Origin of the sequence: Cohnella caldifontis, assembly GCF_029360585.1 — a bacterium.
Taxonomy (GTDB): Bacteria; Bacillota; Bacilli; order Paenibacillales; family Paenibacillaceae; genus Cohnella; species Cohnella caldifontis.
The window spans coordinates 57,672-115,342 of record NZ_JAQZSJ010000018.1; the positions used below are offsets into that span (position 1 = coordinate 57,672).

The 57,671-nt window shown below is 57.6% G+C and carries 45 protein-coding genes (2 of these 45 cut by a window edge); 6 read left to right on the top strand and 39 right to left on the bottom strand.

All coding sequences use genetic code 11. The features are described from left to right. The 6 genes from PTZ19_RS20335 to PTZ19_RS20360 all read right to left on the bottom strand — a co-directional run. A protein-coding gene (locus PTZ19_RS20335) for an ABC transporter substrate-binding protein (RefSeq protein WP_276357173.1) crosses the window boundary here: on the bottom strand, positions 1–65 show its start. It extends 1,267 nt beyond the left edge of the window; 65 of the gene's 1,332 nt are visible here — the first part of the coding sequence; the start codon lies at positions 63–65; its stop codon lies beyond the left edge, outside the window. 136 nt (positions 66–201) lie between these two features. Then, complete coding sequence (locus PTZ19_RS20340) at positions 202–1,029, bottom strand: carbohydrate ABC transporter permease (protein WP_276357176.1); 828 nt, start codon at positions 1,027–1,029, stop codon at positions 202–204. Between the two features lie 11 nt (positions 1,030–1,040). Then, on the bottom strand, positions 1,041–1,916 hold the full coding sequence (locus tag PTZ19_RS20345) for a carbohydrate ABC transporter permease (protein ID WP_276357179.1): 876 nt from the start codon (positions 1,914–1,916) through the stop codon (positions 1,041–1,043). A gap of 275 nt (positions 1,917–2,191) precedes the next feature. After that, positions 2,192–3,409: an ROK family transcriptional regulator gene (locus tag PTZ19_RS20350; RefSeq protein ID WP_276357181.1), complete on the bottom strand. Its 1,218-nt coding sequence runs from the start codon at positions 3,407–3,409 to the stop codon at positions 2,192–2,194. Further along, positions 3,402–4,784, bottom strand: coding sequence for a sedoheptulokinase (locus PTZ19_RS20355; protein WP_276357184.1), 1,383 nt, complete (start codon positions 4,782–4,784; stop codon positions 3,402–3,404). Before PTZ19_RS20355 ends, PTZ19_RS20350 begins: the two co-directional genes overlap by 8 nt. A 73-nt stretch (positions 4,785–4,857) precedes the next feature. Further along, positions 4,858–5,403 (bottom strand): D-lyxose/D-mannose family sugar isomerase, encoded by a 546-nt coding sequence (locus tag PTZ19_RS20360; protein WP_276357185.1) that lies wholly within the window; start codon positions 5,401–5,403, stop codon positions 4,858–4,860. 239 nt (positions 5,404–5,642) lie between these two features. Between PTZ19_RS20360 and PTZ19_RS20365 the strand changes: the two genes are divergently transcribed. From PTZ19_RS20365 to PTZ19_RS20375, 3 genes are all read left to right on the top strand, one after another. Next, the gene (locus tag PTZ19_RS20365) at positions 5,643–6,005 is read left to right on the top strand and encodes a hypothetical protein (protein WP_276357188.1); all 363 of its coding nucleotides are present in this window, start codon (positions 5,643–5,645) and stop codon (positions 6,003–6,005) included. Next, positions 5,965–6,450 carry a nitroreductase family protein gene (locus PTZ19_RS20370; protein WP_276357192.1) on the top strand — a complete coding sequence of 162 codons (486 nt, stop codon included), beginning with the start codon at positions 5,965–5,967 and terminating at the stop codon, positions 6,448–6,450. Before PTZ19_RS20365 ends, PTZ19_RS20370 begins: the two co-directional genes overlap by 41 nt. A gap of 181 nt (positions 6,451–6,631) precedes the next feature. Next, entirely contained in the window at positions 6,632–7,051 is a 420-nt protein-coding gene (locus tag PTZ19_RS20375; RefSeq protein ID WP_276357196.1) for a VOC family protein, read from the top strand. Positions 7,052–7,124: 73 nt separating this feature from the next. Here PTZ19_RS20375 and PTZ19_RS20380 read toward each other — a convergent pair whose 3' ends face one another. The 9 genes from PTZ19_RS20380 to PTZ19_RS20420 all read right to left on the bottom strand — a co-directional run bounded on the left by PTZ19_RS20380 (position 7,125) and on the right by PTZ19_RS20420 (position 23,355). Continuing rightward, positions 7,125–8,216, bottom strand: a complete 1,092-nt coding sequence (locus PTZ19_RS20380; protein ID WP_276357199.1) for a glycoside hydrolase family 53 protein — start codon at positions 8,214–8,216, stop codon at positions 7,125–7,127. Positions 8,217–8,307: 91 nt separating this feature from the next. Continuing rightward, positions 8,308–9,909, bottom strand: a complete 1,602-nt coding sequence (locus PTZ19_RS20385) for an ABC transporter substrate-binding protein (protein WP_276357204.1) — start codon at positions 9,907–9,909, stop codon at positions 8,308–8,310. A 49-nt stretch (positions 9,910–9,958) separates the two neighbouring features. Continuing rightward, positions 9,959–10,885 carry a carbohydrate ABC transporter permease gene (locus tag PTZ19_RS20390; RefSeq protein ID WP_276357207.1) on the bottom strand — a complete coding sequence of 309 codons (927 nt, stop codon included), beginning with the start codon at positions 10,883–10,885 and terminating at the stop codon, positions 9,959–9,961. A 16-nt stretch (positions 10,886–10,901) separates the two neighbouring features. Beyond that, a complete protein-coding gene (locus tag PTZ19_RS20395; RefSeq protein WP_276357210.1) occupies positions 10,902–11,822 on the bottom strand; it encodes an ABC transporter permease in 921 nt (306 codons plus the stop codon). A 1,166-nt stretch (positions 11,823–12,988) separates the two neighbouring features. Next, positions 12,989–14,563: a response regulator gene (locus PTZ19_RS20400; protein ID WP_276357213.1), complete on the bottom strand. Its 1,575-nt coding sequence runs from the start codon at positions 14,561–14,563 to the stop codon at positions 12,989–12,991. A gap of 21 nt (positions 14,564–14,584) precedes the next feature. Beyond that, on the bottom strand, positions 14,585–16,315 hold the full coding sequence (locus PTZ19_RS20405) for a sensor histidine kinase (protein ID WP_276357217.1): 1,731 nt from the start codon (positions 16,313–16,315) through the stop codon (positions 14,585–14,587). A 121-nt stretch (positions 16,316–16,436) separates the two neighbouring features. Then, on the bottom strand, positions 16,437–18,830 hold the full coding sequence (locus PTZ19_RS20410) for a beta-galactosidase (protein ID WP_276357220.1): 2,394 nt from the start codon (positions 18,828–18,830) through the stop codon (positions 16,437–16,439). 242 nt (positions 18,831–19,072) lie between these two features. Further along, complete coding sequence (locus PTZ19_RS20415; RefSeq protein WP_276357224.1) at positions 19,073–19,990, bottom strand: aldose epimerase family protein; 918 nt, start codon at positions 19,988–19,990, stop codon at positions 19,073–19,075. A 2-nt stretch (positions 19,991–19,992) separates the two neighbouring features. Beyond that, the gene (locus tag PTZ19_RS20420) at positions 19,993–23,355 is read right to left on the bottom strand and encodes a DUF5107 domain-containing protein (RefSeq protein WP_276357226.1); all 3,363 of its coding nucleotides are present in this window, start codon (positions 23,353–23,355) and stop codon (positions 19,993–19,995) included. Between the two features lie 186 nt (positions 23,356–23,541). Between PTZ19_RS20420 and PTZ19_RS20425 the strand changes: the two genes are divergently transcribed. Continuing rightward, positions 23,542–24,432 carry an AraC family transcriptional regulator gene (locus PTZ19_RS20425; RefSeq protein WP_276357229.1) on the top strand — a complete coding sequence of 297 codons (891 nt, stop codon included), beginning with the start codon at positions 23,542–23,544 and terminating at the stop codon, positions 24,430–24,432. Between the two features lie 10 nt (positions 24,433–24,442). On the opposite strand, the gene PTZ19_RS20430 is transcribed toward PTZ19_RS20425, so the two are convergent. The 19 genes from PTZ19_RS20430 to PTZ19_RS20520 all read right to left on the bottom strand — a co-directional run bounded on the left by PTZ19_RS20430 (position 24,443) and on the right by PTZ19_RS20520 (position 49,186). Further along, the gene (locus PTZ19_RS20430; RefSeq protein WP_276357232.1) at positions 24,443–25,249 is read right to left on the bottom strand and encodes a Nif3-like dinuclear metal center hexameric protein; all 807 of its coding nucleotides are present in this window, start codon (positions 25,247–25,249) and stop codon (positions 24,443–24,445) included. A 24-nt stretch (positions 25,250–25,273) separates the two neighbouring features. Then, positions 25,274–26,167, bottom strand: coding sequence for a carbohydrate ABC transporter permease (locus tag PTZ19_RS20435; protein WP_276357235.1), 894 nt, complete (start codon positions 26,165–26,167; stop codon positions 25,274–25,276). 11 nt (positions 26,168–26,178) lie between these two features. Beyond that, a complete protein-coding gene (locus PTZ19_RS20440; protein ID WP_276357239.1) occupies positions 26,179–27,105 on the bottom strand; it encodes an ABC transporter permease in 927 nt (308 codons plus the stop codon). A 70-nt stretch (positions 27,106–27,175) separates the two neighbouring features. Beyond that, a complete protein-coding gene (locus PTZ19_RS20445) occupies positions 27,176–28,723 on the bottom strand; it encodes an ABC transporter substrate-binding protein (RefSeq protein ID WP_276357242.1) in 1,548 nt (515 codons plus the stop codon). A gap of 120 nt (positions 28,724–28,843) precedes the next feature. Next, positions 28,844–30,439 (bottom strand): helix-turn-helix domain-containing protein, encoded by a 1,596-nt coding sequence (locus PTZ19_RS20450; protein WP_276357246.1) that lies wholly within the window; start codon positions 30,437–30,439, stop codon positions 28,844–28,846. Between the two features lie 2 nt (positions 30,440–30,441). Further along, positions 30,442–32,163, bottom strand: coding sequence for a sensor histidine kinase (locus PTZ19_RS20455; protein WP_276357249.1), 1,722 nt, complete (start codon positions 32,161–32,163; stop codon positions 30,442–30,444). Positions 32,164–32,388: 225 nt separating this feature from the next. Continuing rightward, entirely contained in the window at positions 32,389–33,858 is a 1,470-nt protein-coding gene (gtfA, locus tag PTZ19_RS20460) for a sucrose phosphorylase (protein WP_276357252.1), read from the bottom strand. A 12-nt stretch (positions 33,859–33,870) separates the two neighbouring features. Beyond that, positions 33,871–34,827: a carbohydrate kinase family protein gene (locus tag PTZ19_RS20465; protein WP_276357255.1), complete on the bottom strand. Its 957-nt coding sequence runs from the start codon at positions 34,825–34,827 to the stop codon at positions 33,871–33,873. Between the two features lie 43 nt (positions 34,828–34,870). Continuing rightward, entirely contained in the window at positions 34,871–35,806 is a 936-nt protein-coding gene (locus PTZ19_RS20470) for an alpha/beta hydrolase (protein WP_276357259.1), read from the bottom strand. Positions 35,807–35,848: 42 nt separating this feature from the next. After that, positions 35,849–37,330, bottom strand: a complete 1,482-nt coding sequence (locus PTZ19_RS20475; RefSeq protein WP_276357261.1) for a serine hydrolase domain-containing protein — start codon at positions 37,328–37,330, stop codon at positions 35,849–35,851. Positions 37,331–37,461: 131 nt separating this feature from the next. Further along, positions 37,462–38,451, bottom strand: a complete 990-nt coding sequence (locus tag PTZ19_RS20480; RefSeq protein ID WP_276357264.1) for a LacI family DNA-binding transcriptional regulator — start codon at positions 38,449–38,451, stop codon at positions 37,462–37,464. A gap of 71 nt (positions 38,452–38,522) precedes the next feature. Next, positions 38,523–39,347 carry a carbohydrate ABC transporter permease gene (locus tag PTZ19_RS20485; RefSeq protein WP_276357266.1) on the bottom strand — a complete coding sequence of 275 codons (825 nt, stop codon included), beginning with the start codon at positions 39,345–39,347 and terminating at the stop codon, positions 38,523–38,525. After that, positions 39,347–40,228 carry a carbohydrate ABC transporter permease gene (locus tag PTZ19_RS20490; protein WP_276357270.1) on the bottom strand — a complete coding sequence of 294 codons (882 nt, stop codon included), beginning with the start codon at positions 40,226–40,228 and terminating at the stop codon, positions 39,347–39,349. The genes PTZ19_RS20485 and PTZ19_RS20490 overlap by 1 nt, the downstream gene beginning before the upstream one ends. Positions 40,229–40,324: 96 nt before the next feature. Beyond that, positions 40,325–41,710: an ABC transporter substrate-binding protein gene (locus PTZ19_RS20495; RefSeq protein ID WP_276357273.1), complete on the bottom strand. Its 1,386-nt coding sequence runs from the start codon at positions 41,708–41,710 to the stop codon at positions 40,325–40,327. Positions 41,711–42,872: 1,162 nt separating this feature from the next. Further along, positions 42,873–43,931 (bottom strand): substrate-binding domain-containing protein, encoded by a 1,059-nt coding sequence (locus PTZ19_RS20500; RefSeq protein ID WP_276357275.1) that lies wholly within the window; start codon positions 43,929–43,931, stop codon positions 42,873–42,875. Between the two features lie 45 nt (positions 43,932–43,976). Continuing rightward, positions 43,977–44,951, bottom strand: a complete 975-nt coding sequence (locus tag PTZ19_RS20505) for an ABC transporter permease (RefSeq protein ID WP_276357278.1) — start codon at positions 44,949–44,951, stop codon at positions 43,977–43,979. 16 nt (positions 44,952–44,967) lie between these two features. Then, a complete protein-coding gene (locus tag PTZ19_RS20510) occupies positions 44,968–46,449 on the bottom strand; it encodes a sugar ABC transporter ATP-binding protein (protein ID WP_276357281.1) in 1,482 nt (493 codons plus the stop codon). A gap of 170 nt (positions 46,450–46,619) precedes the next feature. Next, positions 46,620–48,350 carry a methyl-accepting chemotaxis protein gene (locus PTZ19_RS20515; RefSeq protein WP_276357284.1) on the bottom strand — a complete coding sequence of 577 codons (1,731 nt, stop codon included), beginning with the start codon at positions 48,348–48,350 and terminating at the stop codon, positions 46,620–46,622. 32 nt (positions 48,351–48,382) lie between these two features. After that, a complete protein-coding gene (locus tag PTZ19_RS20520; protein WP_276357287.1) occupies positions 48,383–49,186 on the bottom strand; it encodes an AraC family transcriptional regulator in 804 nt (267 codons plus the stop codon). A gap of 218 nt (positions 49,187–49,404) precedes the next feature. Between PTZ19_RS20520 and PTZ19_RS20525 the strand changes: the two genes are divergently transcribed. After that, positions 49,405–50,904, top strand: a complete 1,500-nt coding sequence (locus PTZ19_RS20525) for a sugar ABC transporter ATP-binding protein (RefSeq protein ID WP_276357290.1) — start codon at positions 49,405–49,407, stop codon at positions 50,902–50,904. Beyond that, complete coding sequence (locus tag PTZ19_RS20530) at positions 50,901–51,875, top strand: ABC transporter permease (protein WP_276357293.1); 975 nt, start codon at positions 50,901–50,903, stop codon at positions 51,873–51,875. The genes PTZ19_RS20525 and PTZ19_RS20530 overlap by 4 nt, the downstream gene beginning before the upstream one ends. A gap of 54 nt (positions 51,876–51,929) precedes the next feature. On the opposite strand, the gene PTZ19_RS20535 is transcribed toward PTZ19_RS20530, so the two are convergent. From PTZ19_RS20535 to PTZ19_RS20555, 5 genes are all read right to left on the bottom strand, one after another. Then, entirely contained in the window at positions 51,930–53,744 is a 1,815-nt protein-coding gene (locus tag PTZ19_RS20535) for a family 43 glycosylhydrolase (protein WP_276357295.1), read from the bottom strand. Between the two features lie 18 nt (positions 53,745–53,762). Further along, positions 53,763–55,649 (bottom strand): beta-L-arabinofuranosidase domain-containing protein, encoded by a 1,887-nt coding sequence (locus tag PTZ19_RS20540; protein WP_276357298.1) that lies wholly within the window; start codon positions 55,647–55,649, stop codon positions 53,763–53,765. Positions 55,650–55,697: 48 nt separating this feature from the next. Continuing rightward, positions 55,698–56,537, bottom strand: coding sequence for a carbohydrate ABC transporter permease (locus PTZ19_RS20545; protein WP_276357299.1), 840 nt, complete (start codon positions 56,535–56,537; stop codon positions 55,698–55,700). Beyond that, on the bottom strand, positions 56,534–57,466 hold the full coding sequence (locus PTZ19_RS20550) for a carbohydrate ABC transporter permease (protein ID WP_422615024.1): 933 nt from the start codon (positions 57,464–57,466) through the stop codon (positions 56,534–56,536). Before PTZ19_RS20550 ends, PTZ19_RS20545 begins: the two co-directional genes overlap by 4 nt. 147 nt (positions 57,467–57,613) lie before the next feature. Beyond that, a protein-coding gene (locus PTZ19_RS20555) for an ABC transporter substrate-binding protein (RefSeq protein WP_276357302.1) crosses the window boundary here: on the bottom strand, positions 57,614–57,671 show its final stretch. The gene runs 1,352 nt beyond the window's last position; the window shows 58 of its 1,410 coding nt (coding positions 1,353–1,410); its start codon lies off the right edge, out of view — the gene reads right to left on this strand; it ends in the stop codon at positions 57,614–57,616.

Sequence of the window (57,671 nt, forward strand, 5' to 3'; positions counted from 1 at the left end):
GCGGCGAGCAGAAGAACCATCAGGCTTGCGGCTAACAACGTGGATAACCATTTTTTCGTTTTCAAACGAAATTCTCCCCTTCTCGTTCGTGTCGTAATGCGAAAGCCGACTTTTCATCCGTATGGCGCTTGCCTCAGATCGCCTCGTCCGGCGATTTCGGGCATCACCCCTTTCGCGAAGTGTTCCGATCCGTCGATCCGCTTACCCCTTCACCGCGCCGGCCGCCACCCCGCTGATGATCCGTTTGGACATCGCGGAGAAGAAGACGAGAATCGGCACGACGGAGATGACGATGCCTACGTACTGGGCGCCGAAATCGGCGGTGAACTGGGAGCGGAGGCTGGCGATCATGACGGGCAGCGTCTGCTTGTTATTGTCGAACAGCACGATCATCGGGGTCAGGAAGTCGTTCCATTTGCCGATGAAACAGAAAATCGCGTAAGTGGCCAGCGCGGGCGACAGCAGCGGCAGCATGATCCGGTGGAAAATCTGCAATTCCCCGTATCCGTCGATCCGGCCGGATTCCAGCAGTTCGTTCGGCACCGAATCGTCGGCGAATTGCTTGATCAAGAACACCCCGAAGGCGCTGCTCAGCCCGTTCAAGATCATCGGCCAGTACGTGTCGAGCATGTGGAACGTGTCCATCAGTTTGTAAAAGCCGATGATTCCGAGCTGTCCCGGTACCATCATCGTGGCCAGCACGACCATGAACAGCCCGTTTTTGAACCGGAAATTGTATTTCGAAAATCCGTAGCCGACGAGCGACGCCGTGTAGAGATCAAGCGCCGTGGCGATGACGGCGACGAAGACCGAGTTCGCCAGCCCCCTCCAGATGTTGACCGAAGCCATCAGACGCTTGTAGTTTTCGCCCAACTGGTCGCCGGGAACGAGCAGCAGCTTCTGCGCGATATCGGTGTTCGTGTGGGTGGAAGTAATGATCATGCTGTAAAACGGTATCAGACAGGTCACGGCGACGGCGATCAGGAACAGGTAGATGATCCCGCGTACGACGATCTGTTGGACTTTCATCGGACCCCCTCCTATTCCTTCAACATTCGGGTTGCTCTGGTCGTAATCGCGGTGAAGAACATGATGATGACGAAAATGCCGTAGGCGATCGCGCCGCCGTAGCTGTAATCGAACGCTTTAAAGGCCGTCTCGTACAAGTACATGATCATCGTCCGCCCCGAGTTGCCGGGACCGTCGCCCAGCATGAGCGGCGCGTCGAACAGCTGCAAGCCCCCGATGACCGAGGTGATCAAGGTGAACAGGAAGACCGGCCGGAGCAAAGGCAGCGTGATGCGCAGCGCCACTTGTTTCTTCGTCGCCCCGTCGACCTGGGCCGCTTCGAACACCTCCGTCGGTATCGACTGCATGCCGGCGATGAACACGATCAGATTGAACCCGAAGTATTGCCAGCAGATGACGGATGCCGCGATGATCCTCGACCACCATGGACTGTTGAACCAGTGGACCGGATCCTGGATCAGGCCGGCGTTCATCAGCAGCTTGTTGATGGTGCCGGTCTGCCAATCGAACATCAAGGCGAACATGACGCCCAGCGTGATCGGCGTGATGATATGGGGGAAGTAAAAGACCGCCCGGAAAAAGTGTTTGCCGCGGATGAACTTTTCGTTCAGGATGAGCGCCAGCAGCAAAGCGAGAATGAGCTGCGGCACGATGGAAAAAATCCAAATGATCAGCGTGTTGCCGATCGTCTGATAGAAGAACGTATCGTGCAGCAGCCTTTCGTAATTCGCCAGGCCGACGAACACGGGATCCGTGAACCCGTCCCACTTGGTAAAACTCAAATAGAGCGTATACAAAATCGGCACCAGTCCCATTACCGTATAAGCGATAAAAAACGGGGAAATGAACAGGTATCCGTATGCCGACTTGTTTACCTTCGTTTTCATGGCCTTCCTCCCTTTCCGTAGCGCGATGCCGATCAGCCGTTTGCTTGAAGCGTTTTCAATCCGTTTTCAAAAAGTTCGGCCTGGTCCGGAACGATTTTCGGTTCGGCATGCAGCCGCTTGAAAAACCTTTAATCTTATTAAACATAATTTAATAAGTGACCACGGACCAGCCGATTCATATCCGTATTATAGGCTCGACGGTGCAAAATGTCTAGTGAAAACCGTTCCGAAAACGGATCTTTTTTATTCATGTGTAATAACTGGAACGGCGAAAATCAGGAGGCTCCCGCCAAGAACCTCTCCAATCCGAGAATCCCCGCGCCGATGACGCCCGCCTGGCTTTTCAGGACGGAGCTTTGAAGCAGGCTGTCTTTGTGGAAGCTCGAAAAACACCGGGGCAAAGCGACTTCCTTCAGTTGGTCGAAATACGGCGGATACTCGTTGACGAGGCAGCCGCCGATCACGATGGACTCGGGCGTGATCATGTTGATGATGTTGGCCAAGGCGATCCCGACGTATCTCGCGGATTCCCGGAGAAGGTTCACGGCGAGTTCGTCCCGGCGGTTGGCCGCGCGGATGATGGCCTCCAGATCCACGGAGTCCTCCCGTTCGAAATACATCGGCGCCAGCTCGCTGCCGGTCCCCCTGCGGATTTCCTCTCCCGCGCGCCGAACGACGGCCATCCCGGACGCGACGGCCTCCAGGCAGCCGTAGTTCCCGCAATTGCACTTGGGTCCGTCGAGCTCGATCGTGCCGTGGCCGATTTCCCCCGCGCCGTACGGAAATCCTTGGTAAATTTTGCGGCCGAACACGATTCCGCTGCCGATCCCGATATCCGCGTCCACGTAGACGATGTTGCTCATCCCGCGCCCGGCGCCGTACCAAAGCTCGGACAGCGCCATCACGTTGGCGTCCTTCTCGATCCTCACCGTCATGCCGAAACGCTCCTCCAGCAGATCCCGGATCGGAACGGAAGCCAGACCCGGAAGGTTCGGAGGCGACAGGATGACGCCTTTGTTCGGATCGAGCGGACCCGGGGAAGCGAGGCCGATGCCGACGAACTTCTCCCTGGGCAGCTTGGAAAGGTCGATGATGGACTGGACGGCTTGCAGGATCGAGGCGATGAGGGCGCCGCGGTCCGCCGCGTCCGCGAGCTTGGTTTCTTCCTGCACGACCGGCGCGCCCCGGAAATTGATGACGGCCGCCTTGACGGAGAAAGCGCTGAGATGAACGCCCACGGTATACACGCCGCTCGGATTGATGTCGAGCAGGATCGGTTTCCGGCCCCCGCTCGAAATGTCGAAGCCGGCTTCCATGATCAAGCCTTCCCGGATCAGTTCGTCTACGATGTTGTTGATCGCCGTGAAGGATAAGTGGGTGCGCGCGGCGATCTCCGCCTTCGTGATCGGCCCCTGGTTCCGGATGAACTCGAGGATGACGTTGCGGTTCATGTTTTTGACGTGCCGGATGTTTTTGCCCTTGATATCAATCACTGCCATCACTCCTGCGCAGGTTCATCTTCTTGGCGCCCGCCCGGCCGAAATCCGGATACGCCCCGCAGCCGACGCCGGCGGACAAAGCCGCCCCGCAGGCCGCTTCCTCCGGAAACGCCGGGACCTCCAGCGGATACCCGAAGCTCCGTTCCAGCCTCCGGCATAACGCGCGGTTGCGGCGAACCCCGTTCCCGGACGCCACGATCGTGTCCAGCCATTCCTTGACCTTCGCCGGGAACGCGTCGTAATACCGGCGCAGCTCCGCGATCATGCCTTCCAGGAATCCGTGGACCAAATGCCGCGGCGTGAAATTCGCGGGGCCAATGTTTTCGATCGCCCCGAGCGCGCGGGGGTCCGCACGCGTCCCGAAGAAACGCGTGCGGACCGTCAGTTCGGTCCCGTCCGCCGGCGGCTCCTCGGCCAATCTATTCATGATTTCGTAAAGCTCCGCCTGTTCGGCACCTGCGAACAATGCGCCCGTTTCCCGGAAAAACCGCTCCAGGAGCGCATAGGACTTCCCTCCGCTCAACGAAGCGCCGACCAGCAAGTATCCGCCGCCGGGAAAAGGACGCGTATCGATTTCTTCCCATTGTCCATACTCTTCCGTATAGGCGGAAATCTGGGAGCCCGTCCCGACGTTCACGAGAAGCGACTTGCGGATATCGCCGACCGAGCCCAGGAAGCTGGCTTGGTTATCGCCGATCGCGCAAGCGACCGGAATCCCGTCCCTCGTGGCGCCGATCACCGCGCCCGAACGGACCGGCTCCGGCAGCAGCGCGGGATCGATGCCCGCTTTCGCCAGCGCCTCCGCGTCGAACGCCAGCGCGTCCAGCCGGTACAAGCCCAAGCTCGCCGCGTTCGTCGGATCCGTCGCCGGTTTCGATCGTCCCGCCAGCCGGGCGGCGACGAAATCCGGGATCGTGCAGAACGAAGCCGCTTCGGCCGGAACGGTGCCCGTGGCGACGTGGTAATAGTGGGTCGCCATGCCATAACCGGTCGCCACGGAATAGCCGGTCAGTCGGCGAAGCCGCTCGACGTAGGAGACATCGCCGTCGGCAAGGAGGTCCCCGCGCTGGTCCTGCCAAGTATACAGCGGAGACACCGGAATTCCCCGTTCGTCCACATACACGATGCCGTGCATTTGCCCCGTGACGCCGATTCCCCCGATATCCGGCTCGCCTTCGCGGAGTTCCCGGGCGACGTCTTCGACCGTGCGCAGAATGGCGGCCGCGTCCTGGATGAATTCCCAATCGCGGGGGGATTCCAAGCCCGACCGGTTCGGTCTCGAAACCGTTCTCGCGACTTGCCCTGTCTCGGCATCCATGAGCACGCCGCAGACGGACGTCGTTCCGATGTCCAGCCCGATGAGTTTCAACCCGCTCCCACCCTTCCGTGCTTTTTTCCTGATTGTGCCTGTCACCGCTTACAGGGAACGGATGCGAGGGCGATCAGCCGTTCGCGATTTCGGGAATCCTGCGGATGCGGGGGTCGGTGAAGATATCGTACTCGTCTCGGCTCGTGCTGGAGAACTCCGACACGATCGCTCCGTCGCCTCCGGCTTGGAACCAGTGCTTCGTGCCCGGGGGAATCGTGTACTGTTCTCCCGGATGGAGCACGACTTCATGACGGACGGTATAATACGGCTCGCTGCCCTCCGGAAGGGAAGCCCGGATGCGCTCCGCCGGTTCTCCTTCTACGTACAGGAATACGAGTCCCGCCCGGCAGCGGAACGTTTCCGTCTTCCCCGGATCCGAGCCGACCGGCGGGTGCAGATGCTCCGGGCAAGTCTGGAACGGAAACAACACCAGTTCCTTGGCGCAATAACGGTCGTTATTGACGTACGTGATCAGTTCGAGTCCTTCGAGGTTCAGCCGGTTCAATCCGAAATCGGCCACCTCGATGCGGCGCTTCTCCTCTTCCGTCAACCGGATCCCTTGATCCTCTAGCATCTTCGCCGCCCTCGCCTGCGCTTGAACGACGTCTTCCCTCTTCATCTCGATCCCTCCTATCAGGTCACTATATAGCATCCTGCCCCGGTTTGTCATCCCCGCGGGAGCTTTTCCCAACCTTTTTCAACATGGCTCGCGTCCGTATGGATCCGACTTTGAAGCTCAGCCCCCTTCAGAAGGAACCGGAAACACGCATGCTTCTTGACAAGTCGAGCAGGTTCCGTATACATTTGTATACAAATTCCACACGCATACAATTGTATACGTTGAGGAGGAAGCATGGAATGAGAGAGGAAACCCCCGGACACGGAGGGCATCGCGGACGGCATGGCGGGTATCGCGAGCGCCGCGGCCATGGGGAACATCGGGAGAAAGGCGCCCAGACGTTTCGCCGGGGCCGGGCGATCGCTTTCCTGGAGCGGCTGCAAGTCAAACGCTCCGCCTTGATTCGGCAGCTGAACCAACCGGAATACGAATCGATCAGGCCCGTCATCAGCGGCGAACTGAAAGCGGTCGACTCGATCATCCAAGAGTTCGCGCACGTATTCGAGCTTGTAGAAGCCCCCATGGGGAACGAGGAAAAAAGAGACGGAGAGGGTGCGAAAGATGGCGATTGGGGAAACGATCCGAAACCGAAGAACGATTAAGGCGTTCAAGCCCGATCCGATTCCGGAGGCGGAATGGACGGCCTGGCTGGAGGCGGCAAGCCATGCCCCGAACCATCGCATGACCGAGCCTTGGGAAGTGTTGGTCGTCGGACCGAACGCGAGGGCGGAGTTGAACCATAAAACGGACTTCGGCCAGGCGCCGCTCGTGCTGGCGATTCTATCCAAACCCGCTCCTACCCCGCTCGACCGCGACGAGAATCTGATGGCCTCCGCCTGTTTCGCGCAAAACTTCCAACTCGCGGCCCACGAAGCGGGCGCCGGCGTGTTCTGGTCGTCGATCGGCGCTTCGCCCCGGAATCGCGCCATCCTCGGCGTGCCGGAAGATTACGACGTGGTCGGGGTTTTCGGGGTCGGTTATCCCGCGGAAGTCCCGCCGGCCAAACCCCGGACGCCGATCGCCGGGAAGATCAAGAGGTTGCCATAATCAGCCGATCGGATTGACCGCTTCCACGCTGCCCATCAATCGCGTACGGAAAGCCAGAAAGCACCCACCCAAAAAAACACAAATATTCATTGACAGGAATATTCCTCATAAGGTATATTAAAGCCATACAGCAGATCGCGCGCGGCTGTACCCAAAAAAATAGGATGAGGTGACCTGTACAATGGCTTACAAATCGGCTTACACGTTCATCAACTTGCCGGTGAAAGAGATCAACCGGACGAAGGAATTTTTCGGCAGCATCGGGTTCGAGTTCAACCCGCAGTTCTCCGACGAAAAATCGGCTTGCTTGATCATCAACGACAATACGTCCGTTCAGTTGTTGGAGGAATCGTATTTCGGTTCGTTCATCAACAAGCCGGTCGCCAACGTCGCCGGCGCCGCCGGGGCGATTATCGCGCTCTCCGCCGACAGCCGGGCGCACGTGGACGAGCTGGCCGACAAGGCGTTGGCCGCCGGAGGCAAGCAGTCCAAGGAACCCGCGGACCACGGTTTCATGTACGTGAGAAGCTTCGAAGACCTGGACGGACATCTGTGGGAAATCGCTTATATGGACCCGAACTTTCAAATGCCGCAGGAGTAAGCTCCTGACCGTCCGGGGTTGGACAATGACAAAGGCTGGGCCTCTAGACGAGGCCCAGCCTTTGTATGCGGCTTCAGGAACGGCAGGCGTCCAGCGAAGCCAGTTTGTTGCCCCGGAAATCGAACAGCGTCATGTTGCTCCAGTTGTTGGGATGGCCGACCGACCATTGCTCCTTCGACGGAATCCAGGCCGGCTCCCAATAGTGGAACCCGCGGCCCTTGCCGTTCGGCGTCCGGCGAATGACGGCCATGAAATCCTCCAAATACCGTCGCTGCCCTTCCACCGTTGCCGGGTATCCTTCGTGAAGCTGATCCTCGCTCGACACGATGAACGCCAAGTCCCCTTCCGGCGCCAGCGTCCACGGATATGCGGTCTCGACGACGACGATGTCCTTGCCGTACCGGACGGCCAAGTCCCGCAAATTATCCTCGAGCTGCCGCAGCGTACCGTGCCACCACGGGTAGAACGATTGGCCGATGACGTCGAATTCCACGCCCCGAGCCAAGAGCTTATCGAGAAAATACCGGCTTGCCCCGTTATCCCCGCCCCGGTCGAGATGGATCATGATTTCGAAATCCCGCACGCCCTCCGCCGCGCGCCGCGCGCCTTCGATTCCCGCCTTCGCGAGCTCCGCCAGACGCATCCACTGCTCCTCGGTATCGAATCTTTCTTCGCCGATCCAACGTTCCTGTGCCGTACCGACATCGGCCGGAACGCCGACTTTGCCTTCTTCCCACAGCATGCCCGGCGTGATTTCATTCCCGATCTGCACCATGTCGGGCAGCGTGCCCTGCTCCCTTAACGAGGTCAGCACCCGCTCCGTATACATCCCGACGGCCTTCACCAGGTCCGGAAACGCCAAACCCGCCCACGCCTTCGGTTTCGTCTGCTTCTGCGGATCGGCCCAGTAGTCGGAATAGTGGAAATCCAGCAGGAAATGCATCCCCGCCGCCTTGATCTTCCGAGCGATTCCTTTCGTCCGCTCCAGGTTCACGTATCCGGCTTCCGGCTCGTTCCACAGCCGGAGCCGTATGGCGTTCACGCCGCCGTCCCGCAAAATCTCGAGCAAATCCTTTTCCCGGCCGTCCTCGTAGAACGCTCCGCCCTCCGACACGATTTCATCCCAGAAAGAGATGTCCATTCCTTTGAGAAACTGTTTCGCCATGATGTTCTCCTCCTTCGTACGCATGCGGTTTCGCCGTTACGGGACAAGAAGAAAGAGGGGGACGAACGCCCCCTCTTCGATCCGTTTCCGATTACTTCCGATTCGCCAGGAAAGCGTCGATCTGAGCCTGCATTTCCTGCTGGACCTTGTCGATGCCGGCTGCCTTCAGCTGCTTGATCAGGTCGGCCAGGCCTTTATCCGTGTCCTTGACGAGCCCGTACTCCAGCGGGATGGCGTAACGCAGCATGACATTGCTGACGTTGGCGACTTCCGTTTTCACCTTCGTATCGTCGAACACGAACGTCTCGAGCGGGAAGTGGTACACCTTCGACTGCCAGCCGTCAAACATATCGTTCGCTTCCTGCGGATACTGGGCGTCCTGCCGGTTCAGCGGCGAGTTCCAGCCCCAGTTGGAAAATCCGGTGTAGTTGGATGCGCTCGGTCCCGGCGTGTATTGCTTGTCGCCTTGCGGGTTAAAGTGCGTTCCGGCGATGCCGTACATCGTGAGATCGTGGATTTCCTTGTCGTTCTGGAGCAGGTCGATCAGCATCAGCGAGCGCTCCACGTTTTTGGAGGTCGCGTGGATGGCCAGGCCGTTCTGCGTCGAGATCGCGGAGATCTTCTTGCTGTTCGGCGTGATGTCGGCGATCATGAATTCTTGGTTCGGCGTATCGCGGCGCGCTTCTTCCATGTTGATGGCCGTCGTGCCGATGTTTTGCGCGTAAGACGATACTTTGCCCGCCTTCATGTCCTGCCAGACGTCGTTCTTGTTGCTGACGACGTTCTTCGACCAGACGCCGTTGTCGGCCAGGTCTTTATAGTAGCCGAGCAGCTGCTTGAATTCCGGCGTTTCGTAGATGTCGAACACTTTGCCCGTCGCGTCGTCCAGCTTGTAGGCCATCGGCACGCGCGTATCGACGACGTGGAAATCGTTGTTCTGCTCCAGGGTCGCTTGGTCGAGCTCGTGCCATTTCCAGCCGTCGGCGGCTTTCGCGCCGTAGGCGGTGATGCCCTTCTCGTTTTTCGCCACCGTTTTCAGGTAGTTCGCGTAAGATTCCAGGCTGTCGATTTCCGGCAGGTTGTACTTCTTGCGAAGGTCTTCGCGGTACAGCACGATTTTGTTCGTGACTTCCACGTTGTTGTTCGGCACCATGTACAGCTTGCCGTTCACTTTGGCCTGCTCCCAAGAGACCTTCGGCATGGTGGCCCAAGTCTGCGGGGCGTACTTCTGCAGCATGTCGTCCGTCAGTTCGAGGAAGCCGCCCTTGAGCGCTTGGTCGTTATAATAAGCCCAGTTCGCCGTATAGATGATGTCAAAGTTCTCGTTCGCGGCGAATTTCAGCGGGTACTTCTGGTTCCAATCGGACCAATCGAGGAATTCGACGTCGACGGTCGCGTTGATTTTCGCTTTCAGCTTCGCGTTCAGCTCGCTCCATACCTGGTCGAAATCGGCCGGTTTGCCGCCGAGCAGGATCATTTTCAGCTTGACCTCTTTCGACGTGTCCGGGTTGCCGGCGTTCGAAGCGGGTGCGGAGGCGGAAGCGGACGAGCTGGGCGTGCCCGAAGCTCCGTTGTCCGCGGAAGCGGAGCTGCCGGCGTCTTTGCCGGTCTTGCCGCCGCATGCGGCGAGCAGCAAGGACATGACGAATACGAGAGCGAGAAGCAGGAATGCCGATTTTCTCGTGCGTTGCATGTTGGATTGTCCCCCTATGAAAAATATTGATAACCAGGTTTCCCTGAGGTCATCCTTTGACGGCGCCGATCGTGAGTCCTTGGACGAAATAACGCTGGATGAACGGGTAAGCGAGCAGGATCGGTCCGATCGCGACGATCGTCATCGCCATTTTGAGGCTTTCCGAAGGAATCTGGAGATTCACCGCGGCGCCCGAGGCGATCATGGCCCGGCGCATGCCGTCCATGTTGCCCAGCGTCTTGTACAAGTAGTACTGAAGCGGCATCAGGTTTTCGTTCGAGACGAACAGCATCGCGTTGTACCAATCGTTCCAGTAGGCCAGCGCGATGAAGAGACCGATGGTGGCCAGCGCCGGCTTGGATAACGGAAGGATCAGCTGGGCGTAAATCCGGAAGTCCCCCGCCCCGTCGATTTTGGCCGACTCGGTAATCGCTTCCGGGATGCCGCTCATGAACGACTTCATGACGATGATATAGAACACGTTCAACAGCAGCGGCAGCACGAGCACCAGGAACGTATCCTTCAAGTGCAGATAGTTGACGATCATCAAGTACCAGGGCACCAGGCCCCCGCTGAACAGCGTGGTGAAGAAGAAGAAGAACGAGAACCCGTTCCGCCATTTGAAATCTTTCCTCGCCAGCGCGTAAGCCGTCATCGAAGTAAGGAACAGGCCGACGGCCGTTCCGGTGACCGTCACGCCGATCGTGACCGCGTACGCTTTCAGCATCTGCTCCGGATACCGGAAGAGCAGGCGGTACGCCTCCGTGGAGGCGACGGTCGGAAACAGCTGGTAGCCGTGCTCGATGATGCTGCTTTCCTTCGTCAGCGACGACGAGAGAACGAGGATGAACGGAATCAGACAGAACAGCGAAATGACGGCAAGCAGGACATATCCGAGAATCTGGAGCAGCCGCTTGTCGGCTCTCCCCCTGCCGATGGCTTTAGCCGGCTGGCCGGACGATGGCAGTGCGCTCATGCTCTCTCCCTCCCTTTTAAAACAGCGCGCGTTCTTTGTCGTATTTGCGCACCGCGTAGTTGGCGAGCAGAATCGTCACGAATCCGAGCACCGATTGATAGAACCCGGCGGCCGACGACATGCCGATATCGTTGGAACCGGTCAGGGATCGGAACACGAACGTGTCGATGACGTCCGTCGACGCGAACAGCAGGCCGTTGTTGCCGACCATGTTGTAGAACATCCCGAAGTCCCCGCGGAAAATGTTCCCGATCGCCAGCAGCACCAAGATAATGACGGTCGGCATCAGGTTCGGCACCGTGATTTTGACGATGCGCTGGAAGACGTTCGCGCCGTCGATTTCCGCGGCTTCGTACATCTCCGTATCGATGCCGGTGATCGCGGCCAGATACATGATCGAACCGTAGCCGACGGCCTTCCATGCCGATACGATCACCAGCAGCGCCGGCCAGTAGGCCGCCGTGTTATAGACGTCGATCGGCTCGATGCCGAGCGCCTTCAACACGACGTTGATCGTGCCGTAGTCGTAGCTGAGCAGGTTGTAGGCGATGGCGCCGACGACGACCCAGGAGATGAAGTAGGGCAGGAACAGCATCGTTTGGAAAATTTTCCGGAACCACTTGACCGCGACCTCGAACAGGAGGATCGCCATCACGATCTGCAGCAGGTTGTTCACCACGATGAAGGCGACGTTGTAGAGCGCCGTGTTCCGGGTCACTTGCCAGGCGCTGCCCGAATCGAAGAAAAACCGGAAGTTGGACCATCCGGTCCAGGGGCTGCCGAAAATCCCGCCTTCGTAAGTGTACTGCTTAAACGCCATCACGACGCCGGCCATCGGAATGTAGGCGAAAACGACGAAAAACAGGACGCCGGGCAGCAGCATCAGCAGCAGGGTGCGGTATTTCGCCAGATCCCCCCAAAAGCCGCTTCGGTACATAGGTGTCGCCCCTCTCGGTAGTACGGTAAACCGCTCTCTATTCACATTCCGATTATAAAATGCGGGCCCGGGACCCCGACATTCAGGCAAGCAACTAAAACTTATACACTTTCTACGATTCGCGAAGGCGGGCTCGGCAACCGGTCAGAAAAACCGTCAGGGAGAAATTCGTCCCTGACGGTCCTTTTGATTCGTGCCTCTGCAGTCACTTATCAGCAACTTACCCACGAACCATCCTCAATCCTGTAATCGAATGAACATGACCATCGGGACCCGTTGTCCAGAGAGACGGGGATTAAGCTTGCGCCGCAGGCTTATTCAGCTCTTGCCCCGCGCGCCAGCGGGGGTTAAGCTTGCGCCCCAGGCTTATTCAGCTCTTGCCCCGCGCGCCAGCGGGGGTTAAGCTTGCGCCGCAGGCTTATTCAGCTCTTGCCCCGCGTGCCAGCGGGGGTTAAGCTTGCGCCGCAGGCTTATTCAGCTCTTGCCCCGCGCGCCAGCGGGGATTAAGCTTGCGCCGCAGGCTTATTCAGCTCTTGCCCCGCGCGCCAGCGGGGGTTAAGCTTGCGCCGCAGGCTTTAGTCAATCCCTCTACCGCTTGCTCTTGGTCATGGTTGATCCCGCCTTCCTGCCCATGCGGTAACGTTTTTCACCGAAACCCCATCCTTCCCGTCAAGGGTGCTGATTCTAACGGACACCGCAGCCGCTATTGGATCAAATCCCCTCATTTTCAAATCGTAACGGACACCACGGCCCTTATCCGTAGCCTGTTACGGATATACGTGGTTTTTTTCCCCCAATAAGCGCAACTGTGTCCGTTACAATGCGCTTTGCCGAAGAGAGACCCCCATAGCGTCCGCTGTGTCCGTTAGCCTTACCGCCTCAGCGAATGGGGCAGCCGGCGTCTGGTCTTTCTAGAAAAGGGTAGAGCATGACTTCACCCCGAAAAATTATTAATTCCGGGGATTCGAAAAAAGTGCCCGGGACCGCACTGGCCCCAGGCGCTTCGGCATTCGGATTCAGATGTTATGCTTCTTCCGGTATTCCCCGGGCGACATGCNTTTCTAGAAAAGGGTAGAGCATGACTTCACCCCGAAAAATTATTAATTCCGGGGATTCGAAAAAAGTGCCCGGGACCGCACTGGCCCCAGGCGCTTCGGCATTCGGATTCAGATGTTATGCTTCTTCCGGTATTCCCCGGGCGACATGCCGGCCCACAGCTTGAACTGCCGGTTGAAGTAGATGATGTTCTTATAACCGACCCGGTCGGCGATCTCGTAGATTTTGAGCGACGGATCCGCGAGCAGCTCGCATACCCGTTTCATCCGCAGGTCCATCAGCAGGTCGCTGAAATGTTTGCCCGTTTCTTCTTTGAAGAGGTGGCCGAGATAGTTCGGCGAGAAGTCGAAGCGGGCCGCGACCTCCTTGAGCGTCACCTTCATCTCGATCCGCTCCTGGACGTAACGGATGATGACGTCGATCAGCTTGCGGTTCGGCTTGGACCGTTTGGTGAACAGCATCTCGGACAGCTCGAAAAAACGCCGCCGCAGCCAGGACAGAATATCGTCGACCGTCTCGAACCGGAACAGGACCGCCGGTTGGTGCGATTCCCATTCGAGCAGCTCGTACAGGTTCTCGTCCAGCTGGCGCAAATCCGCGTGGAGCTTGGACGTCATGCGGATGATGAGATTATAGACGTCGTCCATCCGCTGGAGCGGCCGTTCGCGCCCGAAAATCCGCAGCAGGCAGTCGTCGATGCCGACCAGGTCGTAGGCCAGGATCGCTTCCAGCATCCGGTCGACGAGCTCGTCCAAATTCTCGGCCGTCCGGTCGGCCGGAGATGGCTCCGCCACGTCGCGGATGAGCCGGTTTTTCCCGATCAGCCATTTGGCGCCGATGGCCGCCTCCGCTTGGCGGTACGATTCGGGCAGCCGGCGCCAATCGTCGGTGAACGCGCCGCAGCCGGCCGTAACGGTCAGGGGAAACGCGGCGGCTGCCGCGCGGATGAGCTCTTCCAGGAGTACGGTGCACTCTTCTTCCGTACCTTCTGCCAGCACGACCAACCGATGGTCCGACGGACTGGCGACGATCGTGCCGAGTCCGTTCTCCGCCGCGAAATCCCCGATGAATTTCGCCATTTCCCCGGCCAGCTTCTGCCTCTCCTCCGCCGGCATTTCGCGCAATTTCCACTCCGTGTCGTCCATTTCGACGATCGCCGCGGCAGCGCCCTCGCGGACCAGCGGAGCCAAAAACCGTTGCATCCGCCCGTCCAGCGGTTCGCGGGTCCGTCCGCTCAGCCAGCGGAGCAGCAGCTCTTGGCTGGCCAGCGACAGCACCTCGACTTCGGATTCGATCCGCTCCCTCTCCTGCCGGATTTCCTCGCACAGCTGGGCCAGCATCCCATGAAGCTCGTCATCGTCTACGGGCTTCAGCAAATAACCGGACGCGTGCAGGGACAATGCCTCCTTCGCGTAGCCGAAATCTTCGTGGCCGCTGATGAAGACGATTTTGACGCGCGGATGGATTTCCTTCGCCTTGCGGGCGAATTCCATCCCCGTCATGATCGGCATGCGGATGTCCGAGAGGATGAGATCGATCGGCTGCTCCTGCAGGATCTGCAGCGCGGCGAAGCCGCTGTTCGCCGTTCCCGCGACTTCCAGCGGCAGGCCGCTTCCCGCCACGCGCCGTCTCATCCATTCCAGATCGATCTTCTCGTCGTCGACGAGCAGCGTTTTGACGTTCATTCGCTCTTCCTCCTCCCCGCATCACGTCTCTTTCGCGGAATCGGGCAATTCGGCCGGAAGCGCGATCCGTACGGTCGTGCCGCCTCCGTATACGCTGCCGATGCCGATGCCGTATTCGTCCCCGTACCGGAGCTTGATCCGCTCGCTCACGTTCTGCAACCCGTAACCGCCCGCTTGCCCCGTCCCGGCGAACATGCCCGCCACCGTTTCCGGCTTCATGCCGACGCCGTTGTCGATCACTTTCAGCTCGATTCTGTCGCCCAGCCTGCGGCCCGTGATCCGGATCGCGATCGTGTCGCCGAACCAGGCGTGCTTGAAGACGTTTTCCACGAAAGGCTGCAGAATCAGCTTGATCACCGGAACGTCCAGGATATCCGGGTCCACGTCCTTATGGACGGTGAAGGCGTCGGCGTATTTGACCCTCTGGATTTCCAGATAAGCTTCTACCTGTTCGAGCTCCTTGCCCAGCGGGATCAGGACCTGTCCTTGGTTGAGCGACAGACGGTAGAACTTCGACAATCCTTTGACCATGGCCGTCACCTGGCGGGTCTCCCCGAGATTGGCCAGGCTGCTGATCGTGGAGAGCGTGTTATACAGAAAATGCGGATTGATCTGCGCCTGCAGCGCGTCGAGCTCCGCCTGCTTGCGCCGGATGCCCTGAACGTACACGCTGTCGATCAACTCCTGGATATTGCCGGCCATCGCGTTGAACGCGTCGGCGATGCGGCCGAATTCGTCGTTGCCGCCGAACCGGATCCGTTTCTCGAAGCTGCCGCTTTCGAAAGACCGGACGAGCGAGACGATCTTGCGCATTTTGCGTCCGTTCAACCGGGCGACGAGGAACCCGATCAACGCCATCACGAGGAAGCTGACCGAGCAGATGCCGAGGATCGCCTCCTGCAGCCGCCGGGCGTCCTTGCGAAGGTATTCGTAGGGCACGAGCGTCTCGATGACGAAATCCGTTCCCGGCACGTTCCGCTTCAGCGTCATGAAGGACGGCGACTCGGCCGCGGCCGGTTCCGCGCTTCCCCTCTGGTACAGAATATGTGCCGAAGCGCCGTCCACGAGCCGCATCGTGATGCCGTCTTGGGCCGGAAACGTCTCGTAGTTCCCGAGCAGATCGGAGAAGCTGGCCGTAATCCGGAGATAGCCGCTGACGGTTTGGTAGTCGTTGAACGACACCATGCGGCGGACGTGGGAAATATTGCCGAGCATGCGGTCCGTCTCGACCTGCATCCAGCGGTTGTCCTCTCCGGACCGGACCGACGGAAGCCACCGGCTGCCTTCGATGTCCTGAAACGGAAGGATGTAGTAGTCGCTCCTCACGATCGGGGTCGCCAGGTCGTCGCCTTCCACGATGTTCAGGTCGCCGTTCGCCGTGTACAGGATGATCCGGATCGGATTGCCGAACAGCTGAAGCGGAGCCCGCATTTGCGGCACGATCTCGTCGATCATCGTCAGGTAGATGTCGAACGGATCGCCCCGCTTCACCAGCGCCCGCTGAAAAGGCGTGCTGCCGAACAGCGTATCGGAAATGCGCTGGATTTCGTCCAGCTGGTACTTCAGGTTGTTGCTCGTCTGCTCCATTCCCGTGCGGATGTTCGTCTCCGCGATCTCGGTCCGCGAACCGATCAGCATCGCGTACGAGATATAACCGATGACGGCGTCCGTCACGAGAACGAGGAGCAGATAGGAAATCATCATTTTATAGGTGTAGGGGATATACGGTTTTCTCGGTACCGCTTGCACCATGGCTGCCTCCCGGTTTGACGGATCCTCCGGAGTATATCAACCAGTATATCGGAATCGATAAACGAAGTAATCCGAGGAAACGCTTGAAGAAATAGCAAACCATGGAAGGCCGGAACGCGCGTTATTCGGCATTCGCGCGAAGACGGATTCGGAGGATCGGAATCGCCTCGATGTCCCGGAATTCCGCCGCCTGTTCCCCGACGAAGGTCTGTTCCGCCGCCATGCCGGCGCCGGCTTCCACCGTCATGACTCCTCTGCGCAGCGGCGTCGTCTCGAGCACGATCCGCCCGTCCCGGATCCTGTCCCGGAACCGGGACAGCCCGATTTCCCACGGCGCTCCGTTATGGAAATGGTCGTGCAGCAGCTCCCCGCCGGAGAAGGCGTAACCGACGTTCCCCGTGTAGTCGACCGACAGCAGCACGTCGGACACGCGTCCTCCGATCGCCGCGATCGCGGAGCCGACCGAAAGCGCGACCTTGCGGTCGTGGATGCGGCGGACGTCAAGCCGAACGTCAGGCAATGGAACCGTAACGGAATAGCTGCGGAACCAGCCGTCCTCCCGGTCGGCTGCTTGAAGGCCCGCCGACTCCGCCGACCAAGCGACGGGAGCCGCGGAGCCCGGCCCCGCGTACTCGCGGAACGTGAATCGGCCTTCGCCTGCCGCGCCGGCGGCGAGGCTGCCGTTCAGCACGATGCCGTCTCCGTCCGCCGCGAGCGGCAGCTCGGAGAAGAAAATCCGCCGCAAGCCCCCGATCTCTACCTCCCACAGCCGCGCGGCCTCCGCCGCCGTCATGGCGTACAGGTACACGTCGCGGCCGTCCTGTCCGGTTAAGCGGATCCGAGCGGAACGGTCGTGCGGAACCGTCACGATCCAACCGCCGTAGGCATCCCGTTCCGCGGTGCCGGCGTCGTGACAGGCGATATCCTTGACCGTTTCCTCTCCGAAAGCGAACTCTCCGTCAACGCCTTCGGACATCCGGAAGAAGTACGCGGAAGCCTCGGCGGACGAAGCCCGCGTAACCGGCTGGGCCGTAGCGTACAGGAGATCCGCGCCGTCCAGGTCGAAATGCAGCGGCAGCATCATCGAAGCGCCCGGACGGATCGTCAGCCCCGTCCGCTGCGGGAAGCGCAGCGCGCCGTCTCCGCATTCGATCGCGAAACGGACGTCCTCATGCACCCGCATCGCAACGTGATCCTGATAGTTGTTAATGAACAGGAACCCGGATTTCCCGTCCGTCCTTACCGCGTACCGCAGCGTCTCCGCGTCTTCCGGCCGAATGCCGGCCGCGCCTTCCGGCAGCACCGTCGCCATCGGGGCCAAACGTTCCCCGAATTGTCTCAGGAAATAATGCAGCGGCCGAACGAGATCGTTCGATGGACGGATCTGTCCGAATTCCCCGATCGTCGCTTGAAAATCATACGTGATGCGCGGGGTCGTGCTTTCGTTCAGATAGCCCGTCTCGCCGACCGGGTTCGTGCCGCCGTGATACATGTAGTACCCGAGGAAATTGCACCCGCCCGCGATTTTCACCAAACTCATCGCCGCGACGCTTTCCGGTTCCACCCGGAAACGGGCCAAATACCACGTCTGCATGCCGCCGCCCATCTCGCAGCAAGCATAAGGATATGCGGTGCGCGGATAAGGAGGATGGAATTCCCCGGCCGCCGCGGGTTCATCGTTGTGGAAATCCGCGAATACGTACTCCCCGGTCGGCTGCTGATGGGGATTGTGCTCGCTGATCGTCCAGGGCGTGTACGCATACCCGCCATACAACGGCAGCACTTCGTCCTGCAGGAACGGGGCGTTGCCCCAGCCCGTGCTCGTGTAAATCGGCGCTTCGAGCCCGGCTTCCACCGCCATCTGCTTGAGCAGGCGCATATGCTCCGCGCCGCCGGTTCCGCCGCTCAAGTATTCGTCCCCCTGCTTCGCGGTCAATTCCCACAACGCCGCGGCGGCGTTGAACTCGTTCTCCAATTGGACGCCGATCACCGGGCCGCCGTCCTTGAACATCAACCCTCGCGCTTGCCGGCCGATCTCCCGGTACAGCCGGTTCACGTACGCCAAATAGCCTTCGTCGTTCGAGCGGACGTCAAACTCGCGCCCGAACAGCCAGTCCGGAAGTCCCCCGTTCCGCGCTTCGCCGTGGCAGAAGGGGCCGACGCGCAGGATCGCGTACAGTCCGCAGCGGGCGCTGAGTTCGATAAACCGCCGCAAATCGCGGTTCCCCCGCCAATCGAACGCGCCTTCCTTTTCCTCGTGATGGTTCCAGAAAATATACGTCGCGACGACGTTGATGCCGGTGGCGCGCATTTTGCGCAGCTCCGTCTCCCATTCCGCCTCCGGATACCGGCTGTAGTGGAATTCGCCGCAAATCGCGAAATAAGGGCGCCCGTTCAGCTCCATGTAATAATTCGTGAAGCCGATCCGGTCGCCGTTCGGGTTGCTGCCGCCGAGGCGAAGCGTCGACGGGCGAACGGCCTTGGCCGGGACGCGCGCATTGAGGGAATATTCCATGTGGTCCTGCTCCTTCCGTCGTTGCAAGGTCTCTATGATCTCTATTGTAGAAGAAGCAGGGAATGGATTCGATTGGGGGAATCAATGAAAAGTTATACGTTTCCCACGATTTGGCGGGGCCAGGAGCGTCGGCGGAAATGGCACCGAATGAAAAAAGGGGCAGCCCCCAGCCATGTTCATGGCCTTCGGGACTGCCCCATCATGTGGATACTTCGATGCCCGATCGTCTCCGATCGCGGCATTCAAGCGGCTCGCCATTCCCCGCTTCCCAGCTTCAAATCAAGCCGCCAGCGATAGGATTTTCCGGGGCCAAGCGTGACCGCCGTCCCGTTCGCGACGGCTCGCTCGAGCGAATCGTAGTACCCGATGCCGGGTTCGAGCGCGATGGCGGTCCGGTCGTTGCACGCGCCCCGGTCGATCCACACGCCCCAATGGGGAACGGATTCGACCGGCGCGTAGATGAGGAGGTAATTGCCGCTGTCTTCCCCGTATAGGCCGGACCAGCCTTCGGGAACCGTCCCGGGATAGTAGAACTTCGTTCCGTCTCCGGTTAACTCCGGCTTCACCCGAACGATCTCCGCCGCCCGGTACGTTCGCCCGGTTGCGAGAGATTGTCCTCCGTGCACGCACAACAGTTCCGGCATGGCTTCGGGGAGCAGGATCCGGGTCGGTTCGTCCGCTCGAAACTGGGGATGCGCCGCCCATAGGAACGGTACGGGCACCTTACCGGTATTCGTCGCTTCATAGGATAGCGACAAGCTGGCCCCATGGCCGAGCGTCAAGGTTCTCGTCAGCCGGTACGGCAGGGCGACCCCTTCCACCGAGCAGACCAACCCGTTCCCCTGGATCGCCCAGCTCCAAGGGAGCGACCACGCTTCCCCATGATCCGGCAAGGCAACCCGTTCTTCTCCTATGTCCGCTTGGCAGCGGTCGATCGTCGGGAAGCATTCGTCCCAGCCGCTCATGTCCCCGTCCGTGAACGTCGAACCGTAAACCGGCGGCCTAAGCGGCCGGCTGCCCGAATCGAGCAGCCACTCCTTGCCCGTCGGCTTGTAGCGGAGCGAAACCAGCTTCCCGCCCGCCTCCGGCACGACGATCGCCTGCACGTCCTCGTTCTCCGCCGCGACGGCGCGCAAGCCCTTGTATGTCTCTTCTCTCATGATCATTGGGATTCGCACAGCGCCAGGTGGATGCCGGCCCCTTGATGATACGTTTCCAAAGCGAGCGCTTCTTCCAGCCTGGCCTTCGCCTCGCGGGTTCTGCCCAGCCCCAGAAGCCCCAAGCCCATCATATACAGGCAATGAACCCGGTTCCGCTTGTCGAGGTCGTCCTCGAAGACGAGGAAGTCCGGGAGCGAAACGGCGAAGTAATCGATCTTGACCTCGTCGAACAGATGCTTTTCGGCGTAATCGATCAGCTTGTTGAACCTCCGCTTGGCTTCTTTGGCCACGCCGAGCTTCAGCCACGCCATGCCTTGGTAGAAAATCATGTCCGGCGGCTGGTCGTTGTAGAACATCGCACTCGCCGGCTCCTCCAAGCCTTGCGAGGCGGTTGCCCAGCATGCCGCGGCTTCCTCTTGCCGCCCGAGACCTTCGTACGCATGGCCGAGGTAATAGTAGATATTGTTCTCCTGCGCGCCGGTTAGCTTGCCTTCGCCCAGGTTTTCCGGATAGACGAGCGCGCGGTTCAGCGGCTCGATCGCCTGCTCGTACCGGCCTTCCTGCAGCGCGCGTTTGCCGAGCTCGACGTGGGCCAGCACGTATTGGCCGGTCACCTTGCCTTCCCCGCCTTCCCACGGATGGAACTGCCGCGCGGCGATCGCGTTCACCGCGTCCGCGTGGCGTCCCAGCAGGTTGAGCATCGTGACGTACTCCACATACAGGTCATCCCGTTTTTCGACGAGTTCCCGATGGCTTTCCAATCGGGCGAAGCGTTCCGCCGCAGGCACGCCGAGTTTTTTGTAAAGCTGATCCAGTTCGTAAAACACCCGCGCGTCGGAAGGATTCAGCGAGAACGCCTTTTCCATCGAGGCTCTGGCCGCCGCGGCGTCGCCGCGTTTGTTGTAATAGGCGAGGGCCAGGTTGCGGTGCACGGTCGCGAAATCGCCGCGGGCGGACCGCGAAGCTTCCCAACGCGCGATGGCATCCTCCGGCCGCTTCTTGTCGTACAGCCAGTTTCCGAGGTAGTAGTTCGCCTTGTCGTCCCGCGGATCGGCGGCAACCGCGCTTTCCAGCACGAGCAGGTCGAACAGGCTGTTCGGGAAGCAATAGTCCGGCGGCGCCGCGTTGCCCGCTTTCCGCTGTGCCGCGGCCTCTTCCCGGCGACCGGCTTGCTCCAGCACGTAGGCGAGCGCATAGTGGGCCATCGGATACGCCTTGCCGTCCGAGCGGCTGACGAGGCGTTCCAGCAATTCGGCCGCTTCGCCGTACAAGCCGCATCCCGCATAGTCGGAAGCCAGGTTCATGTAATTATGGACATCGTCCCTCATCAGCTTGGCCAGACCGTCGCGGGCAATCTCGGCGTCTTGTTCCTTCCCGAGCGACCGGAGCGCCTTCTCCCGCTCATGGGCGGCGCCGAAGTCGGCCACGTCCAGCTTCAGCGTCTCGTCCGCGAAGGCCAGCGCCTCCGCGTATCTGCCGAGCTTGCGGAGAATCGCCGTTTTCAAATGCCGTGCCTTGTAGTTCCGGCCGTTGCGGATCAGCGAACGTTCCGCGAGGTCGAGCGCTTCGGCGTAAGTTCCCTTGCCGCAGGCGATTTGCGCGAGCGAGAAATACCCGCCGTCCTGCCAAGCCGCCGACCAGACGGATTTGTAGAACGCGGCGAACGCTTCCTCCAGGCGCCCCTGAAATTTCAGCGCCAAGCCCAGTTGGTAATACGCTTCGCTGTCGTAGGGGTTCGGGTTTCGCCACGTGAGCGACTTCACCGCCGTGCGGAAGTGTTCCTCCGCCAGCGAGAACCATCCCCTTCTCAGCAGCAGCGTGCCGTAAGCGACGTTGATCCGGATGTCGGAGGCATCCCTTTTCAAGCCCTCCAAGTAATACGCCTCGGGCTCGAACGTAGCGTGCCGGTACTGCTCGAGGTGAAGGCCGGCCAAGTACAACTGCTCGTTCGTCTTCAACTCTTCCGGCTGGGGCAGCGGTTTCGCGGCGTCCGGCACTTGTTCGATCGAAGGTTCGGCGGGACGGTATGCGATCAGGACGCGGCCTTCCGCATCGGAGACCGTCACTTGAAGGTCGTGCGCTTGATCCTGTTCGTCGAGCGTCACGACCGACTTGTACGTCGACACCGGCGAGAGTTCCACCCGGTCGAGCACGTAGGTTCTCCACTTGCCTTTCAGTTCGACCGACGCATTCGCGAACGCCGACGTGGCATAAGCCATGACGGTCGCCGTGCGCGCCGACTCGTCGACTTCCAGGTTGACGGCCGCGTCGATCGAAGCGTTTTTCACGACGCCGATGTCCTTGTACGGCATGAAGTATTGCTTGAACGACTTTTCTTCATAAGGCTGCAGCCAGGTGAAGTCCGGCTGGTTGTCCGTGTATACGCCCGTCATCAGCTCGATGTAAGGACCGTCTTCGTCCGTCAAATTGCGGTCCCACGCCTGCCCGAACTCCCCGTTCCCCCAGGTCCATTGCTTCTTGCCGGGGGACACGTGGTGGTTGGCGACGTGAAGCAAGCCGGCCTGGACGCCGTGGTCGTAACCGCCTACGAAATTGTAATCGGATTTATACGCCATGTACGAGGTCGGCACCGGGATGTTTTTGTACCTCGAAATATCGACGCCTTCCGAGTAATCCATCTTGTAGTACGTGCCGGTCGCGATCGGGAAACGGGACACGTCCCGTTTGCCGTGGTCGAACACGGCCGTGACGTCCGGCGGGAACACGGATTGGGTATGGTCGTTGACGGCGACGGCCGGATTGGCCCACCAGAGGAACGTCTGCGGCTCCGGCGTGCGGTTGTAGAGCTGCGCCGAAATTTCCAGGTAGGCTTTGCCCGGATACAGGGTGAATCCCGTCGTCACTTTGGTGCCGTACATGCGGTCGATTTCGCTGACCCATACGGTCGCGCTGCCGTCTTCGTTCGCGGACAGCAGGGATTCCACGGGGCCGAACGTATTCGGCCGGTGGTGCTGCGGCCAGTTGAACTCGATGCCTCCGGAGATCCAAGGCCCCGCCAGGCCGACAAGCGCGGGTTTGATGACCCGGTTGTAATAGACGAAATCGTAGTCGTTGGTTTTGTCGAGCGCGCGGTAAATCCGTCCGCCGATTTCCGGCATGATTTCGATCCGCACGTATTCGTTTTCCAGGATCGCGAGCCGGTACGCTTTCGGCTTTTTCTCGTCCTCGATTTTATCGATGACCGGATGCGGATAGACCCGGCCCGAACTGCCCTGGTACACGCGTTTTTCCAAAAACATCGGGTTCTTGTCCGGCTCGCCGGTTCCGTAAGTCGGAATTTCCCGTTCCTCTTCCCAGATCCGCACGGCTTGAACGCCCGCGGCGGGTACTTCCCGAATGCTCATTTAAAGTCCCCTCCTCCGTCTGATGGTTCTAATGTACCTCGCATCCGGCGGGGAGCCAATTGACGAAACTCGGCTCTTGATGGATGATATTCTTATCTCATTCGAATTCACGATCTAAACAATAGCGAAGTTGCTTCGATTCAGATGGAATAAGTTCTCATGCCGGAGGGAGGAAGCATCGCGGCCATGGAAAGCATCCGGAAACCGGAAGGTTTCGACGCGCAGCGGTTGTTCATTCAGCCCGATTACATGCAAAACGAACTGATGTCGAACGAGTTGACGCGCGGTTTCCATGTAAGCGACATCGGTTTTTTTCCCCGCGCCCGTTACCACTATCGGGAGAGGGAAGAGGGCTGCGACAGCCATATTTTCATCTATTGCGCGGAAGGCGAAGGATGGCTCGAGTGGAAGGGGGATAAACCGGCGAAGCTGGAGCGCCGGCAGCTCGCCGTGATTCCGGCCGGCTCCCCCCACCGTTACGGCGCCTCCGCGGACAATCCCTGGACGATCTATTGGTTTCACCTGAAAGGAGAACAAGCGGAGTTGCTTATCCGGGCTTATGGCCTGGATCAGGGGCCTCTGCAGCTTACCATCGGGACGCACGCCAGATTCCTGGAGGACTTCGAGCAAAGCTACGCGCTGCTGTCGGACAAGACGTACTCCATGCCCGCCCAAATCCATGTCTCCCAGTGCATCCGCCACCTGCTCAGCACGATCGGGATCACCGCCGACAACACGGCCCGGGACAAAAAAAGGGAGCGTTACCTGGAGCAGGCGATCCGGTACATGACCGACCGGCTGAACGGCTCCGTAACGCTCCGCGAGTTGGCCGGGCATACCGGCTTATCGAAGCAGCATTTGATCTATTTGTTCAATCGGGAGACGGGCTGCCCGCCCATCGAATATTTCCTGCGGATGAAAATGCAGCGCGCCGGCCAAATGCTCGACCTCACGGACCTCGGCGTCAAGGAAGTTTGCGCCGCCGTCGGCATTTCCGACCCTTACTATTTCTCCAGGCTGTTCAAGAAACTGATGGGGGCTTCGCCCACGGAGTACCGGAAAGTTCCCAAAGGGTGACCTTCAAACGTCACAAATAAGCGAAAGGCTCCTTCGCGTCGACGAAAGCGACCGGAATGACGCCGACGAGCGGCCGAAGCCAATCCGCCATGTGCTTCATGCCCCATTCCTCGGTGCGTTCGTGACCGACGACGATCATCGCTTTATTCATGCCCAGCATCGCGGCATCGTTGACGTACGCGCACAAGGTCCATTCGGTGATTTCGCCGCAGACCATGACGTCCAGGTCTTTGTCCCGCATCACTTCCGCGGGCATTTGCTCCCGGCCCAGTCCCAGGCTCCCGCCGCCGACCAGGATCCCGACGCGCGAACACGGCATGTCGGGCCGTCCGACCACCCGGATCGCGTTCATGGACAGCTTGCTTTTGAAGAACTCCGCCAGCTCTCCCAGCGTCGTCTTCTCGATTTCATAAGCCCATGGCGGGCGCTGCTCGATCAGCTTGTCTTCCCAGCCGATCTCCTTGAGCAGGCCGTCGTAGATCCGATCCGTATGCGCCATGTGCATATGGTCGTGGAACCGCCAGATCGCGATCCCATGGTCTTCGATCAGCTTTTTCTTGGCGAAGTAGACCGGATCCTGCCGAAGCCACTCCAGTTCGTCCGCTCCCGTAAAATACGTGGGTTCGTGCGTGATGATCAGATTGGCCCCGATCGCGGCCGCTTCCTTGATGACGTCCACGGTCGCCATGAAGGTGGTCACGATCCCCGTCACCTGCATGTCCGGTGTGCCGCTGGCGAGGACGTCGCACGTTTTCTCCAGCTTCGGCCCTCCGCAGGCATCCCGCAATATCGCGTCGATCACTTCTTGCACGTTCATTTTCCGTATCCCCTCCGATTCGGTTTATCCTTTCACGGCGCCGATGACGACCCCTTTGGTCAAATACTTCTGCAGGAACGGCAGCACGAACAGGATCGGCAGGATGCCGATGACCGCCATCGCCATGCGGATGGCCGTGCTCGGCAGCGCGACCGCGTTCGCGCCGAGAATGCTGCTGGCCTGGCCGGAGTTCAGGAATTGGATGTTGTTCATCAGGCGGATCAGCATGTTCTGAATGCCGTAATATTGCGGTTTCGTGATGAAATAAAGCGCGTTGATCCAGTCGTTCCAATACGCCAGCCCCATGAACAGTCCGACGGTCGCCATGACCGGAACGGACAGCGGAAGCATGATCCGGAAGAACGTGCGGAGCTCCGACGCCCCGTCGATCTGGGCGGACTCGATCAGGTCAAGCGGCACGTTGTTCTTGTAATAGTTCCGGATCAACAGCACGTGGAATCCGTTGGTGAGCAGATTGGGCACGATCAGAGCCGCCAGCGTGTCTTTCACGTGCAGGTATTTGCTCCACAGCATGTACGACGGCACGACTCCCCCGCTGAACAGCAGCGTGAAAAAAACGATAAAGGCCAGCACGTTGTGGTATTTGAAGTCTCTCCTCGACATCGGATAGGCGAGCATGCTCGTAATCATCAGCCCGATCCCCGTTCCCAGAATCGTGACCAGGAAAGAAACGCCGTATGCCCGCAGGAACGTCGCCGACGACGAAGCCATGTACGCGTACGCGTCAAGGCTGAGCAACTTCGGGAAGAAACTGTATCCGTCCCGGATCAAGGCGTGCTCGTCGGTGAAAGAAGCGATGAAGATCAAGAGAAATGGCACGAACGCGAATACGGACAACAATCCCATCACGGCCGCCGAGAATACGGTAAATGCCCGCTCGCCTCTCGTTTGAATCATGGCGTTTCCTCCTAGAACAAAGCGTTGTCCGCGTTAACCTTTTTGACGATCGCGTTCGCGGCGATGACCAGCGCGAAGCCGACGACCGATTGGTACAAGCCGGCAGCCGCGGACATGCCGACGTCGTTCACCTGCATGAGCGCCCGATAGACGTAAGTATCGATCGTCTGCGTCGTGCTGTACAAGGCGCCCGCGTTCATGGGAACCTGATAGAACAGGCCGAAGTCCGAGTTGAAGATTCGGCCGATCGACATCAGGCCCAGAATGACGATCGTCGGTTTGAGGAGCGGCAGCGTGATCGTCCGGATTTGCTTCAGCTTGCCCGCTCCGTCGATCTTCGCGGCTTCGTAGATGCTCTTGTCGATGCCGGCGATAAACGCGAAATACACGATGGACCCGTAACCCGCCGTCTTCCACATTTGAATGATTACGAGCAAATAGGGCCAATATTCCGGTTCCGAATACCAGCTGATCTCCGGAAGGCCCAATGGGCGCAAAATCGAGCGGTTGACGAAACCGCTGTCGGCGTTCAGGAACGCGTAAACCAGATAGGACAGCACGACCATCGAGATGAGGTTCGGCAGCACCAGACCGGACTGATACAGCTTGGAATAAGCTTTATTCAGCAGTTCCGACATCAATAGGGCGATGAAGATCGAGCCGATCGTCCCCAAGACGATGAAAGCCGTATTATACAGCAAAGTATTCCGGGTCATGATCCAGGCGTCGCTCGTCTGAAACAGGAATTCGAAGTTGGCGAAGCCGTTCCAATCGCTGAGGAATATGCCTTTGGCGAAGCTCACGTCCTTGAAGGCGATGAATACGCCGGCCATGGGCACGTAGTTGTTCACCAGAAAATACAACAATCCCGGTAAGGCCAGCATGAGCAGCGGCAGCGTCTTTTTCGGCCCTTTGGTTTTCATCGTTACGGTTTTCATGCCGGGATTCTCCTCCATGAGGCAAAGTGGAACCTGCGGACAGGCTCCACTTTGCGTAACACGAACTCGGTTATGATTGCTGCGAGGCGAGCCATTGATCCAACTGCTCTTGCTTTGCCTTGATGATCGTCTGCGCCCCTGCGTCGTTCAGCGCCTGCACGAATTTCGGGATCGTCGCGTCCGGATCCAGCGATCCGCATACGAGGCCAGGCAAATATTGATTGACGACGTTGGTGACCGCGCTCATCTGCGACTTCACTTTGCTTTGGTCGAAAATGAACCCGAAATAAGGGGATCGCTCCGTTTCCTTGTTTTCCTTCAGCTTGAGCTCGACGTCCGACCAGTCGACCCCTTCCAACTGATACTGCAAAGATTCGGAGCCGACCATCCCCGTGCTGAGCATGGCGGTGTACGGAACGGTCGAAGCGTCTTTGCCGTCGGGCAGCTTCACGTGATGCTCGTCCACCTTGACGTAGTCTTCGCCTTCGATCCCGTACAGGATGGTGTTAATCAGATTGGGGTCGGTGTACAGCAGATTCAGGAACTTGACGGACGCTTCCGGCGCCTTCGTCGTGCTGGCCACCATCCAGCTGACCAGGTTGACGGCCCCCGTCTCGAAATAATAAGGAGCGATCCGTTTCATCTCGATCGGTTTGCCCATTTGGGCGCTCAGCGCTTTCCCCGCCTGCAGGCCGCCGTACTCCGCGATGTACGAGAATCCGCGGCCGGACGCGATCATATCGGAGAAGCCGATCGTGGTCGTGGCGGCGTCCTTCTGCAAGTAACCTTTGTTATACCAATCGCGCATCATGTTGACGCCGTTTTTGAAAATGTCCGTCTCATAGAAATTCCGGACCTTGCCCTCGTTGCCGACGACCACGCCGACGCCCGTCGTATCCGACAGGAAGTCCACTTTGTTGGTGCCTTTCAGCAAATACAGGAGGCCCGTATCGCTCGGGTTTACGTTGACCGGCCCGAACGGAACGACATCCGGAAACTTCTTCTTGATCGCGTCGAAAATGGGAGGCAGGTCTTCTGCCGACTTGATGTCGTCCGGCGTATAGCCGACCGCCTTCAACATGTCCGCGTTATAAACGAAATTGGGGATGATGGCCATGCCCTTGTTCACGGGGACTCCGTAAATATGACCGTTCAGAGTCGTCGATTTGAGCAGGTCCGGACCGAAGTCCTTCTCCAGGATGGCGGTCATCTCTTTCCCGTACTTCGGGAGCAGCTCTTCCAGCGGGTACAGCTGGTCTTTGGACGCGTAGTTCGTCAATTGCCCAAGCGTCGTGAATACGTCCATCTGCTCGCCGCTCTGCAGCGCCAGGTTGACCTTCTGTTGATAATCCGCCGGGCTGTACAGCTTATAATCCACCTGCACGCCGATTTTCGGAATCGTGATTTGGTTGATCGCGTCATTGATCTTGCTCATGTCGTCGGGAATCCGGTTAAACGACACCAGCGAGAAGACGATCTTGTCGACTTTGCCGCTCGAGCCGGAAGCTTCCGGATTGGCCGGCGTTTCCGACGAGTCCTTGCCGCCGCATGCCGACAAGATCGAACCGCACAACGCCATCGACAACAGCAGCGAGGCGATCCCCTTTTTTCTTTTCATGTGTTTGTCTTGCCTCCTGTTCGGATTGGATTCGAATCCAGTGTATCCGTTCCCGAACGGACCGGCTTTTAAAAATACGAGGTGTTTTTTCAAAAACAAGAGATGCCCGGCGCGCGAACGCTAGCGGGAGGCGCCATGTTTCGCGCGATAGGCGTTCGGCGTCTCGCCCGTTACCTTCTTGAATACCGTGGAAAAATAAGAGATGCTGTCAAAGCCGGTTTCCATGGCGATCCGGCCGATGCTCTCCGTCGTTTCGCTCAGCAGCTGCTTGGCTTTGTTGATCCGAATCTCGTTTACGTACTCTTTGATCGTAAGCCCCGTGTCGGTCTTGAACGCTTTGGCCAAGTAATCGGGCGTCAGGAATACGCTGGCCGCCACGTCATCGCGCCCCAGGTCCCGATGGTAGTTTTCCTGGATAAACCGCTTGGCCTTCTCGACGACCCCTTCGGACTGCAGCGCTTCCTTGACGGTTTCGATCGTCTTTTCCGTCACGAAATGCGCCCATTTCATGAAATCGAACACGCCGCTTTCCGACTTCTGGAACAGCCGCTGCGCCACTTCGTCCGCGAAAAGCCGGTGCGCCTGGATATTGTTGCGGGCCAAGAGGGAATACACCACTTGCAGGAAATCTTCCCGGATGGCATGCAGGGTGACGGAGTCGAGCCGGTTCCGGCCGGCCAGCGTCTCCAGTTCTTTTTTCAGGCGGTTGACGATTTGGACTTTCTCCTTCTGGATGAACAGCGACGCGAAAAGGTCGATGTCCAGCGAGTACCGTTCCGTCGTATCGTACGTGAACCGTTCCTTCTGGAAATGCAGGACGCCCCGGAAGATGAGATTGGAGGCATCCAAACGCTCCAGCTCCGATTTGGCCCGCGCTAATTCCGCGATGTTCTTCTCCTCGCTGACGTAACAGGTCGCGTCGCATTTCAAATACCGTTTGCAGAGCCGGATCAACCGCTCGCCGTCCGCTTTCAGCTTGCCGCTGTCGGTCGCGCCGTCCAGGATGATGGCTTGGTAAAGCTGATGTTCCGATTGATAAGGAATCACCCGGTCTTGATCGGGGCGGCCGAACAGGATTTCCGAGCTTAGGTTGCACAGCGCGTAATGGAACGTGCTGTCGTCCCACTGTCCGTCGACCCCGGATCTGGATACGCTCACGAGAAATAAGACGTAACCCCTTTCGGCGGAAAGCGGCAGCGCCCGTTTGCGGATTTCGCCTTCGATCAGATCCGGCCTGGGGGGGATCGCGGCGGTGAGCACGTCCCTCCAGAAGCTTCTCTCCACCAAATCTTTGTTCTTCAGCCATACCTCGCCCAGCCTTCGGTATTCGCCCAGCGTGATTTTCCGTTTCAGCGCTTCGACGGACTTGCGCAAGGCCGCTTCCAGTTGGATCTTGTTCAGCGGCTTGATCAGGTACGAATCCGCGCTATAGGAGATGGCGGTGGAGGCGAACTCGAAGCTTTCATGGCAAGTGAAGAAAATAAAAGCGCTGTCGTATCCGGATTCCCGTACCCATCGAATCATATCGATCCCGGAGCCGCCGGGCATCTCGATATCGCAGATGATCAGGTCCGGAGCGCCGATTTCGAAAAACAATTTCGCGTCCCGGATGTTATGGGCCGTGAATACCTCCGTTATCCCGTATTCGCTCCAGTTCACGAGATCCCGCAGAACCTCGACGGTCGGAATATCGTCATCGATCAACAAGCAGCGCACGGTCAACCCTCCTGTCGCGTGGTCGTTTCCGCTTCGGTCCGGATCGGCACCCGGATTTCGACTCGGGCTCCCGACGGCTCCGCGTTCGACAATTCCAACAACCCGTCCCGCTTGTAAAGCAGTTGGAGCGTTCGGCGAATGTTGGCGATTCCGACTCGGCCGTTGTTTTCGTTCGATTCCTCCGGCGGAAAGCCGTCTTCCGACAGCCAGGTTGCCGGAAATCCCGGCCCGGTATCTTCCACAACGATTCGAACGCAAGGCTCGTCCTCCGCACGGTCCATGCTGACCCGGATGAAAAGGGACAGCGTCTCCCCGTACACCATGGCATGCTTAAACGCGTTTTCGGCGAAAGTCTGGATCAAAAGTTGGGGAATGACGGCCTGTCCGGCTTCGGAATCGATATCCGTCATGTAGAAGATCCGGTCGGGATAACGAATCTCCTGCATCCGAATGTAATTTTCCACGTGTTTCATTTCCTCGTGGACCGGGACCAAGACGAGCCCTCCCCGAAACAGGTATCTCAAATGCTCGGACAAGTGGCCGATCCATCTCCGGATTTCCTCGTTTTTATTCTGATAGGTCAAGCTGGAGATGGTCGAAATCGCGTTCAGGAAAAAATGGGGCCGGATTTGCATTTGCAAATACTTCAACTCCGCGCGGCTTCTCTCGATTCTCTCCTCGTAGGTATGGATTTTCAAATCTTTGATCTCGTGGACCATCGAATGAAAGGAATGGAATAGTCTCGTGAATTCCATCGAATAACGCCCGGGCGGAATCTGGAATTCCCAACCGCCCTTCTCGACCTCTTTCGCGGCTTTGACCAGCTCCAGCACCGGTCTGAGGATATCTCTCGCCAGAAACCTCAGCACCAGAGGAACGATGACGACGGAAAGCACGCCCAAGGAAATGATGATCCACTGGATCAGCTTGAGTCCGGAGAATATGCTTTGCTTCGCCACCATGTCCGTAATTTGGCCGAATTCCGCGATCGGCTCCGAGATCAGCAAGTAACTTCGGTCATACCGGCGGCTCAAATCCTCCAGGGCGGAGGTGCCTTCGCCGAAGGCGGCACCCGTGGCAGCCAGGATGATTCCGTCCTTGTCGCTCAATACGAACTGGCTGGCGGCGTCTCCTTCCCGGTTCACGACGGACAATAAGGTGTCCGCGCTCACGAACGTTCCGAAGGTGATGTTCGAATACGTGATGTATTTGAATAAGTAAAACGTTCCGCCGATTTCGAAATCCGTCCATTCGTCGATTTTCCCGTCCGGATCCGGCTTAAAATCGTGTTTGCTCAAGTAATCCTGGAGACTCAGCTTTCCGCTGCCGCGAATCCGGTTTCCGAAAAACGCAAGCGGCCGATCGTCGCCGGGCAGCTTGATGAACATCCCGTCGCTGGATTCCGCGCTCGACATTTTGGATTTCAAGGCATTCATGAGCTGGACGGATTTGAAATAACGGACGCTTTCGCCGGCGCCCGCAAGATCCGCCGCGGTATCGACGTTGTTTTCGAATACTTCGGTCAAATCTTTGGCGTATAGGTTCAAATCGTTGCGAATGTTCTCCACGTAAATCGCGAGCGTGTTGCGGGAATGGTTCATGGATTGGTTCCGCACCACTTCCAGCGAATAGACGTTGCTCAGGAGCAATACGGCAAACAGAATCACCAGAATGACGGTGAGCTGCGCGGAAAACTTGTACACGATGCTGTTCGTCAATTTCATTCGCCCGCCTTCCATCCGCGTACCCTCTCCCATTATAAAATCGGGCTGTCCGGAAGCAGTAAGGCCAAAATATGGAATGCGGCAGACGCAAAGGGAAGCGATCCCCCTAACTCAGCATGCCCCTGACGGAAATCGAATCCAATCGATCTTTCCGCAGGGGCAAACGAAAATCCGGATCTGCGGTCAAGCCGCAAGAACGGGCCAACGATACCTCCCGGATTCGATTTATACGACGTACTCGCGCAAGCCGCCCCGCCCGTCGTCATACCGAATGACCGACCGGTACGACGCCAGCTCGACCGCGAGTTCGCAGCTCAAATTCTCTTTGCGCCAGGAAAGCCGGACTTCGTCATCCGCGCAGTCCAGAACGCGGAACTCCCCGTCGAAGGCCCCGAACGTATTCCGGAAGCGGATCAGCCGCAGCAGCCTTTGCACGACGGGCTTTCCGAGCGACTGCTCGATTTCCTCCAAAGTATAGTTATGGCGATTGATCTCGCGGCCTTCGCCGGTCGCTTTCACGCGATCGTAGTCGTTCTCGCCGGCCAGCAGTCCCACATAGTAAACCTGGGGAATGCCGGGGGCGAAAAACTGGATCGCCCTTGCCGCCATATACGCGTCGTCGTCTTCGTCCAACGCGCTGTAATAGGTGCAGCGGATTTGATGAACGTCGAAGCCGTCCGCCGCCTTGTGCTCCTCCGACAAAATCAAACTCAGATTGGCCCCTCGTTCGACGCACAGATCGACCAGTCGACGGGCATCGCGCGTATCCAGAAGGTCGTCCAGGTCCGGCTTGACGGGAATGCCGTCGTGGCAATCGAGCATCGTGAATTGCCGATGCGGCCGGACTTCCAGGTAGTTGCGCAGCTCCCGGCTCGATCGCCCGACCAAAGCTTCAAGCACGCGGTAGGGCAGGATGAAGTCGTAGATCCAGCACCCATGCGAGGCGAGCTTGAACTGGGTGCCGTAGTGGGCGTGTACCTCCGGCAGCAGCTCGATCCCCAGGCCGTCCGCCATTTCCTTGATCCAGTCGAGGAATTCGTAGATTTCGGGCTCGACGAAGAAGCAGCTCGTCCCGAGTTTTTTGATGATGTAGCCGACGGCATCGAGCCGGACGATTTTCACGTTTTGCTTTTTGAAAAACGAGAAAAATTCGGTGAGCAGCGCCTTCGTTTGCGGGGAACGGACGTCCAGGTCGATCTGCTCCGAAGGATCCGTCTTGCCGAACGTCGTCCATACTTTCTCCTCGCGTCCGGTCGCTTCGATTTTGAACGTGGAGTAAGGCAGCGGGCGCCTCAGGAACATTTTGTCGATATCCGCTTGCACCGGCTGCCCGTCCGGCCAGATTTTATCCAGCGTCAAAAACAGATCGGCATGGGCGGAAGCATGTCCATTTCGCAGGAAGTCCTGGAAATACGGCGATTGCCTCGAGATGTGATTGACCATCAGATCGACCAGAACGTCGAACCGTTCGCCGATCGCCCGGATCTCTTCCCAACTGCCGAAGCTCGGGTCGATCTCCAGATAGGTGAGGGGAGCGAATCCGCGATCCCCCGAGGAAGGAAACGGCGGCAGAATGTGAACGCCGCCCGTGAAGACGTCCCCGAAATGCGTCGTCAAAACATGGTTCAGCGACTTCAGGTTCCCGCCCATGGAATCGGGATACGTGATCAATTGCACTTGGTTTTTCAGCGCCACCCGCAAGTCCCCCTATAGACCGTATTGTTGTTTGATGGCTTCGAGATTCGGCAAATCCACGACCGCCCCCGTATGCCGAAGCTTATAGGCGCTGACGGCAAACCCGAGTTCCAGCGTCTGTTGCAGCGTGTATCCCTTGATCGCGGCCGCGTAAAATCCGGACCAAAACGCGTCGCCGGCCCCCGTCGTATCGACGATATCCGTCGCCAGCGAGCGGAAGGTCCTCGTCTCGCTGCCGTTCGAAACGATGGCCCCGTCCTTGCCCAGGGTCAGAATGACCAGTTTCGCGCCTAACTCCAGAAACTTTTCCAGCTGGCGTTCGGGCGTGTCTTTGCCGAACAGCCGCTCGGCATCGTCTTCCGAAGGTTTGATGACGTCCGCTTTCGGGATGACGGATTTGACGTACGCCGCGCCGTCTTCGTCCCGCTGCCAAATCATCCGGTGGTAATTGGGATCGAAGCCGATGAGCAGCCCGCGGTTCCGCGCCTCCTCGATCACCCGTTCCACCGTCCGGCGTGACGGAAGCCTCGAGATCGGCCAACAGGAGAAATGCACCGCCTTGGCGCGATGCACCGCCGTTTCCAGCGCCACGTCATAGGCCAGCCGGAAATCCGCGTCCCGGTAGAAGATGGGGATGGGCGTCGCCCGGCTTTTGGTCACGACGACCAGACTCGTGGCATGGTCCGTTCTTTGGATGCCGTCCGTCCGCATGCCGGCTTGGCGCAGCTTGTTCAACAAAAACGCGCCGAATCCGTCTTCGCCCACGGCCGAAGCGATGTGGGAACGGATGCCCAGTCTGCTGGCATTGATCGCGATGTTGGAAGGAGAGCCGCCGAAAAATTTCGTATATCCGTCGCTCTCGTACGTTTCGTCATATTCATTGGAGATCATGTCCACGAGCAATTCCCCGACCGTCAAAAGGTCGTTGGGCCTGTCGCCGAACGTGAATCGGCCATCGAAATCCAGCACTTGTTCTCCCCCCTGATCGCGTTGGAAAAGCCCTTAGCGAGAATTATCGTTTGAAGGCTTCGACCAGCGCGTTGATATAACCGTTTCTCGCGCGTTTGCTGATCTCCGCGTCGGGTACGATGTGTTCGAAAGCGTGATAGCACCCGGGATACAGGTGGAATTCGACCTCGACGCCGGCTTGCGCAAGCCTGGCGGCATATTCGATCGTTTCGTCCCGGAACGGGTCCAGTTGGCCCACGCAAGTATAGACGGGCGGCAAGCCGGCCAGGCTCGCCGCCCGTGCCGGCGCGGCATACGGGGAAATCGCGTCATGGGCATGGGCGCCCAGGTACATGTTCCAGGCCGCCCGGTTGTTCGACGCGTTCCAAACCCTGGGATCCATGAATTCTTGGCTGGAAGGGGTTGCGCACCGTTCGTCGATCATCGGGTATAACGGCATCTGGAAACGAATCGCGGGTCCTCCCCGGTCGCGCGCCAACAGGGCCAATGCCGCGGTCAACCCTCCTCCCGCGCTCCCGCCGCCGATCGCGATGCGCGACAAGTCGAGATTCCACTCCTCCGCCGCAGCGCTCGCCACCCATAATAAAGCCGCGTAGCAGTCTTCGATCCCCGCCGGGAACGGATGCTCCGGCGCCAATCGGTAATCGGGGGAAAACACGACGCAGCCTGCCGCTTCGACGAAGCTTTGGCAAATGGCATCCTCGTTGCCCGGATGGCCGAGCACGTATCCTCCGCCGTGGATCCACAGCAACGCCGGCCGGTTGCTCTCCTCCCGGTGGTCAGGCTCATAGATTTTGATTGTTATCGGGTTGCGGTCAACGCCGGATATCCGGCGTTCCGTAATCCGAACGGAATCGGACGGGTCGGCGGGAACCGGGGGAAGCTGCCGGAATGCGGCCAAATCCCCGGGCAAATGCAGGGGAGGGAGCTTCGCCAATCCTTCTCTCAATTCCGGGGCTACTCTATCCATGAAGTGCATGCACGCGTGCCTCCAATGCTTCGAAGATCGGTTGCGTCACGTTTATTCCGCAACGGCAACGCCATGAAAGTCGTGTTGATGGCAAACGAAACTGAAATGCTCGTGATGGATGCCGACCGTCCCGTCTTCGAACCGGAACGTCAGGCGGTCGCGATGCGGGGAATCCGGCTGGCAGGCGCAAATTTCGAACGTTGCCGTATCCCGCCACCACCCCTTGACCGCGACGGGCCGGCCCGAAAGTGAATTGGCGGCGTTCCATTCGCGAAGCCCGCAGGTTAAGCGTTGCGTGCCGCGGCTGTCCGTCCATTGGCATACGCATTCTCGACCCTCGAACGATAACGAGATTTCTTGCAATCCTTGCTCATTGGATTCGATCCTGTACTTCTTCGCTCCCGACCACCCGCCTTCCGCCGAAGCGTTCGCGCCGCCCAGTTCCAACGTAGCGAGCTTCCGCGTCAGCCGATCGTTTTCGGATGGATCCAACGATACGGGCACAGCCTCCTTCATGGAGGGGAGCAAATGGCGCCATACCGCATCCAGCACGCCCTGCATGTCCGACAATCCGCCGGTCATGGCAATCACGGCGTCCTGGTCGGGCATCACGATGCAATATTGTCCGAACGCGCCGTCGCCCCGGTACGCGTTGTGGCGGCATCTCCAAAACTGGTACCCGTAACCTTGCCGCCAATCGATGTTCCCGGTCTCGCCGTTGTCCTCCGGCACGTTGGCGTTATCCGCCTGGAAAGCGGCGGCTTCTTCGATCCACGCGGCGGGCAGGATCCTGACGCCGTTCCATTCGCCTTTGTTCAGGAGGAACTGTCCGAACCGGGCGATGTCCTCCGTCGTCAGCCAGAGCCCCCATCCCCCCGTGTTTCCGCCTCCCGGCGCTCGATCCCATTTCGGGTTTGCGATTTCCAGCGGATCGAATAACCGGGGCTGCAAATATTCGGCCAGCGTAACGCCGGCGGCACGCTCCACGATGGCTCCCAACACGTGGCTTGCGCCGCTGTTGTAAACGAACCAGGAGCCGGGCGCCCGTTGAATGGGCAGCTCGAGGAATCCGCGCACGAAATCCCGGTCGCTTCTGTCGCCGACCCGCAGTTCGGTCCGGTGATTCAGGAAATCCGGCGTAACCCCGAATCTCGTCGTGTCGGATTCATGGCCGGTCGTCATCGTCAGGAGGTGCTTGATCCGGATCTCTCCCATGTTGTTGCGGATTTCCGGCGTCTCCAACTCCGGGAAGCGGCTCAGTATCGGATCCTCCAGCGTAAGCAAGCCTTCCTGAACCGCGAACCCGACCGCCATCGACGTGAAGCTCTTGGTCAAGGAATAGACGGCATGGGGCACGTTCGGCCGATAAGGCTTCCACCAGCCTTCCGCCACCACATGGCCGTGACGAAGGAACATGAAGCCGTGCAGCGCCAGCTTTCGGTTCTCGATCTCCTCCAAAAACGATGAAACGGAAGACGGAGAAACGCCTTGTTTCTCGGGGATGCTCCTCGGGAGCGCGTGGGTGTCTGTCATCGGGATATCCTTTCTTGCGCTCGATTATCTGCGCTCAGGTTCGACCGGATTATGGCAACCGGTTGACACAACAAACGAAACGAAACCGCCGTCCGGCTCCGCGCCTTGCCGCGGCGCACTCGATTGCCTTCTTACGTCGTTTCCCTTTCAATCAGCGTAACCGGAAAAGTCGTGACCATGGGGACCTCTTCCCCTTCCAGCTGCTTGGCCACCAAATCGATCGTGCATTCGCACATTTCGCGGATCGGCTGCTTTACCGTACTCAGCCTCGGGGACATTAAGGACGCGATGCGGACATCGTCATAGCCGACGATTTTGATCTCTCCGGGCACGCTTTTCCGCAGCTGACGGCAGGCTTGAATCGCTTCGGCGGCGATCAGATCGCTGCTGGCGAAAATCCCGTCGAGATCCGGATGCCGCTCCATAAAACGGACGATCTCTTGCTCGTTTTTGTGCTCGTCTCCGTTCGTCGCCTCTAGCTGCAAGTGGACGGACTCGATCCCGGCAGCCCGGACTTCGGCTTCGAACCCTTGCGTTCTGCCGCTCGCGAGCAGCGCCTGATGGTGCGGACCGCCGACGCCGCGGTAGACGTACGCCAACTTGCGGCATCCCTTGCCGATGAGGAGACGGGCCGCCAGCTTGCCCCCCATGACGTTGTCCGAGGTGACGATCGGAATGTCGTCGGCCACGGTCCGGTCGAAGGAGACGATCGGCAAATTCAAATTCAGGTAATGCTCGACTTCCAGGACGGTGCTGCCCATGATGATCGCGTCCACTTGGTTCTTTTTCAGCATCTCGATATATTTGCTTTCTTTGGCGATGTCGCGATTGGAGTTGCACAGCAATAATTTATATTCTTTTCGGTCGGCATAATGTTCCAGGTGGTAGGCCAATTCGCTGAAAAAAGGATGGGATACCGCGGGAATGATGAGACCGATCATATTGGACTTTTTGCGGAACAAGGCCCGGGCCATCTCGTTCGGCTGGTAGTTCAGTTCTTTCATCACTTGATAGACCTTGTCCCGCGTTTTCTGGCTGATATACCCCCGGTTATTGAGCACGCGGGAAACCGTCGTGACGGAAACCCCCGCCCGCTCGGCCACGTCTTCGATTTTCGGCATCGGTCGACCACCTTGCTGAGTTTTCCTTCATTATAATCTTTCGTTTCCCCAATTTCAGCCGTGACGGCCCGCTATTTCAAGGCTCCGTCCGTAATCCCCTTGATAATCTGTTTCTGTAGGAACAGATACAGCACGAGCACCGGGATGACGGTCATGATCAATCCCGCCATCAGCGGAGAGTAATCCACGGAATAGGAAGAGAAGAAATTATACGTCGAGAGCGGCAGCGTCTTCTGATCCGGCGACAGCAGCACCAAGCTCGGCAGCAGGTAATCGTTCCAGATCCAAAGCACGTCCAGGACGATCAGCGTCACGAAAACCGGCTTGAGGAGCGGCAGCACGATCTGGAAAAAGATCCGCGGTCTCGAGCTTCCTTCGAGGAAGGCCGACTCTTCCAATTCGTACGGGACCCCCTTGATGAAGCCATGGAACGTGAAGACGCCGAACGGCACGCCGAACCCCAAATACATGAACACCAGGCTGCTCTTCATGTTCAGCAAATCCGCGTTCCCGTACAACATTACCAGCGGTATCATGAGCACTTGGAACGGGAGCGCCATGGAAGCCAGCATGAGGAAGAACAAGACGGCGTTCAGCTTCCATTTGAACCGCACGAACAAATATCCCGTCATGGACGAGAAGATCAGGATGAGGAACACCGCCGATACCGTGATGATCAAGGAGTTCATGAATCCGTGAAGGAAATCCATGTTTTCGTAGGCGTCGGCGTAATTCCCGAACCGGAAGCGCTCGGGCCAGGACAGAGGGTTATCGACGAATTGCTGCGTCTTCTTGAAAGAGTTCATGATGATGAGCAGAAACGGCGTCAGAAACACGATCAAAAACAGATACATGAACGAATATTTGAGGATGGAGGCCAGCGTACGCGAGTTCATTACGATTCGACCTCCAGTTTTTTCAGCAGATAGGATTGGGTCAGCGCGATGATCGCGACGACGGCGAACAGCACCACGGCTTCGGCCTGGCCGATGCCGTACTGGTCGGACAGGAACGCCTTCTGGACGATATGGTAGGTCGCGAGTTCGGTCGAATTGAACGGGCCGCCTTTGGTTAACGCCAAGTTGATGTCATAGGTCAGGAACGAACGGGAGAGCGAAATGAAGACGCAGATGACGATGGCCGGAACGGACAACGGCAGCACGATCCTGCGGATGACGGCAAACCTGCCGGCCCCGTCGATCGCGGACGCTTCCAGCACGTCCTGCGGGACGCCGGAGAATCCGGCGATATAGATCATCATCAAGTAGCCGACCAATTGCCATGCCGTCGCGATGATGAGCGCCCAGAACGCGGTGTTCGTATCCGTCAGCCACGACTTTTCGAATAAAGGCCAGCCGTACTTGTTGCCCAGATAAGGCAAGACTTGCGAGAACAAGGTTTGCCACAGGTAGCCCAGGACGATCCCGCCGATCAAGTTCGGCGTGAAAAACCCCGTCCGAAGCCACTTTTCCCCTTTCCCGCCCCGGGTCAGCCCCAGCGCGACGAAGAAAGCGGCCGCATTGGCGATCAGCACGGTGAAAAAGACGTATTTGAGCGTAAACCACAGCTGTTCCAGGAATACGTGATCCTTAAAAACGTGGAGGTAATTGGCGAAACCCACGACCGAATGGTCGGCCGTCCGGACGTCCCAATTCGTGAAGGTCAAATACAATCCGACCAGAAACGGAACGACCACGACGGCAGCAAACGCAAGCAAAGAAGGTCCCCCGAACAGCAGGAACGTCCCCGCGTTTCTGTAAAAACCGCTTTTCTTCATGCTGGCAACATCCTTTGCCCGAATTTGCCTTCCGGAACAAAAGATGGGCAGAGGCGGGGCCTCGAACCCATCTTTCGCAGGCGAACGGATCGGCGGTTACTTGCCGGCGTTCGACTTCCAATAGTTTTCGACTTCTTCCGCCAGTCCTTTGCGATCGATCTTGTCGACCAGGTATTTCTGCATGGAGGCGCCCGTCTTGGCCCAGTAGTCCTGCGGGAGGTAGTTGATGACCGCGATGTTGATCGACTTGCCTTGATCGACGAATTGGGCGACGGAATCGGAGATCACGTTGGATCCTTTCGCTTTGACTTCCTTGTAAGGCATGGACAGCCCCATCTTGCTCACGATCGCATCCTGTCCTTGCTCGCTCGTGACCAGCCACTCCAGGAAAGCTTTCGCGGCCGCTTGCTGCTCGGGCGAGGATCCCGAATTGTCGATGGCGAACAGCTTCGGTTCGCTGTACGCGATTTGCGAGTTGCCGAAATCGTCCGGATTGTTGCTGATCGGCACCGGGATGACGCCGAAGTCTTGGTCCCGTCCTTCCAGCGTTCCGACGACGGCCCAAGTCCAATCGCCCATGAAATAGAAGGCCGCGTTACCTTTGGCGAAATCGGCGCTGTCTTTGTTGTAATCGGCGACGAGCGGGTCGTTTTTCCTGGCGTTGTATTTCTTCAGAAGATCGAACGTATCCATCAGGCCCATGAACGGAGCGTTATCGAGCAAGCTGACTTTTCCGTTTTTCAAGTCTTCCACGAACTTGCGGTTCTCTTCTACGCTGTTGGTTTGCAACGAATAGGCAAGGCCCAGATAGTGGGCGCCCAGCGACCAGTCCGCACCGTGGATCATGACCGGCGCCTTGCCGGCCGCTTCGATCTTCTTGAACAGCGCCTCCAGGTCGTCGCGCGTTTTCACGGAAGCGGGATCGAAAGCGCCGCCGATCGCTTCTTCCACGACCCGCTTGTTATAGAGCAAGCCGTATCCCTGGGCCGTCCAGGGAATGCCGAGGAATTTGCCGTCGAGCAGCGCGGCGTCTACCGCTCCGGGCTTCGTCAGTTGCTCGTATTTCGCTTTGTCCGACTCCAGATCCAGGAACTTGTCTTTGTATTGGAGAATGGTTCCCGCGTCGAGGTTCGCGATCGTCGCCGGGTTGCCGGAGGCGAGCAGGGACTGGAATTTCTCGAGCTGCGCGCCGCCGATCGGCGTCGGGATCAGTTCGATCGTGACGTTCGGATTCAGCTCGTGGTACGTCTTGAACAAATCCTCGAATACTTGGTTGACTTCGGCGGAGGTATTGAAGAACGAAATTTTCACGGGTTTGTCCGACTGCGGGGCCTGCGACGCCTGCCCGGTCTGTTGCGCTTGCTGCGACGGTTCCGCGCTCGGGCTTTCTTGGCTCGAGGAATTTCCTTTGGAGCACGCCGCAAGGGTGCCGAGGATCAAGGTCAAGCAAACGGCCAACGCGATGCCTTTCCACTTTTTCAAAACTGTCTCCCCCTAACGTTGGTTTGTGAAGCGCTTTATTTCTTGATTTCATCATTATGATAACCGGTTAACATATTTGTGTCAACCGGTTGTCATAATGAAGATGCGATCTGACGTCCTCTAATGATCGGTCCTGCGGATTTTAAAGCAGAATTGCAACTTTCTGTTGCACCATTCAGCAAGTACATGCAAAAATAGAGAGGCCAGGCGGCAAAGAATGCCCCGTTTCCTTTCCAATGGAGAAAGGAGCGGGGCATTTACGTTTTTTGAAAAGGAGAGGGCGATCAAAATGAGTTTCGAAACGGAACACGCGAAATGGATAAGGGAACATCTAAAGCGAAGGCACGGGGAACGCCTAGACGCTCTCAAACGCGGCCACGGGTATGGAAACCGACTGTTCGTCGAACGAATCTGGTGGTCCCTTGTGGGACATTTCCATGGGTTGCATCCCGAATATGAAGTAAAGGATTGGCGGGGGAGATCTTATTTCGTCGATTTCATGTGGATTGTCGGGGCCGTTCGGATCGTGATCGAAATCATGGATTTCGGCTCGCACGGTACGGATCGAACCAAGTATCGAATGGATTTGAACCGGGGGCTGTTTCTGCAATCGCAAGAATGTTTGGTTATATATATCTCCTTGGATGAGCTGAAAGAAAACCCCGCATATATCGTTTCCGCGTTGCGAAGCATCTTGTCCCCTTACCTGCTGGGCTTAGGCGGAACGGCCAGAACGCCTGAAAGGCTTTACTCCAAAACCGAACGGGACTTGATGCGGGCAGCCATTCGCCGCAACCGGACGATCCGTCCGACCGATGCGGCCAGAGAGTTGGAGATGCATATTACGACGGTCATTAAAAACTGCCGCAAGCTGGTGGAAAAAGGGAAATTCCGAGCCGTGCCCAGAGGAGTCTCCCAACGCGTCGTTTATTTTGATACGATTCGATATTTATATATGAAAAATCGCATCCAATCCAACACTTTGAGCCTCTACTACCATTTGTATTCGAAAAACCGCACAGAATGGATGACCCGAACAGCCGTTGCCGAGGCAACGCACATTCAGATAAATAAGGACCGGGCGCCAAACGCCCGATCCTCCGATTATCCCTTCGTTCCCGACGGTCCAATCGCTTCGTACCTTCGGGTCACGCTTCCTTCATCAATAGTTGGCGTCGGCCTTGAAGAACTGGTCCACGTTCTCCGGCGTGACCGGCGTCGCTTCGAGCACGATATGATGCGGCACCGATTTCTCCCAGAAGCCTTCCAAGCCCTTCTTCTCGAGGATTTTCACGGCCATGTTGACCGCGCTGCCGCCCATCGTCGGCGAGTACGTCAGCGATACGACGACTTCAGGAGACTGCTTTTCTTTCATCATCTGATAGACTTCCTTCATGCCGCCCGAGCTGACGATGAACATCTCCTTGTCGCGCTTCGCGTCCCGGATCGCCTGGACGATTCCGACCGTCATGTCGTCGTCCTGGGAATACACGGCATCGATCTGCTTGTTGGCTTGCAGGATATTCTCGGTCGCTTTCAGCGCTTTTTCGCGGGTGAAATCGCCCGGCTGCGTCGCTACGATTTCGATCCCGGGGTAATCTTTGATATAATCGCGGAAGCCTTTGGACCTCAAATCGGTGACGGTTGACGGCACTCCGGAGATTTCGACGACTTTGCCTTCCGGCTTGCCTTTTTTCTTCTTCAGCGCATCCACCAAATATTTGGCATCGCCGTATCCGATGCCGTAGTTGTCTCCGCCGACGTAGGTGCGGTAGCTTTCCGTATTCACGGCGCGGTCGATGACGATTAAAGGAATCCCGGCCTGCGCGATTTTCTCCGCGGCGGGAGTCAACGCGGCGGACTCGATCGGGAGCATGACGATCGCGTCCACTTTCTTGGTGATCAAGTCTTCGATATCCGACGTTTGTTTCGCGGGATCCTTAGCCGTGTAGAGCAAGTATTTGACGTTGCCGTGCTTTTCCGCTTCCGCTTTCGCGTTCGAGACCAAGGCGCCCATCCAGCCGTGGTCCGCCGAAGGAAGCGAAATCCCGAGCGTATAATTGCCCGATGCGGCGGAACCGGCGTCGCCGGACGGGCTTTCCGACCCGCTTGCGGAAGGGCTTTCGGAACTTTGCTTGTTGCCGTTGGAACATGCGGCCAGAACGAGACAGACAGCCGCGATCAATACGAGCGGTTTTAACCACACTTTACTCTTTGACATGGATTAACCCTCCTATAATGGACGAAAAATTGTTCAATTCGCTTGCTATTCCCTTCTTTGCAGAAGCACGGCGGCTACGATGATCACCCCTTTCACGACACCTTGCAGATAAGGCGAGATATTGAGCAAGTTCATCACGTTGCTCAATACCCCCAGAATCAAGACGCCGAACAAGGTGCCCAGTATTCTGCCTTTGCCCCCAGCCAAGCTGGCGCCGCCGATAATGACGGCCGCGATCGCGTCAAGCTCGTACATGTTGCCTGAGGTAGAAGTCGATACGGAGTTCAATCGGGAGGTTTCGATCACGGAACCGATGGCTGCGGTCAGTCCGCAGATCATGTAGGAGAGGATCGTAACCCGAAATACCGGGATGGCGGAAAGCCGAGCCGCCTGGGTGTTGCCTCCGACGGCGTAAATATGCCTTCCGAATACCGTCTTCTCCAACACGACATAGGAAAGGAAAACCATGACCGCGAATATGATCACGGGAATGGGGATGCCGAGCGCGTAGTTGTTGCCGATTTTCGCGTATGCGGAATTCATGCCCGAAATGGCGCCTGCGTCCGCATAATAGAGAGCGAGCGATCGGGCGATGGTCATCATCGCCAAAGTGGCGATGAACGCGGTAATTTTGCCGTAGGTGATCAACAATCCGTTCACGAGCCCCAGCAAGAGACCGGCAAGCAATCCGAGCAGGATGGAGACGGGAATGGAGGAAGCGTAGTTGACTTGGGCGGCCATAACCACCGTGCCCGACAAGGCCAGCACGGATCCGACCGACAAGTCGATGCCTCCCAGAATGATTACGAAGGTCATCCCGAGCGACAGGATGCCGACAATGGAAACCTGCCTCAGAATATTGGTGATATTGGCGACCGTCAGAAAATACTCGCTTAATACCGAAGCGAAAACGACAAGCACGAGTAGCGCGAACAAGACGCTGTACTGCTCCCAGATCACGCCGATCCAGTTCCGATTCCGGCCGGATTCCGTTTTGATTTCCTCTACCGTGTTGGACATCTCGATTCTCCTCACTTTAAAGTCCGGTTGCCAAAGCCATCACATTCTGTTCATTGGCGGCGGCGTGGTCGAGTTCCCCCGTGATTTTCCCATGATGCATCACGATGATGCGGTCGCATAGTCCCAGCAGCTCCGGCAGCTCCGAGGAAATGACGATGATCCCCTTGCCTTCTTCGGCAAGCTCCGCGATCCGTTCGTAAATCTCCCGTTTGGCCCCTACGTCGATCCCGCGCGTCGGCTCATCGAGGATGAACAATTCGCTCTCCGCCGCCATCCACTTCGCGAGCACGACTTTCTGCTGGTTGCCTCCGCTTAGATGCTTGACCGGACGCGACGGTTTCTTGACCTTCACGTTGAGCTTGCCGATGAACTCCGCAACCAACCGGTTTTCCGCATGGCGGCGCACGAAATTCCATTTGCTGATTTTGCGTGGAGTGGTTACGGAGATGTTGTTCGTCACGCTCATCTCCAGGAACAGACCGCTTTGCTTCCGGTCCTCGGTCGCGAGAGCGATGCCGGCGCTTACGGCCGACAGCGGATCCCGAAAGTCCGCCTTCCGGCCTTTCCAGTAAATCTGCCCGCGTTCGGGCTGCCAATCCCCGAAGACCGTTCGCGCCAGCTCCGTTCTTCCCGCCCCGATCAGCCCCGCGAATCCTACGATTTCTCCTCTCCGTACGCTGAAGCTCACATCTTGAAAATGGGATTTCAAAGTCAATTGCTCTACTCGGAGGATTTCCTCTCCCGGCTGTCTCCGTCTTGCCGGATAAAGGTCGCTCAGTTCCCGTCCGACCATCATGTTGGCGATGTCTCTTTCCGACAGGCCGTCCATCGGAAGCGTGTTCACGTAATGCCCGTCGCGAAGAACCGTTAACCGATCGCAAAATCCTTTCAATTCGTTCAACCGGTGGGAAATATAAACGATGGAGACGCCTTTGCTCTTGAACTGCTGGATCAATTCGAACAGCTTCCGCGACTCCCGCTCCTCCAGAACGGCCGTCGGCTCGTCCATGATGAGCACTTCCGCGTTCATGGACATCGCTTTCGCGATTTCGACGATTTGCTGCTCCCCGATGCTCAGTTTGCCGACGGTCGCTTTCGGGTCCAGAATCAATTCGAATCGTTCCAGCAGCTTTCTCGTTTCGCTCACCATAAACTTGAAATCGCTGAAAACGCCTCGTTTCTTGGGTTCCCTTCCCAGAAAAATATTCTCGGCCACGCTCATGCCGGGCACCAGATTCAGTTCCTGATGGATAATGGCGATCCCGTGCCGCTGCGATACCGTTGGGCTTGACAGCGCAACGGGCTTGCCGTGAAGAAGAATTTCCCCTTCGTCCGGTTGATGGATCCCGGCAATGATCTTCATGAGCGTCGATTTTCCGGCGCCGTTTTCGCCGACCAAAGCATGCACTTCGCCTTTCTTGAGATCAAACCTCACCTTATGAAGCGCTTTCACGCCCAAGAAGCTTTTGCTGACGTCTTTCATCTCGAGTACCGTCACGATTTCACCTTCTTCTGCTGTTGGCTATGACGCCATCATACCGGAGGCCGAAACTCCCAACAATTAACTAAATTGAGGGAAAACTTTATATTCTTGCGAAACCTAAAACGGCGATTCTCCCCGGGAGGAGACATCGCCGTTTGGCCGAAACCGGGTTGCATTCCGACGGATTAACGGGTTGCCCCTACTTGAAATTGACTTAAAACCCCTTGCAAACCGTTGGACAAATCGGACAGCGACTGAGCGGACTCGGATACCCGCCGGGTGGCGCCCAATTGATCTTGCGTCGCGGACGCCACTTCCCGGGAGCTTGCGGAAGTTCTCTCCGCGATGGAGCTCATTTCTTCCATGGAACCGCTGATCTGCTCGAAGGTTGCCGATATTTCCTCGGTCATCCTGGAAATTTCCTGCATCTGTTCGGCAACCTTCACGGACGTTCCGGCGATCTGCGCGAACCGGGAGCCCGCTTCTTCCACGGACTCCGTGCCGGAGAGGATTTCGCCGGCAAGCCGTTCCATGGACGCGGCGGTCTGCGATGACGCGCGCATCATCGTACGGACGATCCCGGCGACGCTTTTGGCCGATTGCTCCGTGCTTTCCGCCAACTTTTTGATCTCGGCCGCCACCACGGCAAACCCCCGTCCGTTAACGCCCGCTCTTGCCGCCTCAATGGAGGCGTTAAGGGCGAGTAAATTCGTCTGCGACGAAATTTCGGAGATCAATTGGATGATATGGCCGATTTCTTGGGACTGCCGGATAAATTGGCGGATGGCAGCATTCGCCGACTCCAGCGTATCTTTGACGGCTTGCATCTGCCGAACCGCTAGATGGATCGCTCCGTTTCCGCGAGCCGCTTCTTCCGCGCCGCTCCGGGAAAGCACCGTCACGCGCGCCGTCTGGTCGGCGATATTCAAGACGTTCGACGTCAGCGTCTCAATGGCTTGGGTCGTTTGTTCCGAGGCTTGAACCTGAACTTGCGCCCCATTCGCGACTTCATCGATCGTCGCGGAGATTTGAAGGGAAGAATGGGCGGATTCACGGGCATTTTGGGACAATCGATCCGATGAATCGGCAAGCCGGTCGGTCGTTTCCTTGATGACGGAGAAAGCCTGGGTCAGTTTGTTGACCATCGTATGGGCCGAGCTAACCAGATCGTTCAGTTCGTCCTTCGTCCTGGAGGGGAAGTCCGGCACCTGCAAATCCCCTGCGGCGATTTTTACGAATATTTCCCTTAATCGACGGATCGGATCGGATATTCTCTGGGCCAGAAGGAGGGCGAGCAAGATGCCGACGATGATGGAGCCTATGGTTACGGAGACGTTCACGATCGAGCTCATCGATTTCGTTTGATCGATTTTCTGGCGGTGAAGCCCGATTTCGGACAACTGTTCCGAAGCGAACCGGGCGAATGTTTGCCTGAGCGATTCCAGAGGAAGATACTTATAGGTGCCTTGCGCTTGTTCCGCGGATCCGTCTTCATCCATCGCGAACGATTCCCGGTTCGCTTGATAATAATCTTTCCACGAGGTCGACAACGCTTCGAACTCCGGAGCGGCCCCCATTTTGTTTTCCAGCGCCGCGAATCCCGTTTCGATCCGCTTCAAGGCGTTCGAATATTCCGCCTGAAACAGCTGCTTGTCGGAGTCGAAACTGCTCATGACGTACAGGAATCCGCTCTTATGCAGGTCCGTGATGTCCGCGTTCAACTGGTCGGCGATTCCCAGGATTTCGTTCTGTTCTTGGATCTCGGAATCCATGCGGCTTACCCATGCGCTCGTGAACAATGTCGTCAGCGTAGAGATGCAGAGCAAGAGGAGGATGCAAGCGAATCCCGATAACAGCTTCGTTCGGATCGTTCGGATCGGAAACGCCCGCAGGCGATGCGGCCATGGTTTGCCCATATTTTACTTCCTTCCGTCCCGTAGTTTTGCGTTCATGCTCTTCTGAATTTTCCCGGAGATTCGCCGGTCATTTTCTTAAACAGGATATTGAAATAATTCGCGTTGGGATAGCCGACCCGTTGGGCCACCTCCTTCACCGACAAGTCGGTATGTTCCAACAGCCTCTTCGCCTCATCGATTCGGCACTTGATTAAATACTGAATCGGGGACATGCCGATCTCTTCTTTGAAAATATGCGACAGATGGTAAGGATTCACATAGACCAGCGCCGCCAATTCGTTAAGAGACAAATCTTCGGAATAATTGCTCTTGATGAACTCCCTCACTTTCTCCGATATCGCGGAAATTTGCACGGGTTGATTCGGTTCCGTGGAAATCCGGATGACATGGATCAGGATGCTTTGCAGCAAGTACGTGATGAGATCCTCGCTGCCCAGCTTGCGGCTTCGATGTTCGGAATAGATCTCCGTGAAAAACCGGTTGATCGTCTCGTAATTCTTTTTCAAGGGCAGGATCGGCGGATCGGCCGCGGCGATCAGACAGCCGGGCGGCAGTCGGTTGACCTGCAGCTGGCCGATCGCCAGCCGAAACCCTTTCAGCGGCGCGTCGGATGACGGAATTTCCGCATGGGCAACCTGGGGATGGAGGATCACCAAATCCCCTTCTTTCACCGTGAAAATCTGGTGTTCGCAATGGACTTCCCCTCGACCCCCTTGAATGAGAAGCAGCTCCGTCTCGCTCCCTGATCGGATGTCTCCGGATAACCCGAACAATTCCTCAAGAGGCGTTATGGTTACCAGCTGGGGGGTCTTCAATAATAAGGCTTGACCCGACATATGGATGGAATCACCTGCGCCCCTGTGGAATCATGGAACGATAAGCGCTTACAAATTGCAATTTGGTATTATTATCATGTCAAATTATTATAGAATAAAGAGTAATCGCGCAAATTAGCAATTTAATGTAGAACGACCGCAAAATTGTTTATATTTTCCGCATCGTCATTCGTAATAGACTGAAGATAGAGACAGCTAATCTCCGGGTGGTGACGGCGTTGCTCTTAAAGGTAACCGGCATGACGAAAACTTATTTCGGAGTAACGGTGTTGGATCACGTGAATTTCGAACTGCACGCAGGCGAGGTTCATGCGCTCCTTGGCCAGAACGGCGCAGGGAAATCCACGCTCGTGAAATTGATTTCCGGCGTCGAACAGCCCGATCAAGGCGAAATCGCCATCGAAGGCCGGCACATTCGGATTTCATCCACTATGGAAGCGCAAAAATTGGGAATTTCGACGATTTATCAGGAAACTTCGCTTGTTCCGGACATGACGGTCGCCGAAAACATTTTCATGGGCCGGGAACCGAGACGGCTCGGCGGGTTCGTCCATTACGGCAAGATGAAGCGCGAAACGAAGCGGATTCTGAAGCAGCTGGGCTACTCGATTCATCCCAATTCCATCGTCAGGGACCTGTCGCACAGCGAACAGCAAGCGGTTTCAATCGCGAAAGCCCTTTCCATGAAATGCAAAATCATCATAATGGATGAACCGACGGCCAGCTTAACCGAGCAGGAATGCGAACGGTTGTTCCAAATCATCCGCCTGTTCAAGTCGGAAGGCGTCGGCATCATCTATATCACGCACCGGTTGCAGGAGGTTCGGAGAATTTGCGACCGCGTTACCATCTTAAAGGATGGACAGCATGTGATGACGGGCCAAGTCGACCGCTACAGCGAGAAGGAAATGATCACTTATATGGTGGGCAGAGAGCTGTCCCAGTATTTCCCCCCCGTCGCGGACGAGATCGGGCAAGAACTGATGCGCGTCGAGCGGTTAAGCAAGAAACACAATTTTTATGACGTGAGTTTTACTTTGCATGAGGGCGAAATACTGGGAATCGCGGGATTGGCGGATTCCGGAGGCACCGAGCTCGCCAACGCGCTGTTCGGCCGGATCCGGCCGGACGCCGGCACCATCTATTGGCGCAACGAACGCGTCCTCTTTAAAAATCCGCGGGAGGCGATTCACCATCGTTTCGGCCTGGTGGACAAAGATCGGCTGAAAGCCGGCATGTTCACGGACATGCCCATATCCAAAAACCTGACGATGTCCGGTTTGAGGCATCTGAATAAGCTGCAATTCATCGACTTGAAAAAAGAACAGGATAAGGCGCTCGACGCCATTATCCAATTGGATATCAAAATGCTCGATCCGGATCAGGAGATCAAGTTCCTCAGCGGCGGCAACCAACAGAAAGTCATGTTCGGAAGATGGCTGGTCGCCGAAAGCGAATTGTATATTCTGAACGAACCAACGCGCGGAGTCGACGTCGGCGCGAAAAGCGAGTTATATTCCGTCATACGCGAACTGGTTCTCGAAGGCAAGGGAGTGATCATCATCTCTTCCGACCTGGCGGAGCTGATCGGGCTCAGCACGCGCATTCTCGTCATGAGAGACGGACGCGTCGTCGACATGATCGAACACGAATCGGCGACGGAGAGCAGGATCATCAGCGCGGCTTCGGGATTGCCGAATGAAGGAGGCAAGTCATGACACTCCGCAGACCAACCGTTCCAAGCCGGCTTGAGCATCTCGCGCTCTCCTTAAGCTTCCTGACGAAATTCAAGGCGCTTGCGTCCTTGCTTCTGCTATTCGCGATCGCATCGCTGACCAGCGATTACTTCGTCCACTGGGGAAACCTGATGAACATCATCCGTCAAGCGTCCACGATCGGAGTCATCGCGTTAGGCGTGCATTTCGTCATCCTGCTGGGCATGTTCGACCTCTCCGTCGGATCCATCCTCGCGGCGTCGGGAACGGTCATAATGTTGAGTCAATCCGCGCTTGGCATCGGGATCCCCGCTTCCGTGACGCTTGGACTGGCGGCCGGCTGCGTACTCGGAATCGCCAACGGGATGCTCGTTGCGTTCGGCCGGGTTCCTTCATTTATCGTTACGCTGGGAACCATGTTCATCTTCCGTTCCTTGGCCATGTGGTACGGCCACGGGGGCGCGATCAACGGAAATTTCGTACGATATACCCAACTGGGCCATTCCGACTTTTGGGGCGTGCCCCTCATCTTCCTGCCTCTAGCCGTTATCGCCGTCATGGCGCACGTCGTGTTGAGCAGGACGCTGCTGGGCCGTTATATTTACGCGTTCGGTCAAAATCCTTATGCCGCCGTATTGACGGGAGCTCCCATCCCCTGGGTGATCGTAACGGCATTCGCGATCAGCGGCGCGGCGACGGGAGTCGGAGCCGTATTCGAAACCTCCCGGCTGAACTCCATTTCGACTTCCAGTTCCGGCTTATTCTATGAGCTTGACGTCATCTCGGCGATCGTGATCGGCGGTTCCAACCTCAAAGGCGGCAAAGGAACGATTCTCGGCACGGTCTGCGGAGTATTCATGCTGACCATCATCGGCAACTACATGAACTTGCAAAATATATCGCCGTACTTGCAAGGAATCATCAAAGGGGCGCTCGTTCTGTTGATCCTGTACCGGCAGGGCCGTAAAGCTTAGCGGTCGGATCGAACGCAACCGGGTCATGAAAGAAGCGCAAAAAAAAGAGGCCATCTAAGATGGCCTCACGATCAGCTCTATGGATACTTCTGCCAAGTCCGGGTTCAAGTCCCGCTCTTCCGTCAGATCCAGCACGGGGTATCCGTCGACGTCGAAGTGGACGCGGCGCACGCCGGCGCATCTGGGCTGGTCGATGCCTGCCCGCGCGTGGTAGACGTTCCAGATGACGCCGTCTTCATCGGTCACGTAAGAATTATGGCCCGGCCCGTATTCGCCCGGCACGCTCCTCGAGGTCAGGATCGGATAATTCCCCTTGGTCCAGCTGGCCGCGTCCAGCAGGTCGGCGTCCAAATCCGCGCCGAGCACCCCGACGCAGTAAGTCGCGTCGACCAGCGCGCAGGCGATGGTCACGAAGATTTTCTTGTCCGTGATGAGGGCGAACGGCCCTTCGTCGACGAACGTGCGGTTGTTCTCCCAGCCGTACTCGGGCCGCGAGAGAAGGACCGGATCGCTCTTCAGCTTCCAAGGTTCCGCCGGATCGGCTTCCGCGATGTAGATCCATGAGCCCAGATCTTGCGGGACGAATCGACGCTGCGCCCAAACGGCATAGACGCGATCCTTCCATTGAATGACAGTCATGTCCAGCGTAATTCCGGCCTCGAATAGAGGCCTGCCGTCGCTGCGGACGACTCGGACCGGGACTTCCCAATCTTCGGCTTTCGCCGGGTTCCCCCCTTTCTTTAACTTCATGACATGGGATTGAATGTCGGCGAATTCCCCCGTGCTTCCCGCATGGAAAATGTACAGGTCGCCGCCAATGTCGTGAAGCTCGGGCGCCCAAAGAAAGTTTTTCAAATGGCCATACGTCTCCGTGTCCAGAAGCTTGATTTCTTCCGCGTCGAACAGCCCCCGTATCGTCTCTGCCTCCCGGATCGACAGCGTCCGGTTGCCGTCCGCATCGTTGGTCGCGATAAAATAATAGTTTCCCCGCCACCTGGCGATACAAGGATCCGCACGGTTGACCGCGAGCGGGAAAGGATACCGCTCCTGACGGATGCGGCCGGTAATCCGATGGTTTCCCGCCCGGTTCCAATCGATTCCTGCCGTTTGCCAGTCCACCTTTTTGACGGCGCTCGTCCCGTCGCTGTAGACGGCCGTCGCGTAAATCTCCTTCAATTCCTCTTCGGCTGCGGCAACGACCCGTTCCGGAACGTCGTTGCGAACGTTCGAAGGAACCGCGAGTTTCCGCAGAAGCCGATCCGCCGCCGCCCGCGCGACCGATATCGCGTTGCCCGGCACGATCCCTTCGATATCGGCGTCTATGGATGCCGGCGCATAAGCCTCCGCTCGCTCCGGCGACGATGCTCCGTTCAGGTCCAAAATATCGTCGGAAAAATTCCGATAGAAATTCCCGTCCGTGTCGCTCCAGCGAATGACGTACCTTTGATGCGCGCCGTCATATTCGCACATTACGCGCTGGACGATCGCGTCTTTTTTCAAACGCAATAGTCCGATCTCCCGATATTGCACCAGATCCGGCGAGCTGAACAGCAATACCGCTCCCTTGCTGTCTTCGTCCGGGCCGCCCTCGGGCCCCGTGCGCACCGCGGCCACGCCGAACGTGCCGTCAGCCAGATTAAACAGATAGGGGTTTTTCAAGCTTTTGGCGCTTAGCGTGCCGTCCGGATTTTCGACGGCTTTGGCAAACAGCACGCCGGAGTTGCGATTCAACGCCCGATAGCCAAAGCCGTCCTCGCAGTAAGCCAGATGCATGCTGTAGGCCAGCTTCGGTGCGTAAATTTGTTCTTCCAACGGCTCTCGCGTATAGCATAGGACACGTATCCCGTCCTCGAAGCCTGGGGCTGCCATCGTTCGTTCGCACGCTCCTTAAGATCGATTCGACCGGCGCTGCTCGGACTTTTTCACCTTGAAATAGATCTGGTACGGTTCGTATCCGATGTCCCGAATTCTCCTGAGTTGAACGGACGGGTCCTGATTGACCGTTTTGAAGAAGAATCGCCAGCTTCCCCATTCGCGCTCGTTCTCCATCTCGATTTCGGAAGCGACGTCTTCATTGTCGACATACAAAATCCTTTCTTCCTCGCCTATGCCGGCCAGCACCTCCGGGCCGAAACGGAAGGCGCCCATATGTTCGTCGTCCGGCAACGGGACGAAGCGGATCCCGATCGGCAGGATCAAGCTGACTTTATCGCCATCGTTCCAGACTCGGCGGATGGAATAGAATCGGCCGCTGTCGGCGGTTTTTCCGTGAAGGACGCCGTTGACGTAGACGGATGCTTCCGACAGGATCCAATCCGGAATCCGGCAATGGAACGTGAAAGCATGCGGCTCGGTGGTCCGTACGACAAAATCGTGCTTGCGGTAGGGCGGCATATTTTCGTGAATCGCCGTGATTTCGTTGATTCCCTGATACCCCGCGGTATTCGAGGAATTCATCAGGCTCCCGCTCATCCGGTCCTGCGATTGCTGGATCCGCACGGGAACGCCCCCGATATCCGCGGTGACCTCGGAGTCGAAATACTGGCAGGCATAAATGCCGTCCCCGTCCTGATAATACATTCCCCGATTCCAAGACGCGTTCGCTTGGACCATCGTGCCGTGACAGCAGAAGAAGCTGTCCTTCTCCGTGCTCCAATCCTTGCGCAAGCCGGCCTTCATCGGCAGGAAATACGTGAGCAGTCCGGTTTCCGGATAGGGATGCTTGTTGCCGTTCAGCCGATACTCCCGATAGTAGGCCTGCGCCATGATTCCGTTATAAAGGTTGTATTCGATGTATTGCGCGTACGCGGGGTCGCCGGAATGCCGGAACAAAAACTCGGCCAAGCGGATCATGTTGTAGACCGTGCAGTGTTCCTGGTTTTTGTCCCCCAGGCGGGCCTTCATTTTCATCTTCGGCATCCAGACTTCGCCGGCCGTCTGTCCGCCCGTGGCCAGGCATCCCCTTTCCGTCACCGCGCAATTCCAATACGCCTTCACGATGTCCATCCATCTCTCTTCGCCCGTCACTTCATATGCGCGGGCGCAGCCGAGCACTTCCGGAATGGTCGTATTCGCGTGCATATTCGTGAGCGGGTCCTTGCCTTCCAGCAAAGGTTGAAAGAGCCGGCTGCGATCATACCGATCCAGCAGCGTCTTGTATTTCTCCTTGCCGGTGATCTGCAGGAGATCCGCCCAAACCTCCAGCATGCCGCCGGTTTCCACGTCCAGAATGTCGTCGAATTGCTCCCTGGAAAATCCGCCGCTCCAATCCGCGAACCAGTCCGCGAACGAATCCGCGATCTCCAGCGCTTTCGCGTTCCCGACATACCGATAGACGTCTACTAAACCCATGAGTAGCTTATGGAGATTGTATTGGGGCGCCCAGATCTCCTTGCCCTTCGCGATCCAGTGCAAATATTTCTCGGGAATCGGACCTGCCCACCGCCCCCCGTTGTCCTTTTGGCACTCGGCCAATTCCTCGATGATGACTTCGATTTTCGCCTTGAGCTCCGGGTCTCCCGTCTCGAAATGATGCATCGCGGCCGCCGACAGCCAATGGCCGAGAAAATGGCCCCGCAGCTGGCACACCGGCGTTTCCCATCCTCCGTGCGCTCCTTCGGGGATGTCCCTGCCCGAATAACGTCCCGCTTCCAGCTTGTAGTTAAACAGGAGATGATCGCTGTCCAGTTTCATCAAATAGGCCCGGTTCGCCGCTTCTCTCCGTTTGACTTCCCCGTCGCGTACGAGAACGCTGTTTCCCTTCAACTCGATCATGGCTGGCTTCCTCCCAGTGGGTTTCAACTTGTCGATCCGCGAATCCCTTTAGCCTTTAATCCCGGATACGGCAATCCCTTTGATAAAATATTTCTGCCCGATCACGAATAAGAGGATGGGCGGGATCAAGATCATCGTAGCCGCCGCCATCAGCAGCTCCCATTGGGCCGTATAATACCCGACGAATTGCTGCAAGCCCAAAGCCAGCGTAAACATCGATTCTTTATTGACGTAAACCAGCGGCCCCAGGAAATCGTTCCATACGCCCAAAAACTGAAACAGCGCCACGACGATAACGGCGGATTTGGACAACGGAAAAATCACGCGGACAAAAATGTGGAAATAACCGGCGCCATCCACCAACGCGGCTTCGTCCAACTCTTTCGGAATGGTCTTCATGAACTGCCGGATCAAGAAAATGTTGAATGCGCCCCCGCCGAACCAGGCCGGCAAGATCAAGGGCAGGTAACTGTTGGGACCGACGACCGTCCGCCACCCGAGAAACGTCGGGATGAGCGTAACCGCGAAGGGCAGCATCATGCCGGCCATCAGCAAGCCGAAGAAGAAATCCCGGCCCCGCCAACGAAGCCTGGAGAAGCTGTAGGCGCATAACGCGCTGGTCAGCACCGCACCCGTCACGTTCCCCACGACGATGATCATCGTGTTGATCAAGTAACGGCCGAAGGGCACCGTATCCAGCGCCGTCTTGAAATTGCCGAAACGGATGGGTTCGGGCACCCAGACCGGGGGGACGATAAAAATCTGGGAAGCGTCCATTAACGCGCTGCGAACCATCCACGCCAGGGGCAAAATAAACGCCGCCGAACCGCAGGCAAGCAAGAGATACAAAAGAAGCCTAGGCACACCGAATCTATGTTTCGCGGTCATGATTTCTCACCCTCGTAATAAACCCAGGATCTGGACGAACGGAAGACGATGACGGACAGGAGCATGATGATCGCGAACAGCACCCAGGCAATCGCGCACGCGGCGCCCATTCGTTGATTGGTAAACGCTTCGCGATACAGGTAGACCACGTAGAACAGCGAAGCGTTGTTCGGCCCGCCTTCGGTCATGATGTAAGCTTCGGAGAAAGACTGAAAACCGTTGATGATTCCTATAATCAGATTAAAAAAAATCGTGGGCGTCATCATGGGCAGCGTTACCGCCGTCAATTTATGCCGGATGCCCCCGCCGTCGATTTCGACCGCTTCGTAATAATGGTCGGGGATGGACTCCAATCCGGCCAGAAAGATCAACATGGTGCCTCCGACCGACCATACGTTCATGAACGCCATCGTCGGAACGACCGTGGATTCGTCGTATATCCACTGACTGGTCGGCAAATGCAGAAATTCGAGGATTTGGTTGAAAAGGCCGATATCGGGATTCAGCAGCCACATGAAAATCGTCGAGGTCGCGACGACCGGTACGATCGACGGCAAATAAAACACGGCGCGAAAGAACGCTTTTCCTTTGACGTTGTTTTTAAGCAGCAGCGCCATCGCGAACGCCGCCAATAAACTGACGGGGACGGCCAACGCGACATAATAGAGGGTGACGAACAAAGATTTATAGAAGAAGCTGTCTTCCCCGCTGAACAATCTCCTGAAATTCTCGATACCGATAAAACGGAAATCGTTCGTGATGGAATAATCGGTAAAGCTTAAATACAAGCTGGCCAGCAGAGGACCCAGCGTAAAAATGAAAAATCCCAAAATGGCCGGGGCCGCCATCCCATAGCCGTAAATCGTCTCTTTCCTGATCCTGAATCCAGGTTGCACCTTGGGTGCAATGGCCTGTTGGTTTGGATGCATACCCATCACGCTTTCTCAAAAGTTTGTCATGGATTCCCGGAAAAAGAAGAACGGACGGCTTCGGAAACATTCTGGAACTTCGTTCCATATGTTCGCGATACGCGGCGTCCGTTCCATCCCCTTCCTCTTGAAATCCGGCAGCCAGGATTACTTGACGGTTCCTTGGAGCAGCGGTTTGATTTTGGGCATCGTTTCCGCCATGACC

Bases quoted from the DNA above. Each gene is read 5' to 3' on its own strand.
- PTZ19_RS20340 (WP_276357176.1), bottom strand. From the start codon at position 1,029: ATGAAAGTCCAACAGATCGTCGTACGCGGGATCATCTACCTGTTCCTG.
- PTZ19_RS20345 (WP_276357179.1), bottom strand. From the start codon at position 1,916: ATGAAAACGAAGGTAAACAAGTCGGCATACGGATACCTGTTCATTTCC.
- PTZ19_RS20360 (WP_276357185.1), bottom strand. From the start codon at position 5,403: ATGAAGAGGGAAGACGTCGTTCAAGCGCAGGCGAGGGCGGCGAAGATG.
- PTZ19_RS20365 (WP_276357188.1), top strand. From the start codon at position 5,643: ATGAGAGAGGAAACCCCCGGACACGGAGGGCATCGCGGACGGCATGGC.
- PTZ19_RS20370 (WP_276357192.1), top strand. From the start codon at position 5,965: ATGGCGATTGGGGAAACGATCCGAAACCGAAGAACGATTAAGGCGTTC.
- PTZ19_RS20375 (WP_276357196.1), top strand. From the start codon at position 6,632: ATGGCTTACAAATCGGCTTACACGTTCATCAACTTGCCGGTGAAAGAG.
- PTZ19_RS20380 (WP_276357199.1), bottom strand. From the start codon at position 8,216: ATGGCGAAACAGTTTCTCAAAGGAATGGACATCTCTTTCTGGGATGAA.
- PTZ19_RS20385 (WP_276357204.1), bottom strand. From the start codon at position 9,909: ATGCAACGCACGAGAAAATCGGCATTCCTGCTTCTCGCTCTCGTATTC.
- PTZ19_RS20390 (WP_276357207.1), bottom strand. From the start codon at position 10,885: ATGAGCGCACTGCCATCGTCCGGCCAGCCGGCTAAAGCCATCGGCAGG.
- PTZ19_RS20395 (WP_276357210.1), bottom strand. From the start codon at position 11,822: ATGTACCGAAGCGGCTTTTGGGGGGATCTGGCGAAATACCGCACCCTG.
- PTZ19_RS20400 (WP_276357213.1), bottom strand. From the start codon at position 14,563: ATGAACGTCAAAACGCTGCTCGTCGACGACGAGAAGATCGATCTGGAA.
- PTZ19_RS20405 (WP_276357217.1), bottom strand. From the start codon at position 16,315: ATGGTGCAAGCGGTACCGAGAAAACCGTATATCCCCTACACCTATAAA.
- PTZ19_RS20410 (WP_276357220.1), bottom strand. From the start codon at position 18,830: ATGGAATATTCCCTCAATGCGCGCGTCCCGGCCAAGGCCGTTCGCCCG.
- PTZ19_RS20415 (WP_276357224.1), bottom strand. From the start codon at position 19,990: ATGAGAGAAGAGACATACAAGGGCTTGCGCGCCGTCGCGGCGGAGAAC.
- PTZ19_RS20420 (WP_276357226.1), bottom strand. From the start codon at position 23,355: ATGAGCATTCGGGAAGTACCCGCCGCGGGCGTTCAAGCCGTGCGGATC.
- PTZ19_RS20425 (WP_276357229.1), top strand. From the start codon at position 23,542: ATGGAAAGCATCCGGAAACCGGAAGGTTTCGACGCGCAGCGGTTGTTC.
- PTZ19_RS20430 (WP_276357232.1), bottom strand. From the start codon at position 25,249: ATGAACGTGCAAGAAGTGATCGACGCGATATTGCGGGATGCCTGCGGA.
- PTZ19_RS20435 (WP_276357235.1), bottom strand. From the start codon at position 26,167: ATGATTCAAACGAGAGGCGAGCGGGCATTTACCGTATTCTCGGCGGCC.
- PTZ19_RS20440 (WP_276357239.1), bottom strand. From the start codon at position 27,105: ATGAAAACCGTAACGATGAAAACCAAAGGGCCGAAAAAGACGCTGCCG.
- PTZ19_RS20445 (WP_276357242.1), bottom strand. From the start codon at position 28,723: ATGAAAAGAAAAAAGGGGATCGCCTCGCTGCTGTTGTCGATGGCGTTG.
- PTZ19_RS20455 (WP_276357249.1), bottom strand. From the start codon at position 32,163: ATGAAATTGACGAACAGCATCGTGTACAAGTTTTCCGCGCAGCTCACC.
- PTZ19_RS20470 (WP_276357259.1), bottom strand. From the start codon at position 35,806: ATGCACTTCATGGATAGAGTAGCCCCGGAATTGAGAGAAGGATTGGCG.
- PTZ19_RS20475 (WP_276357261.1), bottom strand. From the start codon at position 37,330: ATGACAGACACCCACGCGCTCCCGAGGAGCATCCCCGAGAAACAAGGC.
- PTZ19_RS20480 (WP_276357264.1), bottom strand. From the start codon at position 38,451: ATGCCGAAAATCGAAGACGTGGCCGAGCGGGCGGGGGTTTCCGTCACG.
- PTZ19_RS20485 (WP_276357266.1), bottom strand. From the start codon at position 39,347: ATGAACTCGCGTACGCTGGCCTCCATCCTCAAATATTCGTTCATGTAT.
- PTZ19_RS20490 (WP_276357270.1), bottom strand. From the start codon at position 40,228: ATGAAGAAAAGCGGTTTTTACAGAAACGCGGGGACGTTCCTGCTGTTC.
- PTZ19_RS20500 (WP_276357275.1), bottom strand. From the start codon at position 43,931: ATGTCAAAGAGTAAAGTGTGGTTAAAACCGCTCGTATTGATCGCGGCT.
- PTZ19_RS20505 (WP_276357278.1), bottom strand. From the start codon at position 44,951: ATGTCCAACACGGTAGAGGAAATCAAAACGGAATCCGGCCGGAATCGG.
- PTZ19_RS20515 (WP_276357284.1), bottom strand. From the start codon at position 48,350: ATGGGCAAACCATGGCCGCATCGCCTGCGGGCGTTTCCGATCCGAACG.
- PTZ19_RS20520 (WP_276357287.1), bottom strand. From the start codon at position 49,186: ATGTCGGGTCAAGCCTTATTATTGAAGACCCCCCAGCTGGTAACCATA.
- PTZ19_RS20530 (WP_276357293.1), top strand. From the start codon at position 50,901: ATGACACTCCGCAGACCAACCGTTCCAAGCCGGCTTGAGCATCTCGCG.
- PTZ19_RS20535 (WP_276357295.1), bottom strand. From the start codon at position 53,744: ATGGCAGCCCCAGGCTTCGAGGACGGGATACGTGTCCTATGCTATACG.
- PTZ19_RS20540 (WP_276357298.1), bottom strand. From the start codon at position 55,649: ATGATCGAGTTGAAGGGAAACAGCGTTCTCGTACGCGACGGGGAAGTC.
- PTZ19_RS20545 (WP_276357299.1), bottom strand. From the start codon at position 56,537: ATGACCGCGAAACATAGATTCGGTGTGCCTAGGCTTCTTTTGTATCTC.
- PTZ19_RS20550 (WP_422615024.1), bottom strand. From the start codon at position 57,466: ATGCATCCAAACCAACAGGCCATTGCACCCAAGGTGCAACCTGGATTC.